Source organism: Mesorhizobium intechi, assembly GCF_002879535.1.
Taxonomy (GTDB): Bacteria; Pseudomonadota; Alphaproteobacteria; order Rhizobiales; family Rhizobiaceae; genus Mesorhizobium; species Mesorhizobium intechi.
In genome coordinates this window covers 1-47,932 of the sequence record NZ_PNOT02000228.1, presented here as the reverse complement: position 1 = coordinate 47,932, position 47,932 = coordinate 1, and the positions used below count along the sequence as shown (strand labels likewise).

The 47,932-nt window shown below is 62.9% G+C and carries 43 protein-coding genes, 1 tRNA gene, 2 pseudogenes and 1 riboswitch; of the genes and pseudogenes, 23 read left to right on the top strand and 23 right to left on the bottom strand.

The genetic code is table 11. The features are described 5' to 3' along the window. Window positions 1-665: thermonuclease family protein (locus C1D09_RS20210; protein WP_143975972.1), on the top strand; the 665-nt coding region annotated here is incomplete at its 5' end. Here the strand turns inward: C1D09_RS20210 and C1D09_RS20205 are convergent. Further along, a complete protein-coding gene (locus tag C1D09_RS20205; RefSeq protein ID WP_143975971.1) occupies window positions 631-2,277 on the bottom strand; it encodes a lysine--tRNA ligase in 1,647 nt (548 codons plus the stop codon). The two genes, C1D09_RS20210 and C1D09_RS20205, sit on opposite strands and share 35 nt — an antisense overlap. Window positions 2,278-2,434: 157 nt before the next feature. Here C1D09_RS20205 and C1D09_RS20200 point away from each other — a divergent pair, with 157 nt between their 5' ends. Next, a complete protein-coding gene (locus C1D09_RS20200) occupies window positions 2,435-2,848 on the top strand; it encodes a tellurite resistance TerB family protein (RefSeq protein WP_038644445.1) in 414 nt (137 codons plus the stop codon). 69 nt (window positions 2,849-2,917) lie between these two features. On the opposite strand, the gene C1D09_RS20195 is transcribed toward C1D09_RS20200, so the two are convergent. Then, on the bottom strand, window positions 2,918-3,772 hold the full coding sequence (locus tag C1D09_RS20195; protein WP_143975970.1) for an ABC transporter substrate-binding protein: 855 nt from the start codon (window positions 3,770-3,772) through the stop codon (window positions 2,918-2,920). A 257-nt stretch (window positions 3,773-4,029) separates the two neighbouring features. Here C1D09_RS20195 and C1D09_RS20190 point away from each other — a divergent pair, with 257 nt between their 5' ends. The 3 genes from C1D09_RS20190 to C1D09_RS20180 all read left to right on the top strand — a co-directional run bounded on the left by C1D09_RS20190 (window position 4,030) and on the right by C1D09_RS20180 (window position 6,259). Further along, on the top strand, window positions 4,030-4,761 hold the full coding sequence (locus tag C1D09_RS20190; protein ID WP_143975969.1) for a helix-turn-helix transcriptional regulator: 732 nt from the start codon (window positions 4,030-4,032) through the stop codon (window positions 4,759-4,761). A 98-nt stretch (window positions 4,762-4,859) separates the two neighbouring features. Next, window positions 4,860-5,498: an acyl-homoserine-lactone synthase gene (locus C1D09_RS20185; RefSeq protein WP_143975968.1), complete on the top strand. Its 639-nt coding sequence runs from the start codon at window positions 4,860-4,862 to the stop codon at window positions 5,496-5,498. After that, window positions 5,495-6,259, top strand: a complete 765-nt coding sequence (locus C1D09_RS20180; RefSeq protein ID WP_246135815.1) for an enoyl-CoA hydratase-related protein — start codon at window positions 5,495-5,497, stop codon at window positions 6,257-6,259. The genes C1D09_RS20185 and C1D09_RS20180 overlap by 4 nt, the downstream gene beginning before the upstream one ends. A gap of 56 nt (window positions 6,260-6,315) precedes the next feature. Here the strand turns inward: C1D09_RS20180 and ppk2 are convergent, their stop codons facing one another. Then, the gene (gene ppk2 / locus C1D09_RS20175; RefSeq protein ID WP_143975967.1) at window positions 6,316-7,224 is read right to left on the bottom strand and encodes a polyphosphate kinase 2; all 909 of its coding nucleotides are present in this window, start codon (window positions 7,222-7,224) and stop codon (window positions 6,316-6,318) included. A 119-nt stretch (window positions 7,225-7,343) separates the two neighbouring features. Here ppk2 and C1D09_RS20170 point away from each other — a divergent pair, with 119 nt between their 5' ends. The 3 genes from C1D09_RS20170 to C1D09_RS20160 all read left to right on the top strand — a co-directional run bounded on the left by C1D09_RS20170 (window position 7,344) and on the right by C1D09_RS20160 (window position 10,545). Beyond that, entirely contained in the window at window positions 7,344-8,606 is a 1,263-nt protein-coding gene (locus tag C1D09_RS20170) for an ATP-binding protein (protein ID WP_143975966.1), read from the top strand. A gap of 108 nt (window positions 8,607-8,714) precedes the next feature. Continuing rightward, a complete protein-coding gene (gene phoU / locus C1D09_RS20165) occupies window positions 8,715-9,440 on the top strand; it encodes a phosphate signaling complex protein PhoU (protein WP_143975965.1) in 726 nt (241 codons plus the stop codon). Between the two features lie 97 nt (window positions 9,441-9,537). Further along, window positions 9,538-10,545 carry a magnesium and cobalt transport protein CorA gene (locus tag C1D09_RS20160; RefSeq protein ID WP_143975964.1) on the top strand — a complete coding sequence of 336 codons (1,008 nt, stop codon included), beginning with the start codon at window positions 9,538-9,540 and terminating at the stop codon, window positions 10,543-10,545. A 58-nt stretch (window positions 10,546-10,603) separates the two neighbouring features. Here the strand turns inward: C1D09_RS20160 and C1D09_RS20155 are convergent, their stop codons facing one another. Beyond that, complete coding sequence (locus tag C1D09_RS20155; RefSeq protein ID WP_143975963.1) at window positions 10,604-11,122, bottom strand: GcrA family cell cycle regulator; 519 nt, start codon at window positions 11,120-11,122, stop codon at window positions 10,604-10,606. A 358-nt stretch (window positions 11,123-11,480) separates the two neighbouring features. On the opposite strand from C1D09_RS20155, the gene C1D09_RS20150 reads away from it, so the two are divergent. The 3 genes from C1D09_RS20150 to C1D09_RS20140 all read left to right on the top strand — a co-directional run bounded on the left by C1D09_RS20150 (window position 11,481) and on the right by C1D09_RS20140 (window position 14,752). Further along, on the top strand, window positions 11,481-12,680 hold the full coding sequence (locus C1D09_RS20150; protein WP_143975962.1) for an aspartate aminotransferase family protein: 1,200 nt from the start codon (window positions 11,481-11,483) through the stop codon (window positions 12,678-12,680). A 16-nt stretch (window positions 12,681-12,696) separates the two neighbouring features. Continuing rightward, window positions 12,697-13,608 (top strand): ornithine carbamoyltransferase, encoded by a 912-nt coding sequence (gene argF / locus C1D09_RS20145; protein ID WP_143975961.1) that lies wholly within the window; start codon window positions 12,697-12,699, stop codon window positions 13,606-13,608. A 112-nt stretch (window positions 13,609-13,720) separates the two neighbouring features. Next, complete coding sequence (locus C1D09_RS20140) at window positions 13,721-14,752, top strand: Hsp33 family molecular chaperone (RefSeq protein WP_143975960.1); 1,032 nt, start codon at window positions 13,721-13,723, stop codon at window positions 14,750-14,752. A gap of 37 nt (window positions 14,753-14,789) precedes the next feature. Here C1D09_RS20140 and apaG read toward each other — a convergent pair whose 3' ends face one another. Beyond that, on the bottom strand, window positions 14,790-15,182 hold the full coding sequence (gene apaG / locus C1D09_RS20135) for a Co2+/Mg2+ efflux protein ApaG (RefSeq protein WP_143975959.1): 393 nt from the start codon (window positions 15,180-15,182) through the stop codon (window positions 14,790-14,792). Between the two features lie 222 nt (window positions 15,183-15,404). On the opposite strand from apaG, the gene C1D09_RS20130 reads away from it, so the two are divergent. Next, window positions 15,405-16,556: a ceramide glucosyltransferase gene (locus C1D09_RS20130; RefSeq protein ID WP_143975958.1), complete on the top strand. Its 1,152-nt coding sequence runs from the start codon at window positions 15,405-15,407 to the stop codon at window positions 16,554-16,556. 32 nt (window positions 16,557-16,588) lie between these two features. On the opposite strand, the gene C1D09_RS20125 is transcribed toward C1D09_RS20130, so the two are convergent. Then, complete coding sequence (locus C1D09_RS20125) at window positions 16,589-17,779, bottom strand: O-succinylhomoserine sulfhydrylase (RefSeq protein WP_143975957.1); 1,191 nt, start codon at window positions 17,777-17,779, stop codon at window positions 16,589-16,591. Between the two features lie 55 nt (window positions 17,780-17,834). Then, window positions 17,835-17,912, bottom strand: a riboswitch (SAM riboswitch). A gap of 138 nt (window positions 17,913-18,050) precedes the next feature. On the opposite strand from C1D09_RS20125, the gene C1D09_RS20120 reads away from it, so the two are divergent. Beyond that, window positions 18,051-19,145, top strand: a complete 1,095-nt coding sequence (locus C1D09_RS20120; RefSeq protein ID WP_143975956.1) for a 2'-deoxycytidine 5'-triphosphate deaminase — start codon at window positions 18,051-18,053, stop codon at window positions 19,143-19,145. Between the two features lie 250 nt (window positions 19,146-19,395). Here C1D09_RS20120 and araD1 read toward each other — a convergent pair whose 3' ends face one another. The 4 genes from araD1 to chvE all read right to left on the bottom strand — a co-directional run bounded on the left by araD1 (window position 19,396) and on the right by chvE (window position 24,728). Then, window positions 19,396-20,391, bottom strand: coding sequence for an AraD1 family protein (gene araD1 / locus C1D09_RS20115; RefSeq protein ID WP_143975973.1), 996 nt, complete (start codon window positions 20,389-20,391; stop codon window positions 19,396-19,398). 288 nt (window positions 20,392-20,679) lie between these two features. After that, window positions 20,680-21,966, bottom strand: coding sequence for a multiple monosaccharide ABC transporter permease (gene mmsB / locus C1D09_RS20110; protein WP_143975955.1), 1,287 nt, complete (start codon window positions 21,964-21,966; stop codon window positions 20,680-20,682). Beyond that, complete coding sequence (gene mmsA / locus C1D09_RS20105; protein WP_143975954.1) at window positions 21,963-23,495, bottom strand: multiple monosaccharide ABC transporter ATP-binding protein; 1,533 nt, start codon at window positions 23,493-23,495, stop codon at window positions 21,963-21,965. The genes mmsB and mmsA overlap by 4 nt, the downstream gene beginning before the upstream one ends. A 162-nt stretch (window positions 23,496-23,657) precedes the next feature. Then, complete coding sequence (chvE, locus tag C1D09_RS20100; RefSeq protein WP_143975953.1) at window positions 23,658-24,728, bottom strand: multiple monosaccharide ABC transporter substrate-binding protein; 1,071 nt, start codon at window positions 24,726-24,728, stop codon at window positions 23,658-23,660. 314 nt (window positions 24,729-25,042) lie between these two features. On the opposite strand from chvE, the gene C1D09_RS20095 reads away from it, so the two are divergent. The 3 genes from C1D09_RS20095 to C1D09_RS20085 all read left to right on the top strand — a co-directional run bounded on the left by C1D09_RS20095 (window position 25,043) and on the right by C1D09_RS20085 (window position 27,551). Further along, a complete protein-coding gene (locus tag C1D09_RS20095; protein WP_143975952.1) occupies window positions 25,043-26,032 on the top strand; it encodes a LysR family transcriptional regulator in 990 nt (329 codons plus the stop codon). Between the two features lie 104 nt (window positions 26,033-26,136). Continuing rightward, entirely contained in the window at window positions 26,137-26,478 is a 342-nt protein-coding gene (locus C1D09_RS20090; protein WP_143975951.1) for a protamine-2 (modular protein), read from the top strand. Between the two features lie 311 nt (window positions 26,479-26,789). Beyond that, on the top strand, window positions 26,790-27,551 hold the full coding sequence (locus C1D09_RS20085) for a Stf0 family sulfotransferase (RefSeq protein WP_143975950.1): 762 nt from the start codon (window positions 26,790-26,792) through the stop codon (window positions 27,549-27,551). 109 nt (window positions 27,552-27,660) lie between these two features. Here the strand turns inward: C1D09_RS20085 and C1D09_RS20080 are convergent. From C1D09_RS20080 to C1D09_RS20045, 8 genes are all read right to left on the bottom strand, one after another. Further along, window positions 27,661-27,734 (bottom strand) — tRNA-Gly (locus C1D09_RS20080). A gap of 96 nt (window positions 27,735-27,830) precedes the next feature. After that, window positions 27,831-29,717, bottom strand: a complete 1,887-nt coding sequence (locus C1D09_RS20075; RefSeq protein WP_143975949.1) for an acyltransferase family protein — start codon at window positions 29,715-29,717, stop codon at window positions 27,831-27,833. 210 nt (window positions 29,718-29,927) lie between these two features. After that, window positions 29,928-31,421: a hypothetical protein gene (locus tag C1D09_RS20070; protein ID WP_143975948.1), complete on the bottom strand. Its 1,494-nt coding sequence runs from the start codon at window positions 31,419-31,421 to the stop codon at window positions 29,928-29,930. A 163-nt stretch (window positions 31,422-31,584) separates the two neighbouring features. After that, a complete protein-coding gene (locus tag C1D09_RS20065) occupies window positions 31,585-32,610 on the bottom strand; it encodes a glycosyltransferase family 2 protein (protein WP_143975947.1) in 1,026 nt (341 codons plus the stop codon). Window positions 32,611-32,713: 103 nt separating this feature from the next. Then, entirely contained in the window at window positions 32,714-34,144 is a 1,431-nt protein-coding gene (locus tag C1D09_RS20060) for a sensor histidine kinase (protein ID WP_143975946.1), read from the bottom strand. After that, on the bottom strand, window positions 34,141-34,815 hold the full coding sequence (locus C1D09_RS20055; RefSeq protein ID WP_143975945.1) for a response regulator transcription factor: 675 nt from the start codon (window positions 34,813-34,815) through the stop codon (window positions 34,141-34,143). The genes C1D09_RS20060 and C1D09_RS20055 overlap by 4 nt, the downstream gene beginning before the upstream one ends. A gap of 49 nt (window positions 34,816-34,864) precedes the next feature. Beyond that, window positions 34,865-35,227: a hypothetical protein gene (locus tag C1D09_RS20050; RefSeq protein ID WP_246135814.1), complete on the bottom strand. Its 363-nt coding sequence runs from the start codon at window positions 35,225-35,227 to the stop codon at window positions 34,865-34,867. 200 nt (window positions 35,228-35,427) lie between these two features. Continuing rightward, window positions 35,428-36,045: an outer membrane protein gene (locus C1D09_RS20045; protein WP_143975943.1), complete on the bottom strand. Its 618-nt coding sequence runs from the start codon at window positions 36,043-36,045 to the stop codon at window positions 35,428-35,430. Between the two features lie 439 nt (window positions 36,046-36,484). On the opposite strand from C1D09_RS20045, the gene C1D09_RS20040 reads away from it, so the two are divergent. Then, a complete protein-coding gene (locus C1D09_RS20040; RefSeq protein ID WP_143975942.1) occupies window positions 36,485-36,748 on the top strand; it encodes a DUF6460 domain-containing protein in 264 nt (87 codons plus the stop codon). A 13-nt stretch (window positions 36,749-36,761) separates the two neighbouring features. On the opposite strand, the gene C1D09_RS20035 is transcribed toward C1D09_RS20040, so the two are convergent. Next, window positions 36,762-37,664: a histone deacetylase family protein gene (locus C1D09_RS20035; RefSeq protein ID WP_143975941.1), complete on the bottom strand. Its 903-nt coding sequence runs from the start codon at window positions 37,662-37,664 to the stop codon at window positions 36,762-36,764. Window positions 37,665-37,797: 133 nt separating this feature from the next. Between C1D09_RS20035 and C1D09_RS20030 the strand changes: the two genes are divergently transcribed. After that, a complete protein-coding gene (locus C1D09_RS20030; protein ID WP_143975940.1) occupies window positions 37,798-39,138 on the top strand; it encodes an MATE family efflux transporter in 1,341 nt (446 codons plus the stop codon). Here C1D09_RS20030 and C1D09_RS20025 read toward each other — a convergent pair. Then, entirely contained in the window at window positions 39,131-40,210 is a 1,080-nt protein-coding gene (locus C1D09_RS20025) for a quinone-dependent dihydroorotate dehydrogenase (RefSeq protein WP_143975939.1), read from the bottom strand. The two genes, C1D09_RS20030 and C1D09_RS20025, sit on opposite strands and share 8 nt — an antisense overlap. Next, a complete protein-coding gene (locus tag C1D09_RS20020; protein ID WP_143975938.1) occupies window positions 40,207-40,557 on the bottom strand; it encodes a DUF952 domain-containing protein in 351 nt (116 codons plus the stop codon). Before C1D09_RS20020 ends, C1D09_RS20025 begins: the two co-directional genes overlap by 4 nt. Before the next feature lie 107 nt (window positions 40,558-40,664). Here C1D09_RS20020 and C1D09_RS20015 point away from each other — a divergent pair, with 107 nt between their 5' ends. From C1D09_RS20015 to C1D09_RS20005, 3 genes and pseudogenes are all read left to right on the top strand, one after another. Further along, complete coding sequence (locus tag C1D09_RS20015; RefSeq protein ID WP_143975937.1) at window positions 40,665-41,099, top strand: hypothetical protein; 435 nt, start codon at window positions 40,665-40,667, stop codon at window positions 41,097-41,099. A gap of 182 nt (window positions 41,100-41,281) precedes the next feature. Beyond that, window positions 41,282-41,941 (top strand): response regulator transcription factor, encoded by a 660-nt coding sequence (locus C1D09_RS20010; protein ID WP_143975936.1) that lies wholly within the window; start codon window positions 41,282-41,284, stop codon window positions 41,939-41,941. 121 nt (window positions 41,942-42,062) lie between these two features. After that, window positions 42,063-42,161 (top strand): annotated as a pseudogene (locus C1D09_RS20005) (TetR/AcrR family transcriptional regulator); the annotation flags it as partial. Window positions 42,162-42,194: 33 nt separating this feature from the next. On the opposite strand, the gene C1D09_RS20000 reads toward C1D09_RS20005, so the two are convergent. Continuing rightward, complete coding sequence (locus C1D09_RS20000) at window positions 42,195-45,704, bottom strand: PAS domain-containing hybrid sensor histidine kinase/response regulator (RefSeq protein ID WP_143975935.1); 3,510 nt, start codon at window positions 45,702-45,704, stop codon at window positions 42,195-42,197. A gap of 260 nt (window positions 45,705-45,964) precedes the next feature. On the opposite strand from C1D09_RS20000, the gene mscL reads away from it, so the two are divergent. Together mscL and C1D09_RS19990 are read left to right on the top strand one after the other, a co-directional pair. Further along, on the top strand, window positions 45,965-46,384 hold the full coding sequence (gene mscL / locus C1D09_RS19995; RefSeq protein ID WP_064984686.1) for a large conductance mechanosensitive channel protein MscL: 420 nt from the start codon (window positions 45,965-45,967) through the stop codon (window positions 46,382-46,384). Between the two features lie 104 nt (window positions 46,385-46,488). Continuing rightward, the gene (locus tag C1D09_RS19990; protein ID WP_143975934.1) at window positions 46,489-47,655 is read left to right on the top strand and encodes a pyridoxal phosphate-dependent aminotransferase; all 1,167 of its coding nucleotides are present in this window, start codon (window positions 46,489-46,491) and stop codon (window positions 47,653-47,655) included. A 59-nt stretch (window positions 47,656-47,714) separates the two neighbouring features. Here C1D09_RS19990 and C1D09_RS19985 read toward each other — a convergent pair. Then, window positions 47,715-47,932 (bottom strand): annotated as a pseudogene (locus C1D09_RS19985) (5-aminolevulinate synthase); the annotation flags it as partial.

The window sequence follows — 47,932 nt, the reverse complement described above, 5'->3', positions numbered from 1 at the left end:
CCGCCACTCCGCCACCGCCAAAGCCGGCGGTGCATTCGCGGGCGATCGATCCGGATGTCGTCGCGCCGCCGGAACTGCCCGCTGGGCAACTCGAGCGGGTCGAGCCGCGCGAGCCGCTGAGCAAGCTGGCGCTGGCCATGCCGCCCAAGCCGAAGATGCCCGATGACTGGAATGGCACGAAGCTGTTCCAGCCGGTCGCGACAGCCGCCGGGCTGATCGAGGCGAAAGGCTATTCGGTGGCGATCTCCGGCATCGATGTCGTCGGACAGGAAGAGACCTGCACCACCGACGGCAAGTCCTGGCCGTGCGGTATCCGTGCGCGCACGGCGTTCCGCGCCTTCCTGCGCGGCCGCGCCGTGGTCTGCACGGTGCCGCCCGAAGGCGGCCGCGACCGCATCTCGGCGGAATGCCGGATCGGCAAGCAGGACGTCGGCCAGTGGCTGGTCGACAATGGCTGGGCGCGTGCCGCCAAGGCCGGACCCTACGTCGAGGCCGGTGAAAAGGCGCAAAGCGCGAAGAAGGGCATTTTCGGATCGGCGCCGAACCTGGCCGGCATCGCAGCGGTGCCGCCCGCGCCAGCCCCGGCGCTTCAGGCGCCGGGTTCGATACTGGAAGAGGTCGACGGCGCCCTCAAGCCAACTGACCAGCCAGCGCCTGCTGAATGAGCGCGCGGGTCTCGGCGACGCCGTAGAGCGCGGCGAACGAGCCGAAGCGCGGGCCGCGTTCCTGGCCGATAAGAACCTGGTAGATCATCTGGAAGAAGGCGCCCGAAACGCCGGGACCACCCTCCGGGCTCTGCTTGGAGTGATCCTGGTAGCGCGCGATCTTGCGCGCCACGTTGAGCGAAGCGTTCTGGATCGCTTCGCCGCCGGCATCCGCCGGCAGCGCGCCAAGCGCCGCGTCGAGGGCTGCCAGCGCTTCGCGCTCGACCTCGTCGGCTGGGCGGAAGGTTTTGGTCGGCTTCACGAAATCGTCGAAATAGCGGATCGCGTGGCCGACCAGCTGGTCGAGCTCGGGATGCGTCTTTGGCGTCACGCCTTGCGTATGGCGCGAGATGAAACCCCATAGCACGTCCTTGTTCTGCGCATTGGAGGCGCTGACAAGGTTGAGCAGCAGCGAGAACGGCACCGGCATGTCGATGGCAGGCGGATTGCCGTCATGCATGTGCCAGACCGGGTTGCCCAGCCGCTCCTTCCAATCCTGCCTGGGGTAGGCGGCCAGGAAGGTGTAATACTCGTCCACCGCCCTCGGAATGACATCGAAATAGAGCTTCTTGGCCTGCCGCGGCCGCTGGTACATGTAGAGCCCGAGGCTCTCGGTCGGCGCGTAGGTCAGCCATTCGTCGATGGTCAGGCCATTGCCCTTCGACTTCGAGATCTTCTGGCCGTTTTCGTCGAGGAAGAGCTCGTAGACGAAATGCTCCGGTGCCCGCCCGCCCAGAATGTTGCAGATGCGGTCATAGACCACCGCGTTGGTCTGGTGATCCTTGCCGAACATCTCGAAATCGACGCCGAGCGCTGCCCAGCGCATGCCGAAATCCGGCTTCCACTGCAGCTTCACCCGGCCGCCGGTGATCGAAAGCGTGGTCTCGGTGCCTTCATCGTCGAAGGTGATGGTGCCGGCCTTGGCGTCGACATGCTTCATCGGCACGTAAAGCACACGGCCGCTCCTCGGCGAAATCGGCAGGAACGGGCTGTAGGTCGCCTGCCGCTCCGGCCCGAGCGTCGGCAGCATCACCGCCATGATCTTGTCGTAGCGCTCGGCAGCACGCAGCAGCATGGCGTCGAAACGACCTGACTTGTAGTACTGCGTCGCGCTGGCGAATTCGTAGTCGAAGCCGAACGTGTCGAGGAAACGGCAGAGCATCGCATTGTTGTGGTCGGCGAAGCTGGCATAGTCGCCGCCGAACGGATTGGGGACGGAAGACAGCGGCTTGTGCAGATGCGGCTCGAGTGCCGCGCGATCCGGCACGTTGTCGGGTATCTTGCGCATCCCGTCCATGTCGTCGGAGAAGCACAGCAGCTTGGTGGCGACCTTGTCCTGTGTCAGCACGCGGAACGCATGGCGCACCATCGAGGTGCGCGCCACCTCGCCGAACGTGCCGATATGCGGCAGGCCCGACGGGCCATAGCCGGTCTCGAACAGGATCGTTTCGGGAAAGTCGCTGCCTTTGTAGCGCTCGATGAGCTTTTTGGCTTCCTCGAACGGCCATGCCTTGCTCTCGGCCGCTGCCGCCAGCAGTTCGGGATTGAGATCGATTATGTTTGATCCCGCCATGATCCTGTTTTCCAAATTGCTCGCCGGTATGGTCGCAGTGTCGATTTTCAACCGGTCCTCTAGGCGCGCATGGCCGGAGCGTCAACGCGTAGCGCGCTTTTTCCTTGCGACCTTCGACCCCCGTTCCTACCTTCGAAACCCGTTCAAGGAGTAAAGAATGCCGTCGCCGACCCCGCATGAAGCCCTGATCTACCTGATGGTCATCACCTCGGCCTCCGACCGCGATATGACCGATGTCGAACTGGCCCGGATCGGCGACGTTGTCCGCTCATGGCCGGTGTTCGAGGATTTCAAGCAGGACCGCCTGGTTCCCGTCGCCCAGGCTTGCCAGAAGCTGCTGCATGAAAAGGATGGCCTCGAGGGTGTCCTGGCCCAAATTGCCGAAGCCCTGCCGGAGCGCCTGCGCGATACCGCCTATGCCGCCGCCTTCGAAGTGGCCGCCGTCGATCTGGAAATGCGCATGGAGGAAGTCCGGGTGCTGCAGTTGATCCGCCGCAAGCTCGATCTCGACACGCTGACCGTCGCCGCCATCGGCCGCGCGGCAAAGGCGCGGCTGCGCACCCTGACTTAGGGCTCATTTGATATTCAGCCGATGCCGGCCTGACCTGAATCTCAACAAACCCTGGGCCGTGATCGGGAATCAGAAAAAGCTGACCGGAAAGTAGCGCAGGTAGAATTCGGCGAAGGTGCCCTTCATCGAGATCTCCTGCAGCGCGTAATCGATCGCGGCGGCCAGCGCCGGATTGTCCGCCCTTGTGGCGATAGCCATGCCCGTGCCCAGATATTCGGGCGCCAGATAGGGACCGCCGGCAAAACGGCAGCACCCGGCCGCATCGGAGCCGCCCAGCCAGAATGCGAAACGCATGCCGTCACCGAAGGCGGCATCGATCTTGCCCGCCTTGAGGTCGCCGTAGAGGGCATCCGGTCCGTTGAAGGTGACGATTTGGGCCGTGTTGAAATAGTCGCGTAGCATGCGCTCATGCGCCGAGCCGGCGAGAACCCCGACGCGCTTGCTGCGCAGCTTGTCGAAAACCGGTTCGGCAATCGCCTTGTTCTTCCGCGTGATGAAGCGCGCCGGAAACTGCAGATAGGAGCGCGAGAAGGCGTAGGTCTGGCGCGATTGCGGCGTCGCGGCGATGCCGGCGATGATCGCTTCGCCTTCGCCTTTCTCGATCGCCCCTTCAAGTTCGCCCCAGGGCAATGCCTGGATCTGGCATTTGTCGGCAATGCCGAGTTCGGCGCAGATGGCGCGCGCCAGGTCGATGTGGAAACCGGACAGCTTTCCGGCGCCATCGAGGAAATTGAAGGGTGGAAAATCCGTGGTCGTCAGGAATCGCAGCCGTGGCAAGGCCGAGAGGTCGGGCTTCGGCAACCGTTCCTTGGCGTCCCACAACACTGGTACCTGGGGTTCGGCCGCGCGAGCCCCAGGAGCCAATGGCAGCGCGGCGATCAGCAGCGACGCCAGGATCAGGAACCTCCGATGGAACGCCACCATAGAACTCCGCCGCACTCGTCTTCGCACCGGTTCTGGTACGAAAATGGTACAGGCACAACGGTTTTTGATTTCAACGCGCCAATTTCAGGTTATGCTTTAGCACGTTTGCAAACAGCGGTGGCTGCTCTGGTTGGGGAATCAGGGCCGAGAACCACAACCGAGAATGTGCGTGTTGCAATCCGTGGTCGGTGGCTAAATGCAGACAACGCATGGACCATTGATCTCAATGCATGAGGCAACATGGGGTTAATGTTGCGATGGGCCAATTCGATCGCACGCTGGAATACATAGACCAACTGCAGCACGCCGGAACGGCGGCGGCGGTTTGCGAGAAACTGTTGGGCATAACGTCGGATTTCGGCCTGACCGCGCTGATGGCGGGAACCGTTCCGCAGCCAGCCACACCGACAGGGCAGCAAAAGGAGCATGTGCTGCTTTGCGACTGGCCTGTGGAATGGCTGGAGCGCTACGTGGCGCGCAACTATGTCGACCACGATCCGGTGGTCAGCCACATGAAGCAGCTGCAGGCGCCGTTCCAGTGGCGCGAAGCCGCCCAGGGCATCAGCTTCGACAAGAGCAGCGATGAGGTGATGGGCGATGCCGGCGCCTTCAAGCTGCGCGACGGGCTGGCCTTCCCGCTGATCACGCTCGATGGCCAGATCGTCATGGTGTCGCTGGGTGGCGAGGCCGTGCAGCTGTCGGCGGCCGAGTTCGGCCTTGTGTCGCTGGTCTCCACCTATGCCGTTGGCCGCGCCATGCAAATCCACACCATGGCGAGCAAGACCATCGACCACATCGAACTGACCCCGCGCGAGCGCGAATGCCTGCAATGGGCCGCCGTCGGCAAGTCGGAATGGGAGATTTCGCAAATCCTTGGCATCTCCGAACACACGTCGGAGAAACATCTTCTTAACGCCAAAAGCAAACTCGGTGCCGTCAACCGGGTCCAAGCCGTCGCCGAAGCGATAAGGCGCGGCTACATTAGTTAGGTCGGCCGTGCCGACCTAGAACTTCTTGCCTACGTGATCACGCAATTTTCTCGTCGAGGCACGGCCGTATCTTCCTCTTAAACCCAGGAGACGACGGCATGCTTTTTTGTCTTACAACTCAGGAATTGATGGAACGGCCCGACCTTTGGGAGGCCGTCCATCGTCTACGCTACCAGATATTTGTCGAGGAGATGGGGTGGGAGGACCTGCGGCGACCGGACGGATTCGAGGTCGACCAGTTCGACCATGACGAGGCTGTGCATCAGATCGTCATCAGGGGCAACGAAGTCGCGGGCTATCAACGGATGTTGCCGACCACGCGGCCTCATCTGCTGACGGAGGTCCTGGCTGACCTCTCCGAAGGAACGCCACCGTCAGGCCCCAACATCTGGGAATTGACCCGCTATGCCGTGGCGCCCGGCTTTCGCGATGGTCGTCGCGGCGTCTCGACCGTCGGAACCGAATTGATCGCCGGCTTCGTCGAATGGGGGCTGAAGCGCGGTGTCGACAAGGTGATCATCGAGTTCGAGCCGATGTGGGTGCTGCGCGCCTTGCAACTGCATTTCCTGGCGACGCCGTTGGGCTATCAGCGCACCTATGGCAATCAGCAGGTCGTGGCGACCCTGCTCTCCTTCAATGAGCACACGCTGGACGTTGTGCGTTCGCGCCGCAACCACCATGCTCCCGTCATGGCCCGGGGATATCCCGACATGTTCGGCCAAAGGAGGGCGTCATGAGGTTGGAGACCGCCATGAACCCGCACCCGCAACCGGAACTGCGCAACCACACGCTGATCGTCACCGTGTCGTCGACTGACGGCCGGCCTGTGCTCGACAGAAGGGCCTATGAAAGCCTTGCCAGGACGTTCCACGAAGCCGCCGACAATGACGAGGTCCGTGTCGTCGTGCTGCGTGGCCTGGCGGGCTGCTTCTGCCTCGGCGGCGACTTTTCCGAATTCCTCGACGCCACCAAGCATCAGAAGCTGATCGCCGCCGTCACCGACATGTTCCGCACGCTGGCGACGTTCCCCAAGCCCATCCTCGCTTGCGTCGACGGCGATGCCGTCGGTGTCGGCTGCACCATCCTGTTCCACTGCGACATGGTGATCGCCTCGAATGAAAGCACGTTCCGGGTGCCATTCGTCGATTTCGGCCTTGTGCCGGATGCGGCGACCAGCATCCTGGCGCCGCAGAAGCTCGGCTATGCCGGCGCCTTCCGCTTCTTCTGTCTCGGCGACACGCTGCACGCCGAGGACGCCAGGGCACTCGGCCTCGTCGCCGAGATCGTCCATGACGGCGCGGAGGAGGCGACACTCGGCCGCGCCAGGCAGCTCGCCAAGAAGCCGGTTGCCGCCCTGCTGCAGACCCGCGGCCTGCTCAAGGGCAACACTGGCGCGCTGTGCGACCGCATCGACCAGGAGATATCGCTGTTCCAGCAGGCGTTGCAGGACGACACCACGCTGCGGCGCCTGCAGCGGATCGCGCGGCTCGCGGCCTGAGCAACCGCCTCAAGAGCCACGCGCCGCGCTGCCCGGTGGCCGCGCGGCGCGAAGGCCTAGCCTTCCTTGCCGAGGAATGATGGCCCTTCGCCGATGATCTTCTTGTCTTCCTTGCCGAGGATATCGAGATCGCGCCCCTCATAGGGCAGCGACAACAGGATACGCCGCATCACCGCCACCCGCGCGCGGCGCTTGTCATTGGCCCGCACGATGATCCATGGCGCGAACGCCTTGTGGGTGCGCTCGAACATGCTGTCGCGCGCCTTGGTGTAATCATCCCATTTGGTGATGCCGGCGACGTCGATCGGCGAGAATTTCCAGCTCTTCAGCGGGCTGTAGCGGCGATCGTGAAAACGCTCGAGCTGCGTTTCCCGGCCGATGTTCAGCCAGAATTTGAAGAAGTGGATGTCGTCGTTGACGATCATCCGTTCGAAATGCGGCGTCTCGTCGAGAAATTTCTCATGCTGTTCGGGTGTGCAGAAGCCCATCACCGGCTCGACGCCGGCACGGTTGTACCAGGAGCGGTCGAAGGTGACGAATTCGCCCGACGTCGGGAAATGGTCGACATAACGCTGGTAGTACCATTGTCCAAGTTCTGTGGCGGTTGGCTTGGTCAGCGCCACGTTGCGCGCGGTGCGCGGATTGAGATACTGGCGCACCACGAAGATCGTGCCGCCCTTGCCGGCGGCGTCGCGGCCCTCGAACAGCGCCATCACCCGCTTGCCGGTCGCCTGCAGCCATGCCTGCGCCTTCACCAGCTCGATCTGCAATTTCTCGAGCGTCTCGCTATAGTCGTCGCTGTTCATCTTCTTGTCGTAGGGGTAGCCGCCCGCGGTCAGCTTGTTGTCCTCGACCCAGTCCGGGAGCTCGGGATTCTCGATGTCGAACTCCCGTTCCTTGCCGTCGATCCTGATCTTCAGCGGAGCTGACGTCGGCGTTGCGGGATTTTCCTTGTTTTTTTTCATCGAGACGAACCCTTCTAAGCTTGTGGACTCATGCTATTGGGAGCCTCCGGAGCGGTCCAGCGGAAGTTTCCGTCGCCGCACGATCGGTGGGACGGCATGGGACGCGGGCGCGCGAGCGAATGACTGACCTGGACGTGGAGCACAAAGGCATGGCGCAAGCCGCCGCCCGGCTGTGGAGCAGCCGCTGGCTGCTCGCGGCCGGTGTCGTCGCGGTTCTGAGCGCTTTTGCCTTTGCCAATATTTCCGCCTACGTGCTGGTGCCGGCGCTGCTCCTGTTGCTCGTCGCTGCGATGCTGCCGGCCGCGGGCCTGCGCCAGTCCGGCGAGAATGCCGCCGCGATCGAGGCGATCGGCCTGCAACGCCTGTCGGGCGAATATCTGGCGGCGGCCGTCGCCGACCCGCTGATCATTTTCGACCGCGCCGCCACCATCGTCCATGCCAACGCCGCCGCCTTTGCCGCTTTTGGCGGCATCGCACCGGGCCTGTCGCTGCCGCTGAAATTCCGGGCGCCGGAAATGCAGACGCTGCTCGACAGCGTGCTGTCGGGCACGATCGCCTCCGATGTGGTCGACTATACCGAAAAGCTGCCGGTCGAACGGGCCTACCGGGTGAGCGCGTCCTCGGTCGGGCACGGCACCGACCTCTATGTGCTGGTGTTCAAGGACCAGAGCGAGACGCGCAGGATCGACCGCATGCGCGCCGATTTCATCGCCAATGCCAGCCACGAATTGCGTACCCCGCTCGCCTCGATCGCCGGTTTCATCGAAACGTTGCGCGGACCGGCCCGCAACGATCCGGCGGCGCGCGACCAATTCCTGCAGATCATGCAGAACCAGACCGGCCGTATGGCGCGCCTGATCGATGACCTGCTGTCGCTGTCCCGGCTGGAGATGAAGCCCTATCTGAAGCCCGGAACCGAGGTCGACCTGCGCCAGACCGTCGACAGCGTCATCGATTCACTGGCCCCGCTTGCGCGCGAGAACGGCGTCGTCATCGAGCGTGATTTCGCCAAGGGACCTCTCGATGTGCCGGGCGATCGCGACGAGCTGTTCCAGGTTTTCGAGAACTTGCTGGAAAATGCCTGCAAATACGGCCAGTCCGGCGGCCGTGTCGTGGTGTCGATCGCGCCCGCCGATGACGGTTCCGAACCCGGCATCGACGTCACCATCCGGGATTTCGGTCCCGGCATTCCCGAGGAGCACATTCCGCGCATCACCGAGCGCTTCTATCGCATCGATGTCGAGACCAGCCGGACCCAGAAAGGCACCGGCCTTGGCCTGTCGATCGTCAAGCACATCCTGACGCGCCACAATGCCAGGCTGACGATCAAGTCCGAGGTCGGTAAGGGCGCCGCCTTCTCGGTTCATTTGCCGACGCACTGATAGTGCCCTAGTTTCCCCTGGAGGCGTTTCTTTTTTCTGTCATCCGGCTAGCGTATCAGCGGGGATTCGAGGAAACGACTCAAGAACCGGTGGGAAGGCATTTCATCCATGCAGTCCGTGCACATCATGAGCGCCTTTGACGAGGAGCTGAAATATCTGTCGAAGCGCATCGCGTCGATGGGCGGCCATGCCGAGCGCATGGTCGAACAGGCGGTCGCCGCTCTCGTCAACGCCGATCCGGGGCTGGCCCAGAAGGTCATTAACGACGATGCGGTGCTGGACGAGGGGCAGCGCGAGATCGACGACAAGGCGATCATCATCATCGCCAAGCGCCAGCCGATGGCGACGGACCTGCGCGAGATTGTCGGCGCCATCCGCATTTCGGCCGACCTCGAACGGGTCGGCGACCTCGGCAAGAACGTCGCCAAGCGGGTGGTCGCCGTCACCGACGGCCGCCAGCCGAGCAGCCTGTTTCGCGGCCTGGAGGCCCTGGCCAATCTGGCGCTGACCCAGCTCAAGGAAGTTCTGGATGTCTATGCATCGCGCTCGGTCGACAAGATCGGCTTCGTGCGCGACCGTGACGACCAGATCGATGCCATGTACACGTCGCTGTTTCGCGAATTGCTGACCTACATGATGGAAGATCCGCGCAACATCACGCCCTGCACGCATCTTCTGTTCTGCGCCAAGAACATCGAGCGCATCGGCGATCATGCCACCAACATCGCCGAGACCATCTATTACATCGTCACCGGCGACCAGATGCCCGCCGAGCGGCCGAAAGGCGACAAGACGGACAAGATCAGCCTTTCGGCGCCGCTTCCGGCGAAATGAACGTTCATCCTCTCGAACGCCAGATCATATTGCGCTAAACTATCCCGGCGTTGAGCTTCTCAGGTCTTGAGAAGGGGCCTGCTTTCAGGAGGCTGCGATGGAATATGTCCGAGAGTTCAAGCCCGCGACGCCGACATCAGGCATCATCGCCTCCAGTGTCTACACGGCCGGGCGGCGTATTGCCGACATTCCGATCGAGGAAGCCGGCGAATGGGCCAAGAAATCGGGACATGTCGTCTGGATCGGGCTGCTCGAACCGGATCGTGAGCTTCTGTTGCGCGTCCAGGCGCAGTTCCAGCTGCATGAGCTGGCGATCGAGGATGCCGAGCATCCGCACCAGCGGCCCAAGATCGAGCAGTATGGCGATGCGCTGTTCATCGTCGCCCGCACCGCGCAATTGATCGAAGGACGGGTGACTTTCGGCGAGACGCATCTGTTCGTCGGCTCGGGCTACATCGTCAGCGTCAGGCACGGCCCATCGACTTCCTACGCCGCCGTGCGGCAGCACTGGGAAAGTTGCCCGCATTCGCTGGCCAAGGGCGAGGATTTCGTCCTCTATGCCATTCTCGATTTCATCGTCGACAACTACATGCCGGTGCTCGAGCAGATCGAGGACGAGGTCGAGATGATCGAGGACCGGGTGCTTTTGAAGCCGATGACCGGCCCCGATATCGAGCGGCTCTACATGCTGCGCCGCGATCTGCTGCGCCTGCGCAATGCGGCGCTCCCGCTGGTGGAGGTCTGCCGCCGGTTGACCAGCGCGGACCTGCCGCAGATCCATTCAGCCATGCACCCGCTGTTTCGCGACGTGACGGATCACATCCGCACCGTCCAGGAAAAAATCGACAGCCTGCGCGAGGTGCTGGCCTTTGCCTTCGAGGCGAGCCTGCTGGTCGGTCAGAGCCAGGAAACGGCGATTTCCAAGAAACTCGCCTCATGGGCGGCCATACTGGCGGTGCCGACGGCGTTCGCCGGCATCTACGGCATGAACTTCACCGACATGCCGGAACTGAAGATGGAGTATGGCTACCCCATCGTGCTGGCCACCATCTCGACGATCTGCGCGCTTCTCTACTGGCGGTTTCGCAAGAATGGGTGGCTATGAAGACCGACAAAAGGCAAGAAGCGGTTCAGGGCATACTGCCCCAATGCCCATTTCCTACCTATCGGTTCCGCCGCCGCTCCGCAGCTGGCTGGAACGCCACGCGGGCGTGGTATTTGCAATAAGGCCCGGTTTCGGCGGCCTCGTTGCCGCAGAAGTTGAAGTCCTCCGACAACGGATCACCGTTCGGCCATTTGCAGGTGCGCTCGGTCAACTCGACGAGCTGCAGATGCCGTGAGATCGGTACAACGACATTCTCGACTGGGCGGATATAGTGCCGCGCCACCGGCTCGGTGTCGAATTGCGTCTGAAGGGCGGTCGCGCCGATCGATGTCGTGACGTGGCGAGCCGTGCTCGCGGCGCGCGCCACCGATTTTTGCACGCTCGAGCCTTGTGTCGTCTTCTTCTGCCGTGCCGGCGTCGCCGTTGCGCGGCCGCGGCCCGACAGCTTCAGACGGTGCACCTTACCGATGACGGCATTTCGGCTCACCCCTCCAAGCTGGGCGGCGATCTGGCTTGCGCTCAGACCCTCCGACCACAATTTTCTGAGAAGTTCGACCCGCTCGTCAGTCCAGTTCATGAGACCGCGCTCCTGCTAAGCGTGCGGCAATCAGAATCCTTTCCCGACCCAGCACCACTGCTGGGGCAGACACCACATATATCTGGTGATTAGGTCCGCCGCACGAAATCTAGTTATTTCTCGACTACAATTACCTTATGCGCTGACTCGGTGACAAGAGTCCCAAGTGCAACACGAATCGGTTTTTTCGGTTTTCCCCAACTTGCCCGGTCGCTTATCAGCCGGCGTCCCGTCGGGGGGCTTGCCGCGTGCCACTACGCGACGTTTTCGTTGACTTCATGGCCGAAAAACACGATAAGCCGCACAAGGCCGCCGCTTTGGCGGCTTTTTTGATTTTCCGGTACCGGAGACGCATATAATGAGCGGTTCGGCGCTTTACGAGACCTTTGCTCGCGCTCCCCTGGCTTTCGACCACGGGGAAGGCACTTGGCTGGTTACCGACAAGGGCGAGCGATATCTCGATTTCGCCGGCGGCATCGCGGTCAATTCGCTCGGCCATGGCCATCCACATCTGGTCGCCGCGCTGACCGAGCAGGCGGCAAAGCTGTGGCACGTCTCCAATCTCTACGAGATTCCCGGGCAGAGCCGGCTTGGCGAGCGTCTGGCTGATGCCACATTCGCCGACAAGGTGTTCTTCACCAATTCGGGCGCCGAGGCGCTGGAATGTGCGATCAAGACGGCGCGGCGCTACCATTTCGTCAAGGGGCATCCCGAGCGCTTCCGCGTCATCACCTTCGAAGGCGCCTTCCATGGCCGCACGCTGGCGACGATCGCGGCCGGCGGCCAGTACAAATACCTTGAAGGCTTCGGCCCCAAGGTCGAAGGCTTCGATCAGGTCGGCTTCGACGACATCGATGCCGCCGAGAAGGCGATCACGCCGGAAACCGCCGCGATCCTGATCGAACCGGTGCAAGGCGAGGGCGGCATCCGCCCGGTCCCGACGCAATCCCTGAAGCGACTGCGGCAGCTTTGCGACCAGCACGGCCTGTTGTTGATCTATGACGAGGTCCAGTGCGGCATCGGGCGCACCGGAAAGCTGTTCGCGCATGAATGGTCAGGTGTCGCGCCCGACATCATGGCGATCGCCAAAGGCATTGGCGGCGGCTTTCCGATGGGCGCTTGCCTCGCAACCGACGAAGCAGCCGTCGGCATGACGGCTGGCGTGCACGGCACCACATTCGGCGGCAATCCGCTGGCCATGGCGGTCGGCAACGCCGTGCTCGACGTGGTGCTGGAAGAGGGCTTCCTCGAAGACGTCCAGCGCAAGGCATTGCTGATGAAGCAGGGCCTGGCGGCGATCGCCGACGAGTTTCCCGATGTCATCGAAGACATCCGGGGCACCGGCCTCATGCTTGGCCTCAAATGCGCCATGCCCAACACCAAGGTGAACATGGCGCTGCGCGACCAGCATTTGCTGGCGGTTCCGGCCGGCGACAATGTCATTCGCCTGCTGCCGCCGCTCACCGTCACCGACGCCGAGATCCACGAAGCGCTCAACCGCATCCGTGCCGGTGCCAAAGGCCTGGCGGATGCCATCGCCGTGGCCGCCGCGAAGTAGTTCCGGAAAATTGCCGATGTCAGTTCGCCATTTCACCGATCTTTCCACCGTTTCCGAGAGCGACCTGCGCATCATGCTGGATGACGCGGTGGTGCGAAAGGCGCGCCTCAAGGCCGGCGAGCGGACCCGACCCCTCGAAGGCAAGGTGCTGGCGATGATCTTCGACAAGCCGTCGACGCGCACGCGCGTCTCCTTCGATGTCGGCATGCGCCAACTCGGCGGCGAGACCATCATGCTGACCGGCACCGAAATGCAGCTCGGCCGCTCCGAAACCATCGCCGACACCGCCAAGGTTCTGTCGCGCTATGTCGATGCGATCATGATCCGCACCACTTCGCATAACCGATTGCTTGAGCTGACCGAGAATGCCACGGTTCCGGTGATCAACGGGCTGACGGACGACACCCATCCCTGCCAGCTGATGGCCGACATCATGACTTTCGAGGAGCATCGGGGTCCGGTGGCCGGCAAGACCATCGCCTGGACCGGCGATGGCAACAATGTGCTGCATTCGCTGCTCGAGGCCTCGGCGCGGTTCCGCTTCAACCTCAACGTCGCCGTGCCCGAAGGCAGCGAGCCGGCGCAGAAGCATATCGACTGGTCCAAGGCGCACGGCGGCAAGCTGCATTTCACCCGTTCGCCCGAGGAAGCCGTCGACCAGGCCGACTGCGTCGTCACCGATTGCTGGGTTTCGATGGGGCAGGAGCATCGCGCGCGCGGCCACAACGTCTTCTCGCCCTACCAGGTCAATGCCAAGCTCATGACGCATGCCAAGCCGGATGCGCTGTTCATGCACTGCCTGCCTGCGCATCGCGGCGAGGAAGTGACCGACGAGGTCATCGATGGACCCAATTCGGTGGTCTTCGACGAGGCCGAGAACCGGCTCCACGCCCAGAAGGCGGTGCTTGCGTGGTGTCTTGGGGCTTGAAGTGGCTTGGGGTCTGAAAGGTCCGGAGGCTTGATTTGCATGGGCGCGATGCCTATCTGCGCCGCATCACGCAAATCAAGCGCGTTTGGACGCATGCACCCAAGGGGGCGGCATGGCCGCGCCCTGGAGCTTTGTCATGTTGGAAACGCATCAAGTGACTGAACATCACCCCAAACTCGGCGAGTTCGGCTATGCCGGTGACGATCATGTCGTGCCGTTCGAGGTCGGCCCGCTCGATGTGCGCGGCCGTACCGTGCAGCTCGGGCCGATGCTCGACGCCATTCTCGGCCGCCACGATTATCCCGAGCCGGTCGCCCGCCTGCTGGCGGAAGCCTGTGTGCTGACGGTGCTGCTCGGCACCTCGCTTAAATTCGAGGGCAAGTTCATCCTGCAGACCCGCACCGATGGGCCGGTCGACATGCTGGTAGCGGATTTCACCACGCCGTCGGCACTGCGCGCCTATGCGCGCTTCGATGCCGACAGGCTCGAGGCGCTGGTCGCGGCGGGCGAAACATCCCAGCAGACGCTGCTTGGCGGCGGTGTGCTGGCGCTGACCATCGACCAGGGCGCCCATACGCAACGCTATCAGGGCATTGTCCAGCTAGATGGCGAAACCCTCGAAGACGCGGCGCGCACCTATTTCCGCCAGTCGGAGCAGATTCCGACGGATATCAGACTTTCGGTAGCCAAGCTTTTGACGCCCGGCGTCGGCGGCGCGCGCGAACAATGGCGCGCCGGCGGTATCCTGGCGCAGTTCCTGCCGCAGGCGCCCGAGCGCATGCGCGTTCCGGACCTGCCCGGCGGCGATGGCGATCCGCGCGAGGAGATCCATGATCCCACCGACAATTCCTGGCAGGAATTGCTGGCGCTGATCGGCACCATCGAGCCGACCGAGCTGATCGATCCGACCATCGGTGCCGAACGGCTACTCTATCGCCTGTTCCACGAGCATGGCGTGCGCGTCTTCGGCGGCGTTCCCGTCGCCGACCAGTGCTCATGCTCGCGCGACAAGATCCGCGGCATCCTGGAGGGCTTCTCCGCGCAGGAGATCAAGGACAGCACCGAGGATGGCGGCATCCACGTCGCCTGCGAATTCTGCTCGACACAGTACGATTTCGATCCAGCGGAATTTGCCGCGCAGTAAAGCCAGTCCTTCTCCTCGTGAAACGGGGAGAAGGAGGCTAATTCACCGTACGCCTGGTCCCCGGCAGATCCAGCGAAAATGCCGGGATGGCGATGTCGAAGGTCTCGCCGCGCTTGTTGCGCATCGTGTAGTGCCCGACCATGATGCCTGATGGCGTAGTGAGCGGGCAGCCGGACGTGTATTGATAGCTGTCGCCGGGATTGAGTTCGGGCTGGTCGCCGACGACGCCCGGGCCGCGCACTTCCTCGACCCGGCCGGCACCGTCGGTGATGTGCCAATAACGCGACAGAAGCTGCACGAATTCGTCCGACTGGTTGTCGATCGTTATCTGATAGCCCCAGACATAGCGGTTCTCGGAAGGATCCGAGCGGTCCTCGAGATAGAACGGCTTGACCTGCACTTCGATGTTGCGCGTGACGGCGCGGTACATAAGCGGCTCCAAAAACAATCCGATACCTTTCGGCGCCCCGGCGGGCAGGTCAACGTGCGCGTCTTGTCGCGCTTCGTTTCGAAACGCAGGTGCCGGCAAAGAATGTCATTTAAGTGACACATGACAATGGTGGTGTGCACGAACCGAGCGACTCGGCGCTCTGTCGAACTGTTGGAAAACGGCCAAGATGCGGGCCGTCGCTTCTGGAGTGACCAGATCTCGATGGAACTCACTCTCATAGCCGCCTCGCTTTCGACTGCTCTTATCCTTTCAAACACCGCCAGTATCCTGCTCGCCGCCTCCCAGCTGAGACGGCGCACCACGATCGCGCCGCCGGTCGGCAAATCGCCGCCGGTATCGATTGTAATACCCTCGCGCGGCGTCGAGCCGTTCACGCAGGAGACGCTGGAGCGCGCCTTCTCTCTCGACTGGCCGCGCTACGAGCTGATCTTCTGCGTCGCCCATGGCGACGACCCGGTGGTTGGGTTGATCCGCGACGCCGTTGGTCGCTTTCCAAAAGTGCCGGCCCGGCTGTTGATCGGTGACGACCGCGTCAGCGCCAATCCCAAGCTCAACAATTGCGTCAAGGGCTGGGAAGCCGCGCGGCACGATTGGGTCGTCCTGGCCGACTCCAACGTGCTGATGCCGAAAGACTACGTCCAGCACCTGATGGCGGCATGGCGGCCGGAGACCGGCCTTGTCTGCTCGACACCGATCGGTTCGCGGCCGGACGGCTTCTGGGCAGAGGTTGAATGCGCCTTCCTCAACACGCTGCAGGCGCGCTGGCAGTATGCAGCCGAGGCGCTCGGCCTTGGCTTTGCCCAGGGCAAGAGCATGTTGTGGAACAAGCCGATGCTGGATGCCAATGGCGGCATCCGCGCGCTGGCGGCCGAAATCGCCGAGGACGCCGCCGCCACCAAGCTGGTCAATGGGCTTGGCCTGCGCGTCAATCTCGTCGCGGCACCCTTCGAGCAGCCGCTTGGCCGACGCACGCTTGGCACGATCTGGTCGCGCCAGACTCGCTGGGCGCGCCTGCGCCGCGTTACCTTCCCGCGGTTCTTCGCGCCTGAAACCCTGACTGGCGCGGTGGTGCCGCTGGCGCTTGCGCTGGTTGCGGCTGCGAGCGCCGGCTTCAGCCTGCCGCTGACGGCCATCGCCGTGCTGGCGGCCTTCTATCTTCCTGAATGCGCCCTGGCCCGGTCCAAGGGCTGGCACACGTCGCCGCGCACGGTCGCGGCGATGATTGCGCGGGACCTGATGCTTCCAATCATGTGGGCGCGCGGCTGGCTCGGCGGCGCCGTCGACTGGCGCGGCAATGCGATGATCATCGACAGCAAGGCCGCCGAATTGGAAGAGGCGTCGTCGCGCGCCTGATCGCGGCGCGGACGATCTACCTCGACGACCCCCTATTTAGCGGCCTTGAGAGCCTGCGCGATGTCTTCCAGAAGGTCATCGGTATCCTCCAGGCCGACCGACAGCCTGAGCGTTCCCGGCCCGATGCCGAGTTCGGCGCGCGCCTCGTCGCTCAAATTCTTGTGCGTTGTCGTTGCCGGATGGGTGATCAGGCTCTTGGCGTCGCCGAGATTGTTGGAGATCAGCACGATGTCGAGCGCGTTCTGCAGGGCGAAGGCCGCCTGCTTGCCGCCGTTGACGTCGAGGCAGATCAGCGTCGAGCCACCCGACATCTGCTTCTTGACGATCTCGGCCTGGGGATGGTCGGCACGGCCGGGATAGATGACGCGGGCAATCTGCGACTGCTCGGCGAGGAAATCCGCGATCTTGCCGGCGCTCTCTGTCTGCTGGCGCACGCGCAGCGGCAGCGTCTCCAGGCCCTTCAGCAGCGTCCAGGCATTGAAAGGCGACAGGCTGGGGCCGGTGTGGCGGAAATAGTCATGCAAATTCTCGTCGATCCACTTCTTGTCCGACAGGATCACGCCGCCGAGACAGCGCCCCTGGCCATCGATGTGCTTCGTCGCCGAATAGACGACAATATGCGCACCGAGCTGCAACGGCTTCTGCTGGAGAGGCGTGGCAAAGACATTGTCGACGACAAGCCGCGCGCCGATCGAGTTGGCGAGCGCAGCCACAGCGGCAATATCGACCACTTCCAATGTCGGGTTGGTCGGGCTTTCCAGGAAGAACAGCCTGGTGTTGGGCCTGACCGCCTTTTCCCAGTTGGCGATATCGGTGCCGTCAACCAGCGTTGCCTCGATGCCGTAGCGCGGTGCCAGCGTCTCGACCACCCAGCGGCAGGAGCCGAACAGCGCGCGCGCCGCCACGATGTGGTCACCGGCCTTGACGCTGCAAAGAAGGGCCGCCGTCACTGCCGCCATGCCAGATGCCGTGGCGCGCGCATCCTCCGCGCCTTCGAGCGCACACATGCGCTTTTCGAACATGTCGACGGTCGGATTGGCGTAGCGCGAATAGATGAAGCCCGGCTCCTCGCCCTTGAAGCGGGCTTCGGCGGCTTGCGCCGTTTGATAGACATAGCCCTGGGTCAAATACATTGCCTCGGAGGTCTCGCCAAAGCCGGAACGCAGGGTTCCGCTATGTACGAGGGCTGTCTGAGGCTTCCAGTTGCGCTTCTTGTTGCTCATCGCTTTGTTCCAGACACAAAAAAACCGGCCGCGAAAGTCGCAACCGGTCCATACGGCCTCGCGGCCAACGGTCCTTTAGCGACTTGTTTAACGTGGCTGCAAGCCGACCGGCCAAATCACCACGGGATAACGACCCTTTAGACCCGTACCACGCTTGCGTCAATTGCCGGCTTCATTAAGAGGTTTGTACCAAGCAGGTTCCGCAAAAGTGTTTCACGGTTTTGCGGCGAGAACCTGCGGCAGGAAAATCGTCTGGCCTAGGAGCGGAGCCTTGCGGCAGACAGGCATTCTTCCCGATCAGGATATCTCGGCGCTGTTCCGGTCCGGCGCGCTGAAGTCACCGCGCGCGCTCGATGCCGACCAGATCCAGCCGGCGAGCCTTGATCTCAGGCTCGGCGACAAGGCCTGGCGGGTGCGGGCGTCCTTCCTGCCGGGTCCGGATCATCGGGTTGCCGACAAACTCGATCGGCTGAAGCTGCATGAGTTCAGCCTTGCCGATGGCGCGGTGCTGGAGACGGGCTGTGTTTACATCGTGCCGTTGCTGGAAAGCCTTGCGCTGCCCGCAACCGTGTCCGCCTCGGCCAATCCGAAGAGTTCGACCGGGCGGCTCGACATTTTCACCCGCGTCATGACCGACCGCGGCCACGAGTTCGACAAGATCGCCGCCGGCTACACCGGTCCGCTTTACCTGGAAGTCAGCCCGCGCACCTTCCCGATCGTCGTGCGCACCGGCTCGCGCCTGTCGCAGATCCGTTTCCGCACCGGCAACGCTCTGCTCTCGGAAGCCGAATTGCATGAATTGCACCGTGCCGAGATGCTGGTCGCCACCGAACCGCCGAATATTTCGGGCGGCGGCATCGCGCTGTCGATCGATCTCAAGGGCGATGGTGACGGGCTGGTCGGCTATCGCGGCAAGCATCACACGGGCCTCGTCGATGTCGACAAGCGTGCCGCGCAGAATGTCGTCGATTTTTGGGAACCCATCCACAAGAGCGGCGCCGGCGAACTGGTGCTCGACCCGGACGAATTCTACATTCTCGTCAGCCAGGAGGCGGTCCACGTGCCCCCGCTCTATGCAGCCGAGATGACGCCTTTCGACCCGTTGGTCGGCGAGTTTCGCGTCCATTATGCCGGCTTCTTCGATCCGGGCTTCGGCCATTCGGCGGCCGGTGGCACCGGCAGCCGGGCGGTGCTCGAAGTGCGCAGCCACGAAGTGCCGTTCATCCTCGACCATGGCCAGATCGTCGGCCGGCTGGTCTACGAACACATGCTGGAGCGACCGCAGGCGCTCTACGGCACCGATCTTGGCTCCAACTACCAGGCACAGGGCTTGAAGCTCTCCAAGCATTTCCGCGCCGCGCGCTGAACCCCGACTGCCGCCAGGCAGGAGGCTTGCGTGCGCCTGCACATCATGCGTGGCCGACTTGCCGGTCGCCGGGCGTAGTTGGTTGCCAGAAGCCGGCTCGTCATCGCGGCCGGCGCTTCGCGGCAGCACTTTGCTCCGTATTGCCCGGCGCTGTAAGCCACGGAGGATCAGGCGAGGGATAGGGCCAAGCCCGCTAAGACGAAACCAAGCCCATCCCGTTCGTTTTCTCGCCCAGCATATTGGCGCGATCTTAAAGCGCCTTCACCGCCACCTTCACCGGCTTTTCGATCTCAAGCGGGTTGCGCAGTGGCAGGCCGAAATCCCCGGCTTCGATCTCGAACACGTCGCCGGCCTCCGTCTTGATGCCGTCGGCGAAGGACAGTGTCGCGGTGCCGAACATATGCACATGCACATCGCCCGGCTGGCGGAACGCCGAATATTTGAAGTGATGGTGTTCGAGATTGGCGATGGTGTGCGACATGTTCGCCTCGCCCGACAGGAACGGCTTTTCCCAGAGCGTCTTGCCGTCGCGCACGATGCGTGAGGTGCCGCGGATGTCCGAAGGCAGCTCGCCGATCAGGATCTCCGGTCCGAACGAGGCATTGCGCAGCTTGGAGTGGGCGAGGAAAAGATAGTTCACGCGCTCGGTCACGTGGTCGGAAAACTCGTTCGACAGGGTGAAGCCGACGCGGAAAGGGGCGCCGTCATCGCCGATGACATATATGCCGGCGATTTCGGGTTCCTCGCCGGCGTCCTTGGCGAAGGCCGGTGACAGGAGTGCGGCACCCGGCGCGACGGCCATCGTGCCGTTGCCCTTGTAGAACCATTCGGGCTGCACGCCGACCTGGCCCTTGGCGGGCTTGCCGCCCTCCAGCCCCATGCGGAACATCTTCATGGAATCGGTGAGCTGCTCCTCGCCATCGGCGCTGCTGAGCTTCTTGTGCATGGAATCGCGCGTCGCCGCCGAGCCGAGATGGGTCAGGCCGGTGCCGGTGAGATGCAGATGCGCCGGGTCGGGGTGATTGATCGGCGACAACAGCCGCCCCTTCTTGTAGGCGGCATCGAGGTCGACCGTCTCGCCGAGCCCCTTGCGCTCGATCAGGGTGGCCAGGCCGACGCCGGTGCGGGCCGCCTCCATCGCCAGCGAATAGACGCTGCGGGCGCCGTTGATGATCCGGGTCTTGCCGCCATTGCGGGCAACGACGCGGATGGTCTCGGCGTCATCGAGAATCTGCGAGATCAGCATGATCAATCCTCTCTCATGTGCCTTGGCATGGCTGCCGCCGCGGCAAACCTTCCCAAGCGCGGCTGGGACGTCGCCCATGCCACGGGTGAAATTCTCCGTTCGGATTGCGCTCGCGGGGCCTGGTTCCTTGAGAGAACTTCTTCGTGCCGGTCGGTTCCGGCAGCGCCGCGATGTGACCCGTATGCCTTCCTCGTCGCCTCACCGGAACGGTTCGCTCCGCTCCCGGTATTTTGTTTTTACGCAATTCCCGTAGGAAAACCGCGATGCGCTTTCCTGGAATTGTTCCTGTCAGGCCTTGTTCTTGTTGTAGACGTCGAAAATCACGGCGCCGAGCAGGACCAGACCTTTGACCACCTGTTGCCAGTCGACATTGACGCCCATGATCGACATGCCGTTGTTCATCACGCCCATGATGAAGCCGCCGACCACGGCGCCGATGACCTGGCCGACGCCGCCCATCGCCGAGGCGCCGCCGATGAAGACGGCGGCGATGACGTCGAGCTCCGAGCCCAGACCGGCCGCCGGCACGGCCTGGCCAAGGCGAGCCGCGATGATCAGGCCGCCCAGCGCCGACAGCACGCCCATATTGATGAACACCAGCAGCGTCAGCCGCTCGGTGTTGATGCCCGACAGCTGCGCCGCCTTCGGGTTGCCGCCCATCGCGTAGATGCGGCGGCCGATGGTCATGCGCTTGGTGACGAAGACGAACAGCGAGATCAGCACGCCCATGACGAGCAGCACTACCGGCAGACCCCTGTAGCTGGCGAACTCATAGACCAGGAACAGCGCCAGCGCGCTGGCGACCAGCGTCTTGATGACGAACAGGGGGAAGGGCTCGGCTTCATAGCCGTGGCGTTCGCGCTTGCGTCGTGTCCTCACCCCGAAATAGGCATAGGCCAGCACGGCGATCATGCCGAGCACGATCGTGGTCATGTGCAGCGTCAGGCCGCTGCCCAAAATGGTCTTGCCGGCGGCGTTCACAGTGGGCGGAATCAAGGTCAGCGGGCCGATAACGTCCGGGATAAAGCCGGAGCTCAGCGCCTTGAAGCCATCCGGAAGTGGGCCCACCGACGAGCCGCCGCCCAGCAGCGCCTGGCAGATGCCGCGGAAGATCAGCATGCCGGCCAATGTCACGATGAAGCTCGGTATTCGGTGATAGGCGATCCAATAGCCTTGCGCCGCACCGATCAGGCCGCCAACGATCAGGCAGACGATCGAAACCACCAGCGGATTGCTGAGCGGTCCGAGCTGCCAGATGACCATCATGTTTGCCGCCAGCGCGCCGATGAAACCGGCGACCGAGCCGACGCTGAGGTCGATATAGCCGGAAACGATGACCAGCAGCATGCCCAGTGCCATCACGATGATGAACGAGTTCTGCTGCACCAGATTGCTCAGGTTGACCGGCTTGAACAGCGTTCCCGACGTGGTGAACTGGAAGAACAGCATGATGACGATCAGCGCGATGATGAGACCGTATTCGCGCAGGTTCGTCGTCAACGCCGAGACGGCAATGCGTGGACGCTGGTCCTCGGCGATGTTGCCCTGCGGGGCGGGGGCGCTGTCGGTGCTCATGCTGCTTTTCCTTCTCCCCGAACGATGGCGCGCATTATTTTTTCCTGGCTTGCGTCCGCCGCGGGCATTTCGCCGACGATGCGGCCCTCGTTCATGACGTAGATGCGGTCGGTGATGCCGAGCAATTCCGGCATTTCCGACGAAATGACCACGATCGCCTTACCCTCCGAGGCAAGACGCGCGATGATCGTGTAGATTTCGTACTTGGCGCCGACATCGATGCCGCGCGTCGGCTCGTCGAGGATCAGCAATTCCGGATCGGCGAACAGCCATTTCGACAACACCACCTTCTGCTGGTTGCCGCCGGAAAGGTTGCCCGTCATCTGATAGACGCTCGAAGCGCGGATGTTGGTCTTCTTGCGATAATCGTTGGCGACGGCAAGTTCGCGCAGATCGTCGATCACGCTGTGACGCGACACGCCGCCGAGATTGGCGACCGTGATGTTGTGCTTGATATGGTCGATCAGGTTGAGACCGTAAGTCTTGCGGTCCTCGGTCACGTAGGCGATGCCGTGTTCGACCGCCTTGCTCACCGATGAGACATCGATCGGCTTGCCTCTGAGCAGCACCTCGCCCGTGATGCGGCGGCCATAGGAGCGGCCGAACAGGCTCATGGCGAATTCGGTGCGGCCGGCGCCCATCAGCCCGGCTATGCCGACCACCTCGCCCTTGCGCACATTGATGTCGATGCCCTTGATCACCTGCCGTTCGGCATGAATCGGGTGATAGACCGACCAGTTCTTCACTTCGAAGATGACCTCGCCGATCTTTGGTTCGCGCGGCGGATAGCGGTCGTCGAGCGAGCGGCCGACCATCGAGGTGATGATTCGGTCTTCCGAGATATCCTTCTTGGCCAGCGTCTCGATGGTGCGCCCGTCGCGGATGACGGTAACCTTGTCGGCGACCCGGTTCACCTCGTTGAGTTTGTGCGAGATCAGGATCGAGGTCATGCCTTGCCGTTTGAACTCGAGCAAAAGGTCGAGCAGCGCCTGGCTGTCCTTCTCGCTGAGCGATGCGGTGGGCTCGTCGAGGATCAGGAGCTTGACTTCCTTGCTCAGCGCCTTGGCGATCTCGACCAGCTGCTGCTTGCCGACGCCGATATTGGTGATCAGCGTCTTGGGGTCCTCCTTGAGGCCCACCTTCTTCAACAGGGCGCTGGTGCGCGCCTCGTTGGCGTCCCAGTCGATCACTCCGTATTTGGCGTGTTCGTTGCCGAGGAAGATATTCTCGGCAATCGACAGCATCGGCACCAGCGCAAGCTCCTGGTGGATGATGACGATGCCCTTGTGTTCGCTGTCATGGATGCCTTTGAACTGGCATTCCTGGCCTTGAAAGATGATCTGGCCGTCATAGGTGCCCGCGGGATAGACGCCTGACAGCACTTTCATCAGCGTCGACTTGCCGGCGCCGTTCTCGCCGACCACGGCGTGGATTTCGCCTTCCTCGACGCTGAGGTTGACGTTAGACAGCGCCTTCACGCCGGGAAACGTCTTGGTGATGTCGCGCATCTCCAAAATCGTCGAGGTCATAAGGGCAAGCTCCCAGACTTTCTTGTTTTTTACGCAATTCCCAGGGGAAAGCGTTACGCGCGTTTCCTGGAATTGCTCTAGGCCGGCGGTAACAATACCGGGGTCGCTTGTGAACGAAAAGGGGCCCTGCGTCGCGCAGGACCCCAGATTTTAATGCAGAGATTACTTCAGGTCTTCGGCCTTGATGTAGCCGGAGTCGACGACCAGCTTCTGGTAGTTCGACTTGTCGACCTCATGCGGCGTCAACAGGATCGAGGGAACGACCTTGACGTCGTTGTTGTAGGTCTTGGTGTCGAGGCCATCAGGCTTGCCGCCCGAGAGCACCTTGTCGACCAGTTCGACCGTCGACTTGGCCAGTTCGCGGGTGTCCTTGAACACGGTCGAATACTGCTCGCCCGAGATGATCAGCTTGACCGAGGCGGTCTCGGCGTCTTGGCCGGTGACAATAGGCCAAGGCTGAGCGGCCGTGCCGTAGCCAACGGCGCGCAGCGAGGCGGTGATGCCGCGCGACAGACCATCATAGGGTGACAGAACGCCATCGACGCGGCTGCCGTCCGAGTAGTTGGCCGACAGCAGGTTGTCCATGCGGGCCTGGGCCGTTGCCGCCAGCCAGCGCAGCGTGCCGACCTTGTCCATGCCCATCTGGCCGGACTTGATCTTGATCGAGCCGTCGTCGATCAGCGGCTGCAGGACGGAAATCGCACCGTTGTAGAAGAAGAAGGCGTTATTGTCGTCCGGCGAACCGCCGAACAGTTCCACATTCCACGGCTTGGTGTTCGGGAAGCGCTCCTTGAGGCCCTTGACCAGCGAATTCGCCTGGATCACGCCGACGCCGAAATTGTCGAAGGTGGTGTAGTAGTCGACGTTGGCGGTCTTCTTGATCAGGCGGTCATAGGCGACGACGACGACGCCCGCGTCAGCGGCCTTCTGCAGCGCATCCGACAGGGTGGTGCCGTCGATCGAGGCGATGATCAGCGCCTTCGGGCCCTTGGTGATTTCGTTCTCCAGCTGGCTGAGCTGGTTGGGGATGTCATCCTGCGCATATTGCAGGTCGACGGTGTAGCCGAGAGCCTCGAGCTGGGACTTGACGGCGTCGCCGTCATTGATCCAGCGCTGCGAAGTCTTGGTCGGCATCAGCACGCCGACGAGACCCTTGTCGGCTGCATGCGCCGAGTAGGTCATGGCAGCGATGCCAAGCGCCGCGACTGCGGCCAGTGTCTTGATGATTTTCACGTAACTCTCCCTGGTTGATGGACGCAGCACCCCGGGGGTCGCGGGCCGCGCAATCGTGCAGAAGCGCCAAGGCACTGCTGCCGTCATATCGATCTCCGGTATCCTCCCATGGCCCCGAGCCGCTGATTTCAATCGATACGATTCTATCGTCGGCGACCGTTGCGTCTCGGAACGCGCTGACGTTGCCGTCCTTTTGCCATAACTGTCAAATGCGATCTTTGATGGTTGCTATACCGCAAGTGGTATATGTTATGAACGCGTGACGGGTTGCCGGCGAATGCCCAGCGGGCCGCGAGAAGAGGCAGGGAAAAACCATGGCGGCGTTACGGAATCCGGCTGCGGGTTCAAATGAATACAACGAGACCCCAGGCGATGGCGAAACCCTCCTGCGCAGCGGCCTCAGCCTGCGTCATATGCGCATGATCGTCGCGCTCGACGATCATGGCCGGGTGAGCGCCGCGGCGCAGGTCATGAACATTTCGCAGCCGGCGGCATCGCGCATGATTGCCGAGATGGAGGCGGTACTCGCGGTCAAGCTGTGCGAGAGGCTGCCGCGCGGCATCACGCTGACGCCCTACGGCAAGGCCTTGGCCAGGCGTGCGCGTTCGATCCTGCTGGAGATGCGCGAGGTGGATCGCGAGATTTCCGAGCTCAAGGCGGGCAAGGGCGGTTCCGTGTTTCTCGGTGCCGTGACGGCGCCAGCGATCGAATTGGCGGTGCCGGCGATCCGCGAAATCCGCCGCATCTATCCGCGCATCGAGATCACCATGCAGGTCGAGACCTCGAATGTGCTGGCGCGCGAACTGATCGCAACGCGCCATGATTTCATCATCGCGCGCATCCCCGACGATCTCAATCCGCGGCTGTTCGAATCGCGTGTCATCGGCGTCGAGAAAGCCTGCCTGATCGTGCGTCGTGGCCACCCGCTGACCAGGGGCAGCGTGGTGCGCCTCGAAGACACCGCCGCCTATGACTGGGTTTTCCAGTCGGGCGGCTCGCCCTTGCGCCAGGCGATGGAGAGCAATTTCCTCAATCGCAACATCGCGCTGCCGGACCGGATACTCAACACCAGTTCGCTGCTCCTGACGCTGGTCATGGTCGCGCAGTCCGACGCCATCGCGCCGGTCTCGGTGCAGGTGGCCAAATTCATCCAGAATCCCGACGGACTCGCCGGCGCCATCGATGTCGTCCAGACCGAATTCGACATCGAGGTCAGGCCCTACAGCCTGATCACGGTCAGGAATCGCGCGCTGTCGCCGGCCGCCAAGATGCTGCACGATTTCATCCTGCGCGAAGTGGGGTGATGGAACAAGAAGTGCAGTCACGCGTTCAGGCCAAACGGCATCTCGCTGGAGCTCGTTTTGGGCGAGGGAACGAGATGCCGATGTCAACAACTCGGGAGGTTTTGATGGAACGTCGGTTGTTTCTCACAGGAATGCTGGGCGTTGCGGGGGCCGTGGCGTTTGCGGGCATAGCCCGACCTGGCCGCGCGGTTGCCGGCATTCCTCAGGGCAACGGAATTCTCGACGAACTGGACAAGCCGGATCCGGCTGTCTTCGAAGGCGATGACGACCTCGAAGTGGAAAAGGTCTCCCACCGTCGTTGGCATCATCGCTACTACGGAGATCGCCATTACGGAGAGAGGCGCCGCCGCCGCGGCTGGAGACGGGTTTGCCGTCGATATTGGCGCCGTGGACGCCGTCATGTGCGTTGCTGGCGCGAGCGGGTGTGGCTCCGCGTCTGGCTCTGACGAACCGTTGACGAAAGGCCGCCCCCGCGGCGTGGACGGTGTCGTTATCGCGCGGCTGGGCCGTGGAAAATCTTGCATCGTTACGGTCGGTGCTGCGTTGGCACCGATCACCCGGCCGCGACGAATTGACCTGCCCACTTGGCCTGGGATTGCCCCCACCTGAAACAAGTGCGAATTGACCAAACAATGTTAGACGTCTCTAATGGAACCCTTTTGAACTGGGATGTGACCATGCCGAGGGGCGATCGAGGAACAGAACCATATCCTGTAGCAACGGATACTCGTCCACGGACCCTGGGCAATGGCTACGCATGAAAGGGGTGGCGATACTGACCGAGGCCCGCAGCGGTTCCGAATGGCTTGGCAGTCTGGCAAACAGCACCGGAACATTGGGTCGGTCGGCCGAATGGCTCGACACGGACACGTTGGGCTTCAGGCCGAAATCCTTCGACGAACTGCTGTCCGCAGTGATTGAACGCGGCGCGACCGAAAATGGCAGGTTCGCCGTCAAGTTGTTTCCACGACACCTCGACTGGTCGCAGGCCAAATACGGGACGGACTTCCTCGCGGAGTGCGTCCGGCGCCATGCCATGGGTTTGATCCTGCTGGAGCGACGGGACCGTCTTCGCCAGGCCATCTCCTATTGCCGGGCGAAAGCGTCGGGTCGTTGGAGAAGCACCATGGACGGCGCAGATAAGGTCCCGCAATACGATTTCGCCGGTATCTGCCAGGCCTACTTCCTGATCGGACAGAGCTATGCCTTCTGGGAGGCCTATCTGCGCATGTCCGGGCTGCCATACGACCATTTGTTTTATGAAGATCTCCTGGACGATCCTCGTGCCTACGTCGCATCGGTGGCACGGCAGTTGTCGGTTGAAATGCCAAGCGGCGAGTTCAGCACGAATTTGCGGGTACAGCGCGATATCCGCACCGAAGAGTGGGCCGAGCGGTTCCAGAGCGACGCCAGATCCAGGGACCTCATCGCGCATCTCCCCAAGAAGGTGGCTCCGCGAAATATCAAAAACCTCGCCCGTTTCCTCCTCAAGAAGCAGATGCGGCTTGGCCAGGCTTAGGTCGCCGCCTCGGAAGGGTAGGCTCACCGAGGCAGGAACGCTGCAGACTCCTGTGGAACTATCAGGTTCAGGGGTCTCTAGATTAGGCGCAAGGCCTTGCGCCTTAAACTGGAGCGGGTAGCGGGAATCGAACCCGCGCGTTCAGCTTGGGAAGCTGACAGGCTACCATTACATCATACCCGCGCGTGCTCTCGTTACCATGAGGTTCGGCCTTCGGGCAATCGCAAAGCGGGCCCTTGAACAAACGCTTTCGCTGGTCCGCGGCGCTGGCCGTGATTCCTATTTTGCCTTGGCGACTTTGTTGCTGGCGGCAAAGCTTGGCCAATATTTCCAGATGGCCAGCGTCGCGTCGGCGGACGAGAAATGACCGTAGTCGAAGTAGAGAAACTGCCTGGTGCCGGCGTCGGCATAGGAGCAACCGGCCGCGTCGCACAGATAGGCCAGCGGGTCGATGAAAGTCGCCCCTTTGACGAATGGCAGCACCTGCTTGTTGATGTCCGGATCCATGGCCATCGGCCAGGATGTGTTCGCGGCGTGCTCCCTTCTTGCGAAGAAAGCGATTTTCTGGACGTCGGCGATGAACTCCGGAGACTGGCCGATGACATAGACCTTGACGCCCATGTCGCGCAGCCGGTCGACCGTCTTCTGCAGGCCGTCGAAGCCCCTTGCCTGATAGTCGGTCCACCGGCCGCTCAGGATCACCGCCTGGATGTTGGCATCGTGGATGATCGACAGCGCCCGTTCGTTGAAACGCGTGCAAGCCGGCCGGGCATAGGAAAAGTAGCTCAGATTGGGTGGGCAGCCGGCATAGGTGTACTGAATGATATTGGCCTGGATTTTCTGCGCATTGGCTTCCAGCCCCGACACGTAGTGCGCGGCGAAGGAATCGCCCCACAGCAGCACATTGGTGGCAAAGCCATGCGTTCGGGTGCAGTCGGCGAGGTTCCAGTTCTCGATGCGGCTCGCGCCCTCGTTGAAGCAGACCCCGTTGCGCCAGTCTCCCACCAGGACCCGTTCCGTCGAGAAATCCGGGAACCGTTGCGGAAAACCCTTGCCCAGCGCGCCGGCCAAGCCGCCGACGCACAGCAGGGCGATCGCCGTGGCCGAGAAGGCGAAGATGGGCAGGGGAGCGGTGAAGGCTCGCTTCTGGCGGAAGGGCTGCTCGACATATTTCCACGAGAACGTCGCCAGCGCGACGCTGGCCGCGATCATCGTCATGATCGTCGGCACACCGATGGCCTTGAGCGACAGATAGTGGACGAACGAATTGATCGGCCAGTGAACGAGGTAGAGCGAATAGGAGATGAGGCCGATCCAAACCAGCGGTGTGAGCCGCAGCACCTGCGTGGCGACAGGGACCGGTCTGTCCGCGTGGGGCTGGCCAGCATAGATGAGCAGCGCCGTTCCGATGCAGGGAAACAGGGCATTGTAGCCCGGAAACGGATCGCTCTCCGAAATCGTCAGAAAGCCGAAGGCGATCAGGCCAAAACCGCCCAGCCCGATCAGTTCAGTCAGCGGCCGGCTGGCAAGCGCCGGCGGCTTTCTCAGCATCAGCATTGCGCCCAGCGCCAGTTCCCAGATGCGCGTCGGCAAGAGGTAGAAGCCGGCGGTCGGCGCCAGCGTGGTTGCCATGACCGCCAGGGCAAAACTGCCTATGGCAATCGGCAGCAATATCGTCAGCCAGCGCTTCGAGGCGTATCGGTAGATCAGATACACGAGGACCGGTGCGAAGATATAATACTGCTCCTCGACCGAAAGCGACCATGTGTGCAGCAGCGGCCGCAGTTCGGCATCGATGGAGAAATAGTTGGTCGTTTTCCAGAAATAGATATTCGACCAGAAGGTCGAGGCCGCGATCACGCTGAGGCTGTACTCGTGGAGATCCGACGGCAGGAGGATGAACCAGGCGGCGATACTGGCGAGCAGGATGACGAAGGTCAGCGCCGGCAGGATGCGCCGCGCGCGGCGCCAGTAAAAGCGGCCGATCGAGAACTGGCCGCGCTCGAGGTCGTCGAGCAGGCTGCCGCTGATCAGATAGCCCGATATGACGAAGAAGATATCGACACCGGTGAAGCCGCCGGGAATGGCCGATACCCCGAAGTGGAAAAGCACGACGGGCAACACCGCGATGGCCCGCAGGCCATCAATATCACGCCTGTAGTTCATTCGGCGGGTCCGTACGCGGTGGCCGGCAGCCGCGCGGCGGAACCTGACATGCTCCTCATGCGGCGATGTCCCCGTCGTTGGAAAAATCCTGGCTCGTGGGTTTCACGAACTGTGCTCTGCAACACAAGTTTGCTGCACTGCAACATTCATGTCAAGGCAGATGCCAGAGCTTCGGACGCTGACGAAACCGGTTTCGCCGGATGCTGTAAATCAGGCGTCGGGAGGCAGGTAGATCACGGCGTCGTCGTCGGCATAGGCCCGCTTCCAGCCCAACTCCGCGAAGAAGGGGATGCGGGTATCGTCTGATGTAAGGAGTGCCCAGCGAATGGCGTATTTCTTCAACTGGGCCTCGAGCAGCGGTTTTCCGTCGCTGTGTCCCGTCGCGTCCTCGGCTTTCGTGAAGCCGCCCAGGAACAGCTGGTCCGTCCTGCCGTCGACGTAGGTCTTGATGCCGTGGAAGATCAGCGTGCCGCCGAAATTATAGGAATTCAGCACATTGCCGGAAAGCTGGTGATCCCGGGCATACGCGAGGGCGCCGCTGGCCGCTGTCTTCTGGCTGGGCGCCACCTGGTAGGCACTGCCGAGGATGACCACCGCAGCGACCAGCAGGACAGCGATTGCGCCGCAGATCGCGTAAAACTGGCTGGCGAAGAGTTTTTCCAGTCCGTCACGCCTTTCCGCCAGCCAGGTCGTGGTCGAGAGCGAGGGGTATTGCCGGGCGACCTCGACCCCGATCACCAAGGGGACCAGCAGGAAGGGCAGATATACAAACCGCAGATGGGCGAGATAGACATGCAGGGCGAAGACGATGAACACAGCCTTGGCCCAGTCGATCCGCAGCCTCGATACCAAAAGTCCAAAAAGCGCCAACAGCATCACCGCTTCCTGGAAGATCTGCTCCTGCGCGTTGAATGCCCGCCACTCCAGGATGAGTGGCACCGCCTCGTTGCCATAGGCCACCGTGAACGTCGCCAGGATGGCTTTCATCCCATAGGGATGCATCAGGCTGACCAGCGGGCAGAGCAGGCCAAAAGCAACCCATTTTGCCAGGAGGGCGGGTTTCGACAGGCCCGAGCGCGCCAGGAGATCGAGCCCGGCGAAGGCAGCGATGACGAAGCTCAGGGTGAACGTGGCGTGAAGGTTGGCCCACAAGACCACAAGCACGAGCAGCCACAAAGGCGGGGCCCTCTCTTCCTGCGCGGCGCGAAACAGCATTGCCGTCCAGACGACGATGATCGGCAAGGTGAAGACGTGTGGACGGGCCGTATAGATCGGAGCGATCAGCAAAGCCGCGGCGAAGGCCAGCGCTATCGCCAGTGTCGGCTTCAGCCATGCGCTGAGGAACCATCCCATCAAGAAGACCGTCAGGCTGATCGTGGCGATGATCAGTGTGACGACGCCATTCCAGCCGCCGGCACGGTAGGCAAGGGCCAGAAAGACCTGCCCCAGCCATTCCTTGGCGATCCAGGGCTGACCGGCGAACGTATAGGAATAGGGGTCGACGGTGGGAAACGTCCGGTTTTCCAGAAAGTCCAGTCCGACCTTCACTTGCCACCAACTGTCGGGATCCTGAAGCATCGCGCTGGCCAAGGTGGCAAGCAGATAGGCCACCAGGCAGGCGCAGAGAAGGCAGAGTATCAGCCTGATGCGTTGCGCGTCCCCGAGCGACGTCCTCGCCGCCGCGATTGCTGCGGTCTGGTTCATGTCGCGGCCCCAGGTGGCGGCGTCGCTGTCACGACCGCTGTATAGCCGCGCGTCGTGTCGAGAAGCCCGATGGCGCCAAAGCGCGGCATCGGCGAGACATCAAACGGAAGAGCCGACCGCATCCTGCCGATCCCGTTGCCGTTGCATCCGCTCGACCTTCGTCTCAGCCACGAGCTGCTCTTTTCGCCATCTCCTGCAGGCGATGGACGGGCAGGTCGCTGTCCTTGGCCGGTTGGTCGCGCGAAACGATTTCGCTGACGAAATACAGCGGCCGCCGCTTCGTCTCCATGTACATGCGGCCGAGATACTCGCCGAAAATGCCGAGTACCAGAAGCTGGACGCTGCCCAGGATCAGCATGATCGCGGCAAGGCTGGTCCAGCCAGGCACCACGTTGCCCCTGGACCATTCGAACAGCGTGTAGCCGAGCACGACCAGGCCGAGCAGGCCGAACATCATCCCCAGCAGCGAGGCAAACCGCAGCGGCACGATCGAAAAGCTGGTCATCGCGTCGACCGCCAGAAGAACCATCTTCTTCAGCGGATAGTGGGTGGTGCCGGCAAAGCGCCGGTGCCGCTCGTAAGGGAAGGCGACCTGCCTGAGCCCGATCCAGCTCACCATGCCGCGAATGAACCTGTAGCGTTCGGGCATCGCGTTCAGATGGTCGAGCGCCCGCCGGCTCATCAGCCGGAAGTCTCCGGAGTCCGGTGCGATCTCGACATCGACCATCCGTCCAAGCAGGCGGTAGAACATCGAGGCGGAAGCCAGCTTGAACCAGCCTTCGCCGTCGCGCTTGACCCTCTGGCCGTAGACGACGTCGAAGCCTTCATCCATCTTCGCCATCATTGCGCCGAGCAGTTCGGGCGGATCCTGGAGATCGGCGTCGAGAATGAGGATGCGCTCGCCACGGCAGAATTCCAGCCCCGCGCTCAAGGCGATCTGATGGCCGTAATTGCGGGCAAGGTCGATGGCGACCACATGGTCGTCCTTTTCGGCAAGTTCGAAAATGGCCTCGCGGGTGCCGTCGGTCGCTCCATCGATGACAAGCACGATCTCGTAGGAAGGGCTTTGCTCGAGGCATACGGCGCTGACGCGTCGATGAAGCTCGGCCACGCCGTCGCGCTCGTTGTAGCATGGCACGACGACCGACAGCTTGATCGCGCGGTGCGCGCCGATTTTTCCCGTTCCCACCAAAGCCTGGCTCCCGCTCTTGCGATGGCAATAGCGGCAATTGGTTAGAAAACAGATAAATCGCAGGGGCGACGGCCGGCCTGCCGCAATAGGCTCGGCACCGTCACGAACGCACCGGCAACTCCATTCGGATGCGGGCACCGCGCCATGAGCCCGTCAGGATGCGGATCGTGCCGTCATGCAGCAGCGCGATCTGCCGGGCGAGGTTCAGTCCCAGCCCCGCGCCGCGCGACTGCGGCTGCAATCGGTAGAAGGGCTCGAAGACGTTCTCGCGCTCTTCCGCTGGAATGCCCGGCCCTTCGTCGCGCACCTCGATGCCGCCGGCCTCGTCGATGGCGATCGTTATCGTGCCGCCGCCGCCGCCATGCTCGATTGCGTTGCGCACGAGGTTGGCGAGCGCCCGTTCGATCTGCAGGACATTGATCTCCACTTGGGCCTTGTTTGGCGACGGCTCGAAGGCAAGGTCATAGCCAGCCTCGATGGCGAGTGGTGCGAAGTCGGCCGCCACCCGGCTGACGAGATCGTCGAGATCGACGATCTGGCGCTGGTCCGACGGGCGGTCGAGCAACTGATGGTCGAGCAGTTGCTGGGCAAGATGCGACAGGCGTTCGATGTCACGCAGCAGGCGCGCGCTCTGCGGTTCCTGCTTCAAAAGTTCGGCGCGCGTGCGCAGGATGGCGATCGGCGTGCGCAATTCATGCGCCGCGTCGGTGAGGAAACGGTTGTGGCGGTCATAGCCCTGGGCGAGGCGGGCAAGCGCCTCGTTGAAGGCATGCACGAGCGGCGCGATCTCCTGCGGCACCTGCTTGACCGGCAGTTGCATCGCGCGGGTGCCGATGTCGATGCGCGCCGCCTGGCGGACCGTTTCGACAAGGCCGGCGAAGGAACGGCGCACCACGGCTGGCGTCGTCACCAGTGTCGTCGTGCCCATGACGAGAATGATGGGCAAAAGCAGGACCGCGATGACGAGCCCGAGCGCCGGCAGGGCGCGCTCCCAGTTCCTGCTGCCGTCCGGATTGCGGGCGACCTCGACAGTGGCCGAAATGTTGATCTCGAGGCCATCTGTCTGTTGGCGCGACGACTGTGTCGCGGCGACGATCTGCACCGCGCCGGCCTTGGTCGAAGCGTTTTCGATGTAGGCTTCAGGCCGCATGTCATTGTCGGAGAATCCGATCGTGGCGTGATCGGCCGCGCCAAGCAGCTCGCCGAAGCCTTTGGTGTAGATGTCGGGTATGTTGCCGGCACGGACGCTCTCGCCCCTGCCGTCGCGAACAATGTACCAGACATTGGGGAAGCTCTCGCGAAACGCGGTGAGTTCCTCCGTTTCACGCACGATCAGCCTGCCGCCCTTGTCCCGGTCGACGGCATCCTTGACGGCCGCGACGGCGGCCTCATTGTCGATCAGCAGGCGCGGATTGGCGATCCAAAGGGCTGCCGCGCAAAGCACGATGAAGATGAGCAGCGTCGCCGCCTGCAGCAGGATAAGCCGCCGGACCAGGATCCACTGCAGCGAGCCGGTACGGACCTTCTTCACGAGACCGCCCGCAGGAGGTAGCCGAGGTTGCGGATGGCCCGGATCTCGATGCCGGCAGCGACATCGTCGAGCTTGCGGCGCAGCCGCGAAATATGCGCATCGAGCGCATTGGAGCCGATCTCGTCGTCGAGGGCATAGACAGCCTCTTCCAGCGCGCTGCGCATAATGGTCCGGCCCGGCCGGCGGATCAATGTTTCAAGCACCAGCCTCTCGCGCCGCGGCAGATCGAGCGCCTGGTCCTCGATCAGCGCCTCGCGATGGCGGAAATCATAGGTGAGGCGGCCGACCATCGTCTGGTTGGCGCGCGAGGTGAACGAGCGACGGTGCAAGGCATGGAGCCGCGCGACGAGTTCCACAGTGGCGAAGGGCTTGACCATGTAATCGTCGGCGCCGGCATCGAGCCCGGCGACCCGGTCGTCCAACCCGCTCATCGCCGTCAATGCGATGACAGGCACATCCAGATGCAAGGCGCGCAGGCGCGGTATGAGGCTGAGACCGTCGCCATCCGGCAGTCGGCGGTCCAGCACCACCGCGTCGTGATAGCCCAGGCGGGCCATAGCCACGGCATCGGCCAATGTCGCGGCATGGTCGACGATGATGTCCACACGCTCGAGCGCGGCCTTCAGCACGGAGGCCATTTCCGGTTCGTCCTCGATCAACAGGACGCGCATGAATAGTCTCCTTTATCCGCGGCCGGTCGGGGTCTGCGGCCGCGGCAGTTCATTCGCATTCCAGTTTTGGCTGGCGGAAATTGGTGATGAACCAGCGACCACCGGAAGCGCGGGCATAGAATGTGTAGAAGCATTCCTGACGCTCGATATAGCCGGGCGTCTCGGTCTCTTCATAGACGGTTCCGTGCTTTGTCTCGCGAACCTCGCCGCTCGATGTCCCGGAAACCGCTGACGTCGACACCTTGCGCCACTGATAGGCGCGCTCACCCTGGCCAAGATCGACGATCGCCGTTGGCGGACCATAATCGAGGGCGACCGATTCGACCGGCTGGCCAACATAGTTTTTCATGATGTCGGAGGCACAGCCTGCGAGCGCGATTGCGATGAAGACGACGGTCCGGGCCCGTGTCATGAGGCTGGCGCCATGCGTGGACATATCTGAACAGATTCCCATGGTGAAAATTCACGCACGGACCTAGATCGCGAAGATTGCATCGACATTGCAGCGACGCGCGGGAAGGGCGCCATTGCGGAAAAAGCCGTTGTGCGGTGGATATCGAGACACCGGATTGCGCGATGCCCAGCGGCATGGTGCAATCCGGTTCGCCCGTACTAGAACCGGTAATTGACGCCGGCCTTCAGTTCATGGCTGCCGATCGTCGTCTTCGATGTGCCAGGAGTCGATGTCGTCTCGACGCCTGGGGTGCGGACATAGTCGTACTCGACCTTGGCGGACAGCCCGCCGGCGAAGCCTTGCTCGATGCCGGCGCCCAGGAGGTAGCCGACCTTCCATCGATCGGTGCTGCTGACATTGTCGCCATTGTCGAATTTGGTCAGGGCAACGCCGCCGGTGCCAAACAGCAGCGTCTGGTCGAAGCTCAATCCTGCCTTGGCCTTGGCGGCACCGCGCCATTTCTCCTTGATCTTGCCGCCCTGGACATCGTGTTCGGCGCCGCCCAGATAGGAGCCTTCGATCTCGGCGCCGAGAACGGTGGGACCCATCTGCTGGTTGTAGCCGGCCTGGACGCCGCCGCTGAGGCCATTGCGGCCTGCAAACGGGTTTGGCATTCCGGTGAACGCCGTGCCGCCATGGACGCCGACATAGGCGCCGCTCCACTGGAAGGCGGGGGGGTCGTTGTAGGTGGGTGAAAGGTCGGCGGCCATCGCCGGCCCGAGAAGGCAAAAGGCGAGACTAGCCGCCGTCAGGGCGATCTTTACTCGAGAGGACACAGCATCACTCCAACACAAAAGCGCATCCAGCAATCGACACGCAGGTTAACTCCCGGGGAGCTTTGGCCGCTGGGGCGGTCACGGCTCCGGTTTGGTGTCTCTCAGGGACGGCTGCACGGTCCTGAAAACTGGCGTTCGCCAGCTGTGGTAGGGGGTCGGAGCGCCGCGCAACCAGTCACCTGAAAGACGCCGACTGTCTCGCAGGTGAAAATTGCACGCACATTGCGCAAAATTGGAAAATGATGATTTTGTGCTTTATTTTCAAGCTATTGAACTGATCTTGTTTACCCATCTTTAAGAATTGCAAGCTGTCTGAAACTCGCAGTTTCGATCCCGTGTTCCAGCCAGGGCACAAATCGCGCTGGCTTGATGGAAGGCCGCCAAGCACGTATCTCTGGGCCGTGCCCGTGAGTCTGGGCATCTCAATCGGGAGACGACCTTGTCCGCACTGACGCGTTTTCTCGGCGACTCGCCGCTCAGGGTGATTCTGAAACTGCTGGTGGTGTCGTTCCTCGTCGGCCTTGTCATGAATGCCTTCGGCTGGTCGCCGTTGGATGTCTTCTACGGCATCCAGAAGTTCTTCATCGACCTCTGGAACCTCGGCTTCCACGCCATCGACCGCTTCCTCGGCTACATCCTGCTTGGGGCCGCGATCGTCGTGCCGGCCTTCCTCCTGCTCAGGATCGCCAACTATCGGAAGTGACTTTCAGAGCAATCTAGGCGTAGGCCGACGCGACCTCGAACAGGATGGCGTGCCGTGCGGCAAGGGCCGGCACGTCGGTGGAATACCCGCCGCCGATGACGCCGCAGACCGGCATGCCGAGCGCACGAAAATGGCCGATGACCATCTCGTCGCGGGCGCGCAGGCCTTCATTGGAAAGCGCCAGCCTGCCAAGCCGGTCCTCGGCGTGGACGTCAACGCCGGCATTGTAGAAAACGATGTCCCAGCGCGCCCGGGCCGACAGCTCCGGCAGGATCGTTGCTAGCCTCCGGAGATAGGCGTCGTCGCCCGTGCCGTCGGGAAGCGCGATGTCGAGATCCGAGGCGATCTTGCGCACGGGATAGTTGCGCTCACCATGCATGGAGAAGGTGAACACACCTGGCTCGTCGCTCAGAATATCCGCGGTACCGTCGCCCTGATGCACGTCGAGATCGACGACCATGATGTTTTGTGCGGCACCCTCGTCGAGCAGCAGCAGCGAGGCGACGGCGACGTCGTTGAAGGTGCAGAAGCCGGCGCCGTGCGCGCGCCGCGCATGATGGCTGCCGCCCGCAGTGTTGCAGGCGATGCCATGGCGCAAGGCGAGCCGCGCCGCCAGTATCGTGCCGCCAGTGGCAAGCTGCGCGCGCAGCGAAACCCGGGGCCCGACCGGAAAGCCGATCTCGCGTTCGATTTTTTCCAGAACCGAACAATTGATGACCTGGTCGACATAGTCGGCCGCATGGGCAAGCTTCAGCCATGATGCCGGTGCCGGCTCCGCGGTGTTGAGCGCGTCAGGCCCGACCAGGCCGTGTGCACGCAAAGCCTCCATCAGCAGCGGGTACTTGCTCATCGGGAAGCGATGGTTGGCGGCAAAGCCGGCGTCGTAGTCGGGGTGGTGGACGATCTGCAGGGGCATGAACCGAATCCGGCGGCTTCGCGCCAGGCCGGGATTTCGGTTGGCCATCGCGGGAAGAATGATTGCGCGCTGGCCGGAAAATGGGGCACATCGGCTCTTCGATCAAGCCGCAAATCAGCAAGGCAGCAATCCCTTGGACAAGGGCGCAACTCCAGTCGACGCCAGATCCTTTGTCGTCACCAACAGTTCCGTGCTCGCCATAGCGGTGCCCATGACGCTCGCCTATCTCACCACGCCGATGCTCGGCCTGGTCGACACGGCTGTTGTCGGCCAGTTCGGCGACGCGGCTCTTCTCGGCGGCCTTGCGGCGGGCGCGCTTGTCTTCGACGTCGTCTTCACCAGCTTCAATTTTCTGCGTTCGGGCACCACCGGCCTCGTCGCCCAGGCTTTCGGGCGTGGCGATGCGCTCGAGGAGCAGGCGGTGTTCTGGCGCGCCGTGCTGATCGCGGTCGTTGCCGGTGTCGTGCTTGCCTCGCTTTCGCCGTTGATCGCCATCGGCGGCCAGTGGTTCATGGGCGCCGAACCGCGCGTCAGCGAGTCGATGGGCGTCTACATCAGGATCAGGCTGCTTGCCGCACCGTTCTCGCTGATCAACTACGCCATTCTCGGCTATGTGTTGGGGCGTGGCGAAGGCGGGCTCGGCCTTGTGCTGCAACTGGTGCTCAACGGCATCAACATCGCGCTCTGCCTCCTGCTTGGCCTGAAGCTTGGCTGGGGCGTTGCCGGCGTCGCCTGGGCGACCGTCACGGGCGAATTCCTGGCCATGCTGCTGGGCCTCGCCATCGTGGTCCGTCGCTTCCGCGCGACCCCGCCCCTGCCGCGCCATCGACTGCTCGACACTGCCGCTTTCCTGCGCATGCTGTCGCTCAACCGCGATATCATGATCCGCTCGTTCTCGCTGCTTGCCGCCTTCGCGCTGTTCACCCGCCAGGGCGCGCAGTTCGGGACGGTGACGCTGGCAGCCAATGCGGTGTTGATGAATTTCTTCCTCGTTGCCGGCTATTTCCTCGATGGTTTTGCCACCGCCGCCGAGCAGCTCGCCGGCCGCGCCGTCGGCGCGCGCGCCGAGCAACCGTTCCGGCAGGCGGTGCGGCTCACCCTGTTCTGGGGGTTGGGGCTGGCCGGTGCCGCGACCGTGGTGCAGTTGTCGGCCGGCGCCAGTCTGGTCGCCATCGTCACGACATCGCAGGAGGTCCGTTCGGTGGCCGACATCTATTTGCCCTGGGCGGCCTTCACCGCGCTGAGCGGCGTGCTGGCGTTCCAGATGGATGGCGTCTTCATCGGCGCGACCTGGTCGCGCGACATGCGCAACATGATGTTGCTGTCGTTCCTGGTCTTTACCGTCGCGCTGCTGACGCTGGCACCTGCCTTCGGCAATCACGGCCTGTGGGCGGCGCTGCACGTTTTCCTGCTGGCGCGCGGTTTCAGCCTGCTGACCATCTTGCGGTTGCGGTTGCGGACGGCGTTCAGCTGAGCGGCTTGGACGCCCATCGATCGAGGTGGCTGTCGCGCAATTCGCCAATGGACTTCAGCCGCTCCGTCTCGCAAAAGCGTGCCATGCCGGCGACGATGCGGCCCGGGAGCGCGGGTCCGGCATAGATCATGCCGGTATAGAGCTGCACCAGATCGGCTCCGGCACGGATTTTCTCCAGCGCGGTCTCGGCGGAATCCACGCCGCCGACTCCGACAATGGCAATGCTCGGCCCGAGCAGCGTGCGCATCTTCGCCAGCACGATGGTCGAGCGTTCGAACAGCGGCTTCCCCGAAAGCCCACCGGTCTCGCGTGCGGCGTCGCCGCTGCGCAGCGGCGGCCGCGAAATTGTGGTGTTGGAGACGATGATGCCGTCGATCCGTTTTTCCACGACCTCGGCGGCGATGTCTTCCATCTCGGCCTCGGCCAGATCCGGCGCGATCTTGAGGAAAATGGGCGGCTGGGCCGCGGCCGACGCATGCGCGGCCATGACCCGCGACAAAAGTTCGCCGAGCTGCTCGCGCGCCTGCATGTTGCGCAGGCCGGGCGTGTTGGGTGAGGAGATATTGACCGTGAGGTAGCTGGCATAGGGAGCAAAGCGGGTGACGCCGCGTTCATAGTCGGCGATGCGATCGGCGCTGTCCTTGTTGGCACCGATATTGACGCCGACAATGCCGGAACGTCCCTTGCGCGCGGCAAGGCGCTTTCCGGCCGCGGCATGACCTTCATTGTTGAAGCCCAGCCGGTTTATCACCGCTTCATCCGCCGTCAGCCGGAAGATGCGCGGCTTCGGATTGCCAGCCTGCGGCAGGGGCGTGACCGTGCCGACCTCGGCAAAGCCGAAGCCGAGGCCGAGCAGCGCGTCGGGCACCTCGGCATTCTTGTCGTAGCCGGCCGCCATGCCGAGCGGGTTGGGGAAATCGAGGCCGCAGAGGCTGGCCTTCAGCCTGATGTCGCGCACCGTCCGCGCGCCGGCCGGCAGGCCGCAGCGCAGCGCAGCGATCGACAAGCCATGCGCGGTTTCCGGATCGAAGGTGAACAGCAGCTTCTGGCCGAGTCGGTCGAGCACGCTCACTGCCCCCCCAGTGGCGGGAACTGATGCACGCCATCGGCACCGAGCGGCAGCGGCCGCACCCACTCGACGGTATCCAGCACCAGCACGCCGTAAAGATGCGGAAACAGCGCGCCGCCTCGCGAAACCTCGTATTTCAGCGCATCGCCCAGGCTGGCGTCGTCGACGGCGACCAGCAGAAGGTCGGTCTGGCCGGAAAAATGCCTTGCCGCGGTTTCCCGGACCTGCGCCGCAGTGGAGAAATGGATGAAGCCGTCGGCGACGTCGACCGGCGCGCCGGTGAAGCGGCCGCTGGCTTCGGCCTCGCGCCAAAGCGCTTGCGGGGTTATCTTGTAGATAAACTGAGACATGGTTGCGCTATAGTCCGAACCAGTCGTGCGGGGAAGGCCACGCCAAGGGTCTTCCCCATTTCCGGCGCAAACATGCGATATTTCAGGCCTTGGCCAAGGAGGACAACATGCGCCTGCAACACATCTTGATCCCCGCCGCGCTGGTTTCACTGGTCGCGGTATCAGCCTATTCGGAAGAGACCGATCGCTACCGGCTGGAAAAATCCGCCAACGGCTATGTCCGCATGGACACGCAGACCGGTGCGTTGTCGCTCTGCGAGGAACGCTCCGGTCAGCTCGTCTGCAAGGTGGCGGCCGATGAACGCGCCGCGTTCCAGGATGAAATCGACCGCCTGCAGACCTCGATGAAGGCCATGGACGAGCGCGTCACGAAGCTGGAGAATTCGCTCTCCGCACGCCTCGAATCCAAACTGCCGAGCGAGGAGGATTTCAACAAGACGATGAGCTACATGGAGCGCTTCCTGCGCGGCTTCATGGGCATCGTCAAGGATATGGACAAGGACAATGGTGGCGGCGCCCAGCTCAACGCGCAGAAGACCTGAGCTTCCTACAGCGCCGCGCGTCCTTTTGGACGCGCAAAGGGCGCTGTAGGACGTCGATGTTGCGAAACAGGGAAAACGCGGCGCGCTGGCATTGCCGCTTGAAAACAGCGCGCTGCCCCTCATAATCGTCCGGCTGGTCCCGAAAAGCTCTAAAATCATCGACGGGATTCGGGGAGGAACATTTGCCGTCAGGCTATTCTTTCGTCATCGCCGACGATCACCCGCTGTTTCGCGGTGCGCTCCGCGAAGCGCTTGCCGGCATAGGCAATGTCGCCGCCATTCACGAGGCCGGCGATTTCGAAAGCGCCAAGGCGTTGGTCGTGGCCAATGAGGATGTCGATCTGGTGCTGCTCGACCTGTCGATGCCGGGCGCCAGTGGCCTCTCCGGCCTGATCTCGCTCCGCGGCATTCATCCTGCGGTGCCGCTTATCGTGGTCTCGGCGCATGACGATCCGGCGACCATCAGGCGCGCCCTCGATCTTGGCGCATCGGGCTTCATCTCCAAATCGGCCAGCATGGAGGAAATCCGCAACGCCGTGCAATCGGTGCTCGCCGGCGACATCGCGGCGCCTGTGGGCGTCGATCTCGGTGTCGAGCGCGATCCAGAAATATCGGACCTGATCAAGCGGCTGCAGGCCCTGACGCCGCAACAGACCCGCGTGCTCGGCATGCTGGCTGAAGGCTTGCTCAACAAGCAGATCGCCTATGAGCTGGGCGTTTCCGAGGCGACCATCAAGGCGCATGTCTCGGCCATCCTGCAGAAGCTCGGCGTCGACAGCCGCACCCAGGCGGTGATCCTTCTGTCCAAGATCGGCACCGACCCGTTGCAGGCCAACAGCTGAGTGCCGGCGTCGCCCGTTCAATGATTGGCCGCGAAGGGCGCCGCGCCCGGCCGACGGCGGCACCGAGGCCGAGAGACGCGATCGCCACCAGCGGAATGCCGGCGATCCAGGACGGGATTTTTCGGCAAGTCCGCGAATGCCGGCGGAGATCGAGACTTATTCCGACGCGATAGCCGATATGTTCTGCGCCTACCTCAGGAGCCTGGGGCACGGGGCCTGAAATCGCCAGCTGCGGCCGGCCGGCCCATTGGCGTCACTCTGCCGCAGATGCCAGCGGCCTGACCCTGGTCATCATCGAACGCAGCACCGCCGGTTTCAAAGGTTTGTTGATCACCGCAATATCGAGCCCCGCGGCCGCCGCCCGCACCTCGTTGGACCGGTCGGCGGTGACCAGCACGGCGGCCAGGTCGTTGCCATGGGTCGCCCGCAGCCGGGCGATGATATCGAGGCCGGTTTCGCCATCGAGATGGTAATCTGCAAGCACGATATCCGGGCGGTGGAGCGCGGCGTTCTCCAGATCCCGTGAGCCGGACACGGTATCGACCTTGCATCCCCAGCCTTCGAGCAGCAGCCGCATGCCCTCGAGGATGCGGGCGTCATTGTCGATACACAGCACATGCAGCCCGGCGAGCGAAGCCGCGGCGCGGGCGGGAGCCTTGGTTTCGACGTCGCGTCGCGGCTCCTGCACCGCTGCGACGGGCAGGATGACGGAAAAGCGCGTGCCCTTGCCTGGATTGGAGAAAAGGCGGATTTCCAGCCGAAGCACGCGAGCGATGCGGTCGACGATGGAGAGGCCAAGGCCGAGCCCTTCGGCTTCGCGCGCGCCTTCATCGAGCCGGGTGAACTCATGGAAGACCGTGCTCAGCTTCTCGCCGGCAATGCCGATGCCGGTATCGATCACCTGGATCTCCGCCAGTTCGCCGCGCCGCCGCACGCCGACCAGGATACGCCCCCTGCGGGTATACTTGATGGCGTTGGAGACAAGATTCTGGATCAGGCGGCGCAACAGATTGCGATCGGTCACCACCGTCAGCGAAGACGGCATGATCGTCAGGCCGAGTTTTTTCTCGGCGGCCATTGGCCGAAAATCATTGCCGATCTGGCGCAGCAGCCCGTCGAGGTTGAAGGCGGTGTCGTCCGGCTTCATCGCGCCGGCGTCGAGGCGCGAGATGTCGAGCACGGCGCCGAGAATCGTCTCGACTGATTCCAGTGAGGATTCGATATTGACCGCCGCCTTGCCTGCTGGTCCTTTGCCGGCCTTCTCGATCAGCGAGGAGCAATAGAGCCGGGCGGCGTTCAGCGGCTGCAGGATGTCGTGGCCGGCGGCGGCGAGGAAGCGCGTCTTGCCGAGATTGGCCTCTTCGGCCAGCATCTGCGCCTGGGCCAGTTCCTCATTGACCCGCGTCAACTCCTCGTTGACCCTAGTCAGTTCGATGGTGCGGGTTTTCACGCGCTGTTCCAGCGATTCATTGGCGCGCTTCAGCGCCAGATCCTGTTCGACGCGTCCGGAAATGTCGGCATAGGTGGCGACGATGCCGCCATCCGGCATCGGATTGGAGCGAAGCTCCAGGATGCGGCCGCTGGTCTTCAGTTCCATCTGCCAGGGGCTCACGAAGCTGGTCAGCCGGTTGAGCATCGTCACGCGCTGTTCGGCGGGAATGTCGCCGCGCTCGGCGAGATGGCGCAGGATCTGATCGAGCGAGACGCCCACCTGGCCCATCTCGTCGGGCAGGTCGAACAGCGCCCGGTATTGGCGGTTCCAGCAGATCAGCCGGAAATCGCGGTCGAACACGGTGATGCCCTGTTCCATCTGGTCGAGCGCGATCTGCAGGAGGTCGCGATTGTGCTGCAGCGCCTCGGTGGCGTCGTCGAGCAGGCGGAAGGCATCCCGGGGTTCGCGGTCATGGCGCCGGAACAGCAGCGACAGGATCAACCGCGCCGAGGAGGAGCCGACGGCGCTGGCCAAAAGCTGCTCGGAGAATCGGATGACCTCCATGCTCGCCTGCTCCTTGCCGTGCAGCGAGGTGCCGTTGGTCTTCTCGAACGACTGGAAAGAGCGCTCTGTGCGCTCGACGCCGAGGTAGCGCGCGATCGTGTCCTTGAGGTCGTTGACGGTGATGGCGGTGCGGAAGCGGCGCAGGCTCGGCATCGGACCGGCGTCGCGTGGCACGAAGATCGACGCCTGGATGCGCTCCAGCGGCACCGACGCGCGCGACAGCGAGCCAAGCACGAAAAACAGCGTGTTGATCGACAGGCTCCACAATACGCCGTGGTTCAGCGGTTCGGCGATCGTGCCGAACAGCGCCTGCGGCCGCAATGCCTCGAAACCGAACAACCCTTGCACGATGATGTCGGCATCGGGTGCGACAAGCGAGGGCAACAGCAGGGTGTAGCCCCATACGAGGATGCCGGCGATCATGCCGAGTGCGGCGCCCCTGCCATTGGCGCCGCGCCAGATCAGCCCGCCGATCAGCGCCGGCGCGAACTGCGCGATGGCCGCGAAGGACATCAGCCCGATCGACGAGAGCCGTGCTGAGTTGGTGCTTTCGCGGTAGTAGAGGAAGGCGATGAACAACAGGATGAAGATCGCCCCGCGCCGCACATTGAGAATGAGCGTCGACCAGTCCTCGTTCTCGGAGGTCGACGTCTTGAGCAGGCGGCGCACGAACAGCGGGATGACGAGATCGTTGGAGATCATGATCGAGAGCGCCACGCTTTCGACGATCACCATGGCCGTTGCCGCCGATAGCCCGCCGATGAAGGCCGCCATGGCGAGCACGTCGTGGCCGCTGAACAGGGGCAGCGACAGCACGTAGAGATCGCTGCTGGTGCCCGTGTCGACCAACGACAGGCCGGCGAAGGCGATCGGCAGCACGAATAGGTTGATCGCCACGAGGTAGAGCGGAAACACCCAGGTCGCGGTGCGCAGTTCGGCCTCGCCCCGGTTCTCGACAATGGTGACGTAGAACTGCCGCGGCAGCATGACGATGGCAAAGCCGCTCAAGGTGGTCAGCACCAGCCAGGTGGCGAGCGAGGTGTTGTAGCCCATCGCCCGGCGCACCTGTGCGTTCTGCGCCAGTTTTGCGAACATGTCGCCCGGGCCGCCGAAGATCAGGAAGGTGACCATCAGACCGATTGCCAGGAAGGCGGCAAGCTTGACCACGGTTTCGACCGCCACAGCCAGCACCAGCCCGTCCTGATGCTCGGTGGCGTCGGCATGGCGGGTGCCGAACAAGACGGCAAACAAGGCCAGCAGCATGGCGACGACCAGCGAGATGTCGCTGACGAACGGGTCGAAGGAGGGCGGCGATCCCGTATAGTGCTCGACCATCAGGCTGACCGAGCCGGAAATCGCCTTCAGCTGCAGCGCGATATAGGGCACCGCGCCGATGGTGGCGATCAGCGTGGCGATTGCCGCGACGGTAAAGCTTTTGCCGTAGCGTGCGCCGAGGAAGTCGGCGATCGAGGTGATCTTTTCGGTCTTGGCCAGCCGCACGATACGGTTGAGCAGCGGAAAGCCGAACACGAACACCAGCACCGGGCCGGTATAGATGCCAAGGAACTCGAGGCCGCGTTCGGAGGAGAGCCCGACCGAGCCGAAGAAGGTCCACGAGGTGCAATAGATCGCCAGGCTGAGTGCATAGATGAAGGGTCGCGCACGACCGGGCCCGGAGATGGCCGAGCGGCGGTCGCCCAGGCTGGCGATGGCGAACAGCAACGTCACATAGGCGATCGCGATAATGACGATGAACAAGCCCTGCACGCCTGTAATTTCCTCCTTTGCCGTCTTTCTATCCGGCTTGTCTGAACGCAATCACAGCTTAAGCTCCATGTCCATTGCGGCTTTGGCAGCATGAGCGGCTGCAAGATTCAGAAGGACGTTCGCATTGCCGTGACGGAACGAGAAAGCGGTTGCTTGCTCCTTTTTGCCCATGTTGCAACCGGAGGTTTTTGCTATGTTGTGGCCGGGTCGATGCCGCAAGGACGGAACGGCAGCGCGGCCCGCCATGCAAGGAGGGTCGAATGCTGAAAGAATTCCAGGAATTCATTTCCAAAGGTAACGTGATGGACTTGGCCGTCGGCGTCATCATCGGCGCCGCCTTCGGCAAGATCGTCACTTCGCTGGTCGATGATGTCATCATGCCTTTCATTGGCGCGCTCGGAGGGGTCGATTTCAACAACTACTTCATTGGCCTGTCGCACAATGTAACTGCGACAAACCTTGAAGATGCGCGCAAACAAGGCGCTGTCTTTGCCTATGGCAGCTTCATTACGGTGGCGTTGAATTTCCTGATCATTGCCTTTGTCATCTTCCTTATGGTCAAGGCGGTGAACAATCTGCGGCGGCGTCTCGAGCGCGAGAAGCCGGCTGCCCCGGCCGCACCGCCCCCCGCCGATGTCGCGCTGCTCACCGAAATCCGCGATCTGCTCGCCAAGCGATAATTCAGCCAACCATTGCTGGACCAAAACCCCGGTCGTTCGCGGCTGGGGTTTTCTGTTTTCGTATCTGATAAAGAGCGGCAACCCCAAGGGAAACGGATTTGTCCATGAGCCTGATCGATAGCTTTCGCGCCGAAGCCCGCGCCGCGCCGGAAAGCGGCATTGTCGCCGTCGTCAATTACGGCCGCCTGCGCGAGGGCCTGATCCCGCTCTGGGCCGGCGAGGGCGACCTGCCGACACCCGCCTTCATCACCGATGCCGCCTCGAAGGCGCTGGCCGGGGGCGAGACGTTCTACACGTGGCAGAGGGGCATACCCGATCTCAGGCAGGCGCTGGCACGCTACTACGCCAGGCATTTCGGCAAGACGTTCCCGGAGGAGCAATTCATCGTCACCGGATCCGGCATGCATGCCATCCAAATGTCCCTTACGGCGCTGGCCGGTGCCGGCGACGAGGTGATTTATCTGTCGCCGGCCTGGCCGAATTTCGACGCCGCCGCCGCCTTGTCGGGAGCCGTTCCGGTACCGGTCACGCTCGATCACTCCGGCAATGGCTGGTCCTGCGACGTCGAGAAGATCGCCGCGGCGATCACGCCGCGCACCAAGGCGCTGTTCATCAACACGCCGTCGAATCCGACCGGTTGGACCGCCGATCACGAGACCTTGCAGGCGATCCTCGATCTCGCACGCGCCAAGAACGTCTGGATCATCGCCGACGAGATCTATTCGCTGTTCCATTATGGCCATGGTCGTGCGCCGTCCTTCCTCGACATCGCGACGGAGGAAGACCGCATCCTCTTCGTCAACTCCTTTTCCAAGAATTGGGCGATGACCGGCTGGCGCGTCGGCTGGATCAAGACGCATCCGAGCCTGCAGCAGGTGTTCGAGAACCTGATCCAATATTCGAATTCCGGCGTTGCCCAGTTCATGCAGCGCGGCGCGGTCGCAGCCCTTGACGAGGGCGATGGCTTCGTCGCCGAACAGGTGGAGCGGGCGAGAAAGGCGCGCGACCTGGTCTGCGGCATTCTCGGCGCCACCGGCCGCGCTCGGTTGACCGTGCCGCAGGGTGCCTTCTATCTGTTCTTTACCGTCGACGGCATCACCGATTCCCGCACCGCCGCCTTCGACATCGTCGACAAGGCCAATGTCGGCCTGGCGCCTGGCACCGCCTTCGGCCCCGGCGGCGAAGCCTTCCTCAGGCTGTGCTTCCACCGCCGCCTCGACCAGGTCGAGGAAGCCGCGCACCGGCTGGCGAAATGGATGAAGACTATTTAGCCAGCCCTCGTCGACTGGCAGTCGAGCCGCGTTTCAAACGGGCTTCAGCCGCCTGAGCTTCAGCCACCTGACTTGGGCACCAGCAGGGGAATGACCCGGTCGCTTTTGGCGACGGCGGGCCGTCCTGCCGAGCCGTAGGGGATGCCGAGGGCATCCCAGGTCTCGACCAGCGCGTCCTGCAGTTCGGCGATCAGCGCATCCGAATGGAACGGTGTCGGCGTGATGCGCAGGCGTTCGGTGCCGCGCGGCACGGTCGGGTAGTTGATCGGCTGGATGT

Excerpts from the sequence above, each read along its gene's own strand:
- C1D09_RS20205 (WP_143975971.1), bottom strand. The coding sequence starts at position 2,277 with ATGGCGGGATCAAACATAATCGATCTCAATCCCGAACTGCTGGCGGCA.
- C1D09_RS20200 (WP_038644445.1), top strand. The coding sequence starts at position 2,435 with ATGCCGTCGCCGACCCCGCATGAAGCCCTGATCTACCTGATGGTCATC.
- C1D09_RS20195 (WP_143975970.1), bottom strand. The coding sequence starts at position 3,772 with ATGGTGGCGTTCCATCGGAGGTTCCTGATCCTGGCGTCGCTGCTGATC.
- C1D09_RS20190 (WP_143975969.1), top strand. The coding sequence starts at position 4,030 with ATGGGCCAATTCGATCGCACGCTGGAATACATAGACCAACTGCAGCAC.
- C1D09_RS20185 (WP_143975968.1), top strand. The coding sequence starts at position 4,860 with ATGCTTTTTTGTCTTACAACTCAGGAATTGATGGAACGGCCCGACCTT.
- C1D09_RS20180 (WP_246135815.1), top strand. The coding sequence starts at position 5,495 with ATGAGGTTGGAGACCGCCATGAACCCGCACCCGCAACCGGAACTGCGC.
- ppk2 (WP_143975967.1), bottom strand. The coding sequence starts at position 7,224 with ATGAAAAAAAACAAGGAAAATCCCGCAACGCCGACGTCAGCTCCGCTG.
- C1D09_RS20170 (WP_143975966.1), top strand. The coding sequence starts at position 7,344 with ATGACTGACCTGGACGTGGAGCACAAAGGCATGGCGCAAGCCGCCGCC.
- phoU (WP_143975965.1), top strand. The coding sequence starts at position 8,715 with ATGCAGTCCGTGCACATCATGAGCGCCTTTGACGAGGAGCTGAAATAT.
- C1D09_RS20160 (WP_143975964.1), top strand. The coding sequence starts at position 9,538 with ATGGAATATGTCCGAGAGTTCAAGCCCGCGACGCCGACATCAGGCATC.
- C1D09_RS20155 (WP_143975963.1), bottom strand. The coding sequence starts at position 11,122 with ATGAACTGGACTGACGAGCGGGTCGAACTTCTCAGAAAATTGTGGTCG.
- C1D09_RS20150 (WP_143975962.1), top strand. The coding sequence starts at position 11,481 with ATGAGCGGTTCGGCGCTTTACGAGACCTTTGCTCGCGCTCCCCTGGCT.
- argF (WP_143975961.1), top strand. The coding sequence starts at position 12,697 with ATGTCAGTTCGCCATTTCACCGATCTTTCCACCGTTTCCGAGAGCGAC.
- C1D09_RS20140 (WP_143975960.1), top strand. The coding sequence starts at position 13,721 with ATGGCCGCGCCCTGGAGCTTTGTCATGTTGGAAACGCATCAAGTGACT.
- apaG (WP_143975959.1), bottom strand. The coding sequence starts at position 15,182 with ATGTACCGCGCCGTCACGCGCAACATCGAAGTGCAGGTCAAGCCGTTC.
- C1D09_RS20130 (WP_143975958.1), top strand. The coding sequence starts at position 15,405 with ATGGAACTCACTCTCATAGCCGCCTCGCTTTCGACTGCTCTTATCCTT.
- C1D09_RS20125 (WP_143975957.1), bottom strand. The coding sequence starts at position 17,779 with ATGAGCAACAAGAAGCGCAACTGGAAGCCTCAGACAGCCCTCGTACAT.
- araD1 (WP_143975973.1), bottom strand. The coding sequence starts at position 20,391 with ATGCTGATCTCGCAGATTCTCGATGACGCCGAGACCATCCGCGTCGTT.
- mmsB (WP_143975955.1), bottom strand. The coding sequence starts at position 21,966 with ATGAGCACCGACAGCGCCCCCGCCCCGCAGGGCAACATCGCCGAGGAC.
- mmsA (WP_143975954.1), bottom strand. The coding sequence starts at position 23,495 with ATGACCTCGACGATTTTGGAGATGCGCGACATCACCAAGACGTTTCCC.
- C1D09_RS20095 (WP_143975952.1), top strand. The coding sequence starts at position 25,043 with ATGGCGGCGTTACGGAATCCGGCTGCGGGTTCAAATGAATACAACGAG.
- C1D09_RS20090 (WP_143975951.1), top strand. The coding sequence starts at position 26,137 with ATGGAACGTCGGTTGTTTCTCACAGGAATGCTGGGCGTTGCGGGGGCC.
- C1D09_RS20085 (WP_143975950.1), top strand. The coding sequence starts at position 26,790 with ATGAAAGGGGTGGCGATACTGACCGAGGCCCGCAGCGGTTCCGAATGG.
- C1D09_RS20075 (WP_143975949.1), bottom strand. The coding sequence starts at position 29,717 with ATGAACTACAGGCGTGATATTGATGGCCTGCGGGCCATCGCGGTGTTG.
- C1D09_RS20070 (WP_143975948.1), bottom strand. The coding sequence starts at position 31,421 with ATGAACCAGACCGCAGCAATCGCGGCGGCGAGGACGTCGCTCGGGGAC.
- C1D09_RS20055 (WP_143975945.1), bottom strand. The coding sequence starts at position 34,815 with ATGCGCGTCCTGTTGATCGAGGACGAACCGGAAATGGCCTCCGTGCTG.
- C1D09_RS20050 (WP_246135814.1), bottom strand. The coding sequence starts at position 35,227 with ATGACACGGGCCCGGACCGTCGTCTTCATCGCAATCGCGCTCGCAGGC.
- C1D09_RS20035 (WP_143975941.1), bottom strand. The coding sequence starts at position 37,664 with ATGCCCCTGCAGATCGTCCACCACCCCGACTACGACGCCGGCTTTGCC.
- C1D09_RS20020 (WP_143975938.1), bottom strand. The coding sequence starts at position 40,557 with ATGTCTCAGTTTATCTACAAGATAACCCCGCAAGCGCTTTGGCGCGAG.
- C1D09_RS20015 (WP_143975937.1), top strand. The coding sequence starts at position 40,665 with ATGCGCCTGCAACACATCTTGATCCCCGCCGCGCTGGTTTCACTGGTC.
- mscL (WP_064984686.1), top strand. The coding sequence starts at position 45,965 with ATGCTGAAAGAATTCCAGGAATTCATTTCCAAAGGTAACGTGATGGAC.
- C1D09_RS19990 (WP_143975934.1), top strand. The coding sequence starts at position 46,489 with ATGAGCCTGATCGATAGCTTTCGCGCCGAAGCCCGCGCCGCGCCGGAA.